Genomic DNA, 54869 nt, shown 5'->3' with positions numbered 1-54869 from the left:
TGGGACGGGCGGAGCAGTGACGGGCAGGAGCTGCCCACGGGTTTGTACTACTATCAGGCCACGGTGCACTATGCGTTGCTCAACCGCAACGCCCCCCCCCAGATCCTCAAAAGCTGGGTCCAGATCATCCGAGAAGGTAGTGGATCGAGATAGATCGAATGAAATAAAAAAAGGCCGGTTAAACCGGCCTTTTTTTATTTCATATTGTGATAAACCATCTGAACATCGTCGTCCTCTTCGATCCGTTCGATGAGCTTTTCGACATCGGCAACCTCCTCATCGGTTAGCTCTTTGTAGTCGTTCGGAATCCGTTCGAACTCGGCCTGTTTGATTTCGTAGCCTTTTTCTTCAAGAAACTTCTGAATGCTTCCGAAAGCGGTGAACTCGCCGTAGATAACATACTGGCCGGCTTCTTCGTCAAACTCAACTTCGTCGCCACCCACGTCGATCAGTTCGAGTTCGAGTTCTTCCTGGTCGATACCTTCGGCCGTAATCCGAAATACCGATTTGCGGTCGAACATAAAGTCGAGCATACCTTGCGTGCCCAGGCTACCACCAAGTTTGTTCAGGTAACTCCGAACGTTAGCTACCGTGCGGTTATGATTGTCGGTAGCCGTCTCGATCACTAGCGCTATGCCGTGGGGAGCGTACGCTTCGTACACGATTTCTTTGTAGTCCTCCTGCTCCTTCGACGAGGCTTTTTTGATGGCCCGGTCAACGTTTTCTTTCGGCATGTTGGCCGCCTTGGCATTCTGGATAATAGCCCGCAGTCGCCCGTTACTATCAGGGTCGGGGCCACCGCTTTTCACGGCCATGACAATATCTTTACCAATACGGGTGAAGGTCTTAGCCATTTGCCCCCACCGTTTCATTTTCCGGGCTTTCCGGTATTCAAATGCGCGTCCCATTGCTGTAATGAATAATGTAAAATGTATAGTGTCTAATGGCCTATTGCGAACTGGCATTTGCCATTATACACTATACATTTAGTATTTCCTGTTGATTAAAGATTGATAAATCTACTTGGCCACGAACTAGATCCTCGAACGTTTCGCGTTGACGGATCAGGTACGGTGTTCCTTCGTAAACCAGTACTTCGGCCGGTCGGAAACGGGCGTTGTAATTAGAGGCCATGCTAAAACCATAGGCACCGGCATTCTCAAAAGACAATACGTCGCCGGGTTTTACTTCCGGTAGGACTCGGTCCGTAGCAAAGGTGTCCGTTTCGCAGATGTAGCCCACGACGTTGTAGGTCTTTTCAGTTACCGGGTCGCCTGCGGTCTGTGGATTCGAAATATTTTTAATATCGTGATACGCATCGTACATCATTGGGCGAATGAGGTGGTTCAAACCCGAATCGACCGCTACGAACGTACGCGTTGGGTTCTCTTTAACGATGTTGGTTTTCACCAGCAGATGGCCGCTTTCGCTCACCAGAAATTTACCCGGCTCGAACCAAAGTTCGAGGTCACGACCGTAATTCTTACAGAAGTTCTGGAATGCAGCCGACACCTGACGACCGAGTTCTTCAACATCCGTAATATGGTCGCCTTCTTTATAGGCCACCTTGAAACCGCTGCCAAAATCAATGAACGACAGGCTTGGGTAATCGCTGGCCAGGTCGAACAGGACCTCGGCACCGCGTAGGAAGGCACCGGCATTTTTGAAATCCGAACCCGTATGGATGTGCAGGCCCGCTACCGGAATCTGGTATTGTTCCACCAGGGCACGGATTTGGTCGCGTTGCAGAATGGAAATACCAAACTTCGAGTCGGCATGACCGGTTGAAATCTTAATATTGCCGCCTTCGCTGATGTGGGGATTAATCCGGATGCTGATGGGGACCTGCGTTCCGTAGGTTTGGCCAACCCATTCCAATAACGGCAGGCTATCGACGTTTAACTGTAAGCCAAGCGAAACGGCTTCGCGGATTTCATCGAACGATACCCCGCTTGGCGTAAACATAATCTGCCCCGGCTCAAAACCAGCCAGCATCCCCATGCGGGCTTCATTGACCGATACCGAATCCATTTCCACGCCCTGCTGACGCATCAGCTTCAGAATGGAAATATTTGTCAGCGCTTTGGCCGCATATTTTATCTTTAGGTTGACGCCGGCAAATGAAGACCGGAGCAAGCCGATTTTTTCGATAATTTTGTCGGCGTCATAGACGTATAACGGAAGGCCGAATTGGTCGGCTATCTCCAGTAAATCGACACCCTGAATCTGGTAAGTACGGTTATTTAGTTGCATGACTTCGTTGAACGAATCGCAAAATTACGCCATCTTTCCCCCATGTACAAAATTCAGTTTCTCTTAGTCCTTATCCTTTTTGGACCCGCTGCTCTTTTTGGTCAGTCGACGGCTAAAAAGCAGGTTGCTGCCGGGCGAACTAAGCAAAAATCGGTGACCGCGACCGGCCTGCTTCAGTCGGGGCCAATGGTCGGTTATTCCGAGATGCGCGAGGTAAAACTCTGGGTGCAAACCAAACAACCCGCCCGTGTTCAGATTCGCTATCACGAAGTTGCCAGTCCGGCAATGGGGAGCACTCCGGTGTCATCATCGACTACAACGCATTTAACCAACGAAGTATACACCAATCGGCAAACGGCTTTTACAGCCCACCTGCTCGCCGATCAGGTGGACCCCGGAAAGACGTACGCGTACGACGTGTTAATAGAGGGCCAGAAGGTGAGCCTGCCCTACCCGACCAAGTTCCAAACCCAAAGCCTGTGGCAATGGCGGACCGACCCCCCGATGTTTCGCTTCGGCGTCGGAAGCTGCACTTACGTCAACGAGCCTAATGTCGACCGGCCCGGTACGCCCTACGGTGGGGGCTACGAGATTTTCACCGCCCTGGCTGCTCAAAAACCCGATTTTATGCTCTGGACCGGCGACAATACGTACACCCGAGAGGTAGACTGGAACAGTCGAAGCGGGGTATTGCGCCGGTATACGCACACGCGTTCGTTGCCTGAAATGCAGCCGCTGCTGGCCGCTACGCACAATTACGCCATCTGGGACGATCATGATTACGGGCCCGATGACTCCGATCGCTCCTACTGGCTCAAAGAAGTAACCCTCGATGCCTTCAAACTCTTCTGGGCCAATCCGAATTTCATCTTCCCTGAAAGCTGCGCCGGTACCTTCGAATGGAACGACTGCCAGTTTTTTATGCTCGACGACCGTACCTTCCGGGCACCTGACAAAATGCCCGATGGCCCTAGCAAAGCGTATTTTTCGGAGAAACAGATTCAATGGCTGCTGGATGCGCTGACCTTCAGTAAAGCCACGTTCAAGTTTATCGTGACGGGTGGGCAGATTGTCAATCCCACAAAATCCTTCGAGAACTACGCCATTTACGGAACCGAACGCGATAGGCTGTTCAAAGCCATAACCGAGGCTAAAATTCCGGGAGTGCTGTTCCTCACCGGCGACCGCCATCATTCCATTCTGCACAAACTGGATCGTCCCGGCACCTATCCACTATACGACCTGACCATCTCACCCCTTACTTCCGGCCCGGCAAAACCCCTGGCCGAGGAGTTGAAACTACCGACTTACATAGACGGCACTTTGGTAACCGACCGCAACTTTGGCATCCTGAGTGTCAGCGGTCCTTTAAAAGATCGAGTGCTGAACATCAAAGTTTACGACCAGAAAGGAGCTGAACGCTGGACCCGCGATGTGCGGGCAAGCGAATTAAAATAACCACAACGTAGCCCGGCCAAACTACTATCATGACCATCCAGAAATTTCCCGACCACCCTACCCTTTCGCAGCACACGGCCGAACACCTTGCTGCCATTATCAACCAGAAACCCACCGCGACGCTCTGTCTGGCGTCGGGCGATACACCCATTGAAACTTATCACCGGTTTGTCGATCTAGTGAAAGAAGGCCGCGTCGACATTAGCCAATGTACGTTTGTAGGGCTTGACGAATGGGTCGGTTTTGGGCCGGACGACTTCGGTAGTTGCTCGTATTATGTATTCCGGGACCTCTTCAACCCGCTCAACCTTCGGCTGGACCAGGTACACGTTTTCGACGCCAAAGCGAGTGATCTCGCTGCCGAATGCGCCCGCATTGACGCCGTTATTGCCGAGCGGGGTGGTCTGGATGTACTGCTGGTGGGCATGGGCATGAACGGCCATATCGCCCTCAACGAGCCGGGAACGCCGTTTACGCTGGGGTGTCATGTAGTCGACCTAGCTGAAAGCACAATAACAGTTGGCCAGAAATATTTCGAAACACAAACTGAACTAAGCCAGGGCATCACCCTCGGTTTGCGCCATCTGACCGAAGCGAAAGAAGTTATTCTGTTAGTAAGTGGCGAGAAAAAAGCGCCTGTATTACAGGAAGCACTACATGGCCCGGTGTCGGAACAAATGCCTGCCAGTATCATGCAAACGCATCCTAACGCACTGGTTTGGGTCGATGAAGCCGCCGGGAGTTTGCTGCCCACGGCTTGAGTTTATGGCGTTCGGGTTGTAGTTTGTGGGTTGTTAGCGCATCAACCCTAAACGACAACCCATTGTCAACTACGTTTACTTCCCGTCGAACCGAAGTATTAGCCGGCATTTCTTCTTTTTTGGCCACCATGTACATCATTGTGGTCAACCCGGCCATATTGAGTCAAGCCGGTTTACCCTTTAGTGGTATCCTGACGGCGACTGTTTTGCTATCGTTCTTTTGCAGCCTTATGATGGGCCTTTACGCCCGTAACCCAATTGTGGTGGCTCCGGGCATGGGCATGAACGCGTTTTTCACCTTTACAGCCGTGAAAGGAATGGGAATCCGGCCCGAAATTGCCCTGGGGGCGGTATTCTGGGCGGGCGTTCTCTTTCTGCTGCTTTCTATTTTTAACATCCGGTCGGCGATTGTACGGGCTATTCCGCAACCACTGCGCTATGCGGTCTCGGCGGGAATCGGGCTTTTTGTTACGCTCATTGGCTTCGAGAACGCCAAGTTCATTGTGGCCAATCCGGCTACACTGGTTAGCATTGCCCATTTCAACGACCCTATTATTCTTACGTTTGTCTTTGGGCTGCTGCTTATGAGCGTGCTGGTGGTACGTGATGTGCCGGGCGGCATCATTATCGGCATTATCCTGACAACGCTGGCCGCCTGGCCCATTGGACGGTATTGGGGCGATGCCTCGGCCATAAATTTCGGGCAGAAAACGCTGGTCAATTTTCAGGGCGTTCTGGCCGCGCCCGACTTCTCGCTTCTAGGCAAACTGGACCTGCTGGGTTCGTTATCGTGGTCACTGTGGCCCGTTATTTTCGCTTTTGCGTTCACCGATTTGTTCGACAGCCTGTCGACCTTCGTGGGTGTTGCCGAAGCGGGTGGCTTGCAGGGCGAAGACGGACAACCTCGTAATCTGAACCGTTCCCTGATGACCGATGCCGTGGCCACCACGCTGGCGGGGATATTCGGCACCAGTCCGGGCACAGCCTACATCGAGTCGGCAGTAGGAATTGCGCAGGGCGGGCGAACGGGATTGACAGCCGTTGTGGCGGGTTGCTGTTTTCTACCGTTTCTGTTTCTGTCTCCATTATTATCCATCATACCTGCCATTGCTACGGCTCCGGCCCTGGTGCTGGTGGGAGCGTTTATGATGAAACCCATTACGCGCATTGAGTGGGGGCAACTCGACGATGCCCTCCCGGCTTTTCTGGCGCTGGTCCTGATTCCGTTCAGTTATTCCATCACGCAGGGGCTCATTTGGGGCTTCCTGTTTTGGACAGTCATCAAAGTCGCCGTTGGCAAAAGCCGTGAGGTACCGCTGGGTCTCTGGATTGTTGATGTTTTTTGCGTGCTGGCGCTGACGAGCGGTCATTGAGAACATGTAGTAAGGCTTCCTGGAGTCAAGGAGACTCTGTTGAGTCAGGCCTGATGACCTCACCAGCGAGGCCTCTCAAAACCGATACCACAATCAATCAGCCCTCACCAGAAAAACCATTAAACAGTTATCACCCTCATTTACCCTGAAATGAAAAAAACAACTCTACTCTTTTTCCTTCTTGCACAAGCCGCTTTTGCCCAACGTTACAAACCTCGTCCGATAACGGGTTTATTGGGAGCATTCGGGGCGGAAGTAGCACTGGTCAAAGAGACCCTGATCAAGCCTAAAACGGTGGTCGTTGATGGCGTTGTATTTACCACCGGCAAGATCGGCAATCAGCGGGTAGTGGTGGCCGAAACGGGCATTGGCAAAGTAAATGCGGCCATGACAACAGCCCTGATGCTGGATCACTTTCGACCACAGCGTATTCTCTTCACGGGCATTGCCGGAGGCACAAACCCCGACCTGCAACCCGGTGATATTGTGATTGCCGGACAAACGGCTCACCATGATTACGGGGCCATCACGGACAAAAACAAGCCGACCCGGCAGACGCGGAACGCGATTACCAAGCAGTTTAATCCGGCCTTTTTCCCTGCCGATACCACACTGATGCGGTTGGCCGAACGGGTTGTCAAGACCGTTGCGCTGGAAGGTATTCCGCTGGCATCGGGCGGGGTTTCGGATCGACCGGTGAAGGTGATGACCGGTACGGTTGTTACGGGCGATGTGTTTGTGGCCTCCCCTAGTAAAGTGAGCAGCCTGCGAGCCGACTTCGGAGCCGACGCCACCGAGATGGAGGGAGCAGCCATTGCACAGGTCTGCTACCAGATTCAGGTACCTCACCTCATTATCCGCAGCCTGAGCGACCGCGCCGATGCCGAAGCGCACATTGCCTACGACAAGTTTTACCCGACAGCTGCCCGTAATTCTGCCAAACTCGTCATTGCGATTGTTAAGTCATTATAGTATCGAACAGCTAGAAGCAGTTCGATACTATAATGACCTTTCCCTCAGAAAAACGCACCTCTTTTGATGTCAGCCCGCTTTTTTCGCACCTTTGAGTACATCAACTTTTAAATCCTTGCTACTCGACTCAACAGTTGCCTCGTCTCTAAATCCGTTTCAGTCATTTTGGTGGGGTGGTTATGAATGCAGCGATCAACTAAACTGCTTCGGCCACCGCGTTGATTTACTTCGGGCCTCGGGCCATTTGCAATTACTCAACGAAGATTACGCCTTCCTGCATTCGTTTAATATCCGTACTGTTCGGGAAGGCATTCAATGGAGCCATGTCGAAAAACGACCGTATCAGTATGACTGGACCGTTGTCGCCGACATGCTGGCTGAGGGCCATCGGCAGGGTATTCAGCAGATTTGGGACTTGTGCCATTTCGGCTATCCAGACGATCTTACGCCTTTACACCCCATGTTTCCCCGTCGGTTTGCCGCTTTGTGCCGGGCGTTTGTTACGTTTTACCGTGATCGTTACCCCGACGAAACCCTCATTGTTACCCCTATTAATGAGGTCAGCTTCATGTCCTGGTTAGGTGGAGATGCCTGTGGTACAACGCCTTACTGCACTAAACAGGGCTGGGAAGTTAAAGTCGGTCTGATGCGTGCCTACATTGAGGGCGTAGCCGCCATGCGCGAGATCGACCCCACCATTCGTATCCTCACAACAGAGCCGCTGGTGCAAATGGTACCGCCCCAGAATGCTACTCAGGAGCAAATTATCAATGCGGCTATCGCCGATGAGAACCAGTTTCAATCGGTCGATATGTTGGCAGGCCGACTAACACCTGAATTGGGAGGATCGCCGGACTACGTCGATATTCTGGGATTCAACTATTACTACAATAATCAGTGGATTGAAGGTACCGGCACGTTTCTGGGCTGGAATGACGACATTCCCGACCCGCGCTGGGTACCGCTTCGGCAATTGCTTGTAAAGGCCTACCGACGCTATGAACGTCCCATTGCCCTTACAGAAACCAGCCACCCTGGTATTGACCGCCCATTCTGGATCGAAATGATTGGTCGGGAATGTGCAGCCGTCAGGCAGGCCGGGATTCCATTGGTGGGTGTGTGCCTGTACCCGATTGTCGACCGTCCCGACTGGGACCATACAGACTATTGGCACCGCTCTGGTCTTTGGGACGCCGATTTATCAACTACTCCGCCAGGAAGGATATTGGTTGAGCCGTATGCCAATGCATTGCGTCAGGCGCAGGCAACAATTCTAGAGTCCAGCTTACTTGTAGGTTAACTTTTTAACGTACAATTGGTTAAGAGGGGCAGCTTTCAACCGCTGCAGAACTGCCCCTCTACTGTAGATAATTATGTTGCCTGAATAAGTACATCGTTTAGGGTGGTAGCTAAGTATAAAGTATGTTGTGCAGATACCGGTGAATTCATAACCATTCTCACCCATGAAACAGATTGTTACCATCATCACCATACTGGTATTACCCGGCATGTTGCTCGGGCAGCCCCTGGAGCCCGGTTTTAATAAAGCGGAGTACATTGAACTCCTCAAAGTATCGGCCCAATTTGGCGATTCAACCTATGTCAGTTCGTTTCCGGCTCCGCAGCAGTATAACCTGGCTTACCGCTCACCCGTGGTCGGGCTGGACAATCGGTGGGATTTATGGACCAGCAAGCAAGCCGTGGCCGTGCTCAGTATTCGTGGTACAACAGCAAACAGTGTAAGCTGGCTTAGTAATTTTTATGCGGCCATGGTGCCCGCCAAAGGATCAATACAAATCAGCGATAAAGAAAACTTCCAGTATGAACTGGCGTCCAGCCCAAAGGCCGCTGTGCATGTGGGCTGGCTGGTAAGTACGGCTTTTCTGGCGAAGGATATTTTACCAAAAATTGATTCGTGTTACCGGTCGGGTATCAAGGACATGCTTATTATGGGCCACAGCCAGGGCGGAGGCATTGCGTTTCTACTGACGGCCTACCTGAAAAATCTCCAGAAGCAGGGCAAAATACCGGCCGACATTCGGTTCAAAACATACTGTAGCGCCGGACCTAAACCAGGCAATCTGTATTTTGCCTATGAGTATGAAGCCGCTACGCAGAACGGGTGGGCCTACAACGTTGTCAACGCGGCCGACTGGGTGCCGGAAGTGCCTTTTTCCATTCAGACGATTAACGATGTCAATACGACCAATCCGTTCAGAGGGGCACCGGCGATGATAAAGAAACAGAAGCTCCCGCAACGCATCGTTCTGAAATACATTTATAACAGCCTGAGCAAACCAGCCCTGAAGGCACAGCAAAACTATCAGAAGTTTTTGGGCAGACTGGCGTCTAAAACCGTACAGAAAAACCTGAACGGCTATGTAGCACCGGATTATTATAACAGCAATGATTACGTCCGAACCGGAACGACCATCGTTTTACTGCCGGATAGCGCCTACTTTAAAAAATACCCAGACAGCGAGGAGAAGATTTTCGTCCATCACTTTCATCCACCTTATTTATATCTAACAGAAAAGCTTTCAATGTCGCCTGGCCAAATGCAGTCGTCCAGCTCCAATCAATCTTTAGATGGCACTTGGGACCTGACCTATATATCGGGGCCAAGAATAGCGTTCGAAGGGTTGTATCCCGAGAAGAAGCCATCCATTACCTTCGATGTCGCTAACCAACGACTCAATGGATCTACCAGTTGTAATTCGTTCAATGGAAAGCTCGTTGTGGATGGTCCGAAAATCAATTTCGCCCAGCCACTGGCCACAACGCGTATGATGTGTCCCGGCGACGGCGAACAAACGTTTTTAAACGTATTAAAAACCGTGAATCGCTATTCCGTCAATGATAACACGCTCACGCTGATTATGGGCGATATCGCCGTAATGCGGTTTGTCAGAAAGTAGATTGTAGCCTGAACAGGTTCACAAATAAAGCTTCACCATTTTTTGCCAATCGCTCACCTGATGCGCCCGCCCATCCCAGACGTACAGTTCATGGGGAATGTGTTTATCCTGAAGGGCCGAACTCAGCATAATATTACTGCCCAGAAACGGATCTTCGGCGCCAATCGTCATCACAATCCGAAGCCGGCGGAGGGATTCGAGCAGGACGCTATCATCCAGATTGGGCAAAAAATGATTGGGGCTGTGGAAGTAAATTTCCTCGTCGTAGTAGTCGTCAAACAACCCGCGAAACTCACCCACCGGCTCCGATAGGTTGTACCTCCCGCTAAAAGCAACTACCTTCCCAAACCAGTGCGGATGCCGAAAGGCAATATTCAGGGCATGGTAGGCACCGAGGCTACAACCGTGCGAGATCATGAACGGCTGCGGATTCTTCAGGCGGGATAGCGGCAGTACCTCGTTGATAATATACTGTTCATACTGGTTGTGCCGCCGGATGCGGTCGTGGGGATGAGCCAACCGGTTATAGACACTTTCATGATCAACACTGTCTACGCAGTACAGTTGCAGCCAGCCGTTGTCAATTTTTTCGGCCAAGGTATCCGCAAGGCCGAAGGATTCATACTCATAAAAACGGCCGCGACGGGTTGGAAATACCAGCACCCGCGCGCCCGCATGGCCCAAAATCAACAACTCCATATCACGGTTTAGATTCGGACTAAACCATTTATGATATTCGCGGTGCATAACAGTAACGTTAAGTACCTGTGAATTTGCAACAGTTAACCCGAACCCTGGTGATTGGGCGAGTAAACAAATCGTTAAAAAATCCGGCACTGTTGTTGCAATGCTTCTTGCCAGGTTCGATAACCGGCAGGAGTCAGGTGAAGACCATCCGATTCAAAAAATTCTGAACGGGGTCTACCATTGCTCCCTAGCAAAGGCGTTGTCATATCAACATATTGCCAATCAGGTGTTTTTTCTAACTCCTGCTGGATTAATTTGTTCGTCCTTCGTATCTGATCGGCAATGTTCCAGCGGGCCGGACTAAGCTTAATTGATAGAAAAGCCATGGGCACGCCCGGCAGCAAACGCTTCATCTGCTCTGCAAAAGCCGAAAAGAACAGATACACTTCTTCGGGATGACGACCATCGCCGAGGTCATTGTCGCCGGCATAGAAAACCAACGATTTGGGTGCTGTCGGCACAACCAGTCGTTCAAAAAACCAGGCGCAGGCAGCTAACGTAGAGCCACCAAAACCTAAATTCAAGGTATCTAACTGAGGAAAATCCTGCGCGAGTGTAGTCCAGAGCCGAATGGATGAACTACCATAAAAAACGACTTTGTTCGTAGGCGTGGGTAGGTTACTTAGTTTAGTTTCGAGCTGTCGTATCTCGTCTTCGTACCAAATCATACTGCGTTATTTAACCGGCTGACTAAAACTTGTTGACGCGTTGGTTACCGGTGCTCCACCCGCCGAAGCGGCACTCGCCATCCACTTCCGGATAATACCGGCCAGTGGTCTAAACTCAATTAAAAAGCCATCATGGCCATATAATGAATCAATTTCTTCGTAAGTGGCATCGGGAATATGTCGGGCCAGGAACTGCTGCTCAGAGGGAGGAAAAAGCAGATCAGACCGAATTCCCACGACCAGCGTGCGGGATTTTACCTGCGCCAGCGCGTTTAGAATACTGCCCCGGTTTCGCCCAACATTATGCGAATCCATTACTTTAGACAGCGTCCAATAGGTGAAGGCATTGAATCGTTCAACCAGTTTCTCGCCCTGATAGCGCTGATAGCTCGCTGATTTATATCCATCTAGCTGCTCATTATTATCCAGCGCCTGTGTAAAGCCATAGGTATCGTAATTCCGATACGAAATCATAGCCATAGCACGGGCTGCTTTCATTCCGGCCACACCGGCATCGTCGCGCTGTTCGGGCCAGGTAGGATCGGCTTCAATAGCCATTCGTTGTGCCTCGTTGAAGGCAATACACCAGGGCGACGCAATGGCACTGGCTGCAATGATGACCAGGTTCTCGATAAGGCTGGGCTGTAGAATGGCCCATTCCAGCGCCTGCTCACCCCCAACCGAACCGCCAATGCACGTATGGATTTTTTCGATACCTAGTTCCTGCCGAAGCAAATCCAGAGCCGCCACCATGTCCCGGATGGTAATCATCGGAAAATGATGATAAAAGGGCTGCCCCGTATACGGATTTATAGACAAGGGACCGGTAGATCCATAGCACGACCCGATCACATTGGCACAGATCACAAAGTGATTGGCCGGATCGTAGTACTTGCCCGGACCCACCATACCGCCCCACCAGTCGCCCGCATCGGCATTGCCGGTCAGGGCATGGCAGATCCAGACAACATTCGACTGATCGCTGTTGAGGGTGCCGCGTGTGGTATAAGCCAGCCGAAATCCCGGCAAGCTCTCCCCGGATTCGAGCGGGAACGAATATTTGTAATCGAAATAAGTGAGGTCCAATCGAAAAAAAGTTAAGGTCCCACCCCCCAAAAGGGCTTTAGCTACCTGTATAGCCCTCTTTGGGGGTTGGGGCTTGTACTATCCTATTACCGGTTCGGCAATTCTGGCGAAGGCCTGCTCGAAGTCAGCTTTAATATCATCAATGTGTTCGATACCGGCCGAAACCCGCAGCACACCCATTGCAACACCCGCACTAGCCTGCTCCTGTTCGCTTAATTGCTGGTGTGTAGTAGCCGCCGGATGAATAATCAACGTTTTGGAGTCGCCAACGTTGGCGAGGTGACTCACCAGTTTCAGGCTGTTAACAAACTCGTTGGCGGCTTCATTGCCCCCTTTCACTTTGAAGGAGAATACGCCCCCAAACCCGCGTTTAAGGTATTTCTTAGCTAGTTCATGGTAGGGGCTGCTCTCCAGACCCGGATAGTTTACCGCTTCCACCTGTTCGTGCTGTTCCAGCCATTGGGCCAGCGCCAGGGCGTTCTGCACCGTACGATCCACGCGTAGCGAGAGCGTTTCCAGCCCCTGTAGCAGCAGGAATGAGTTGAACGGGCTGATGGCCGGACCCCAATCGCGCAGACCTTCTACACGGGCACGAATGATAAACTGGATATTGCCGAAGGGACCACCCACCCCGAACACATCGCTGAATACCATGCCATGATACCCTTCCGATGGCTCGCTAAATTGTGGAAACTTGCCATTCCCCCAGTTGTACGTGCCTCCATCGACAATAACTCCGCCGATGCTCGTACCATGTCCGCCAATCCACTTCGTAGCCGACTCTACAACCACGGCCGCCCCGTGTTCGAGTGGGCGGAAAAGGTAGCCACCGGCCCCGAATGTATTGTCGACGATCAGGGGTAGATCGTGCTCCTTTGCCAGTGCGGCAAAAGCATCGAAATCGGGAATATTGAACCCTGGATTGCCAATCGTTTCGAGGTAGATCGCTTTGGTATTTTCGTCGATCAGTTTGGCAAACGACTCGGGCTTGTCGCCGTCGGCAAAGCGGGCTTCGATACCCAGGCGCTTGAACGACACTTTAAACTGGTTGTAGGTACCACCGTACAGGAACGACGTCGTCACAAAATTATCGCCCGCGCTCAGGATGTTGCTCAGCGCGATAAACTGGGCTGCCTGTCCGGAAGCCACCGCCAGCGCAGCCACACCACCTTCGAGAGCCGCAACGCGCTTCTCGAACACATCGGACGTTGGGTTCATGATGCGGGTATAGATGTTCCCAAACGCTTTCAGCGCAAACAGATCGGCCCCGTGAGCCGAATCATTGAATACAAATGATGTTGTTTGATAAATGGGTACGGCCCGTGCGTTGGTAGTGGGGTCGACTTCCTGACCAGCGTGCAGCTGGAGGGTATCAAAGTGAAGTTCTGACATGATTATGAATGGTTAACGGTTTTACTGCCGGGTATTTTTGTTCGGCGTTTGTTGCCCCACAGCAGATGGTGTGAACTGGCAACCGGCAACGTCGAACTAGATACGATAAATTTGATAGGTGCACACGACAAACCATCCCGGTTTTCGTGGCGGTGGGTGGAGAAAGTCTGTTATGCCCGACAAGGCCATTTGGCCGGAGGCATACACTGCTGATAATAGAGCATGATTAGTACCGATTTATAGTTCCTAAATGTATTTAGGCAGGAGTTAGCACCTTGCCATGTGGTAGGTTGCCAGCGGTTCGCAGAGCCTGATCTCTCCCCGCTTCTTTATAAATCAATGCGCGTCAGGAATGGAAAAAATGACGCGTTGCAATGACTTGATGCCGCAAGTATACTAGTCAAACCGCGCGAATCCAAACAGCCCGGCGTTTTTCTGCATAAGCTACTTTTTTTAACACGGTAACTAATATCTCCGTCTATTAAGTCAATTCATTGTTTACTTTTGCAGCAAGACAACTGCCACATGAATCAAACGTATCGCTACAACCGTGAAAATGCCACCCGAGTGGCCGGAGTCACGTCTTTAAAAGATGCTATCGGGCAGTTGTTGAAAGCTTACCAACTACAGACCCGCTTCAATGAAACCTATCTTGAAGCTTTCTGGGGCCGAATGATGGGACCAACCATTGCGTCCCGCACGAATCGGCTCTACGTCCGCGACCGCAAACTCTATATTGAAATCGCGTCGGCCCCGCTACGTAACGAGCTAGTCAATGCCAAACAGAAACTTATCCAGTTGGTCAACAAGGACATGGGTACGGACGTCATTGACGATGTGGTCTTCATCTAGACTAGAGGCCGTTACTCCTCCAATACCATTAAGATACAAGACAACTAGAAGGTAATCAGTAAATTCCTGCGCTCTTGTTGCAGGGTAAGCGGTTCGTTGATAAACCGCGCTTTCAGGCCCAACCGCTCACACATAGCCAGCCATTCGGATTCGGGTATTATCAGAAACCCGTTTTCCTTACGAACCGTATGATAGTGCGAGAAGCGAAGGCGAACCAGCAATTTCAGAGTAGCGACTAATTTACCTTGCAAAAGCGACCGTTTTAGAATACCCCAAACGTCGCTCAGAAAGCTCTCCCCAACCATTAAATCACACATAAGGGCACGGGCATCCGGGGCAGCCACACGTTTGATCGCCTGCAAAAGCTGTTCTACCTCACTGAGATGCCGGTAATATTGCACAACGCTCATCACAATGATCACATCAAATCGCCTGTTGGCTACCGGACTAAAATTCAGATAATTGTCTGGGTCAAGATCATGGAAGTATACAGTAGACGAACTGGCGTGCCGGGCACGGGCAATCTCATTGTACCGTTTGGATATATCCAGACCATGTATTTCAGCTACGCGGTTGTGCCAGGCGTCTTCCAGATTACCTGGTCCGGAGCCAATGTCTAATACCCGATGGTTTTTTGATAAAGGAATGTGCATTTCGACGCGCTCCAGAAAATAATTGAAATTCGTCGACATCGACTCGTCGAATTCATTTTCACGTTGCCAGAAATCGAGCCAGGTGGGGGCCATCAATGAAGAAGTTAAGATGAGATTATGGAGAGGCCGCCAACGGCCTCTTTAGGCTGGACCAGTAGGATTTAGGAAGGATTATCAACAAGTTCCATGGCTGGTGACGCCGGAACTGATTTTATGGTGTGCATCAGATAAAGCAACCGAAACCAGATTAGTACGCAGGGCAAGGCTTTGAGTGCGTAAGGCGTTACCAGTAACTGACGTAGAAAACGTGGAAAAATATCGCTCGGCGATAAGACAGTGAGTATCAGACAACTTATCAACAGCGCCCGATCCAGCCACGTTTTCGGGCAGTAGAACCACCAGATCATGACACCCGTTACGGCGATTATGTAGGTGGGCGATTCGGCAACGGGATTGAAGATGACCTGAAAAATCAGAGCAGAGGCCAACAGCAGCATTTTGAACCAGTGTTCGCTATACACCTGAACCCGCCGGTAAACCGTACAAAACAGCACGACCCCTACCCCAATGATTGTACTTGTGCTGATATCGGGCGAGATAGTTAAATGGACCAGCTTATGAATAGACGTATTGGCCCATTTGTCGTAGTCAGATTTTAACAGTAGTTGCCTGACCCAATTCTCATACTGCCAAACCAACTGATCGGGTGAGGTGAACAGGAGGGGTAATAAACCCAGCACGACTCCCCACAGCAGCAGATACGCCAGAAATCGAAACTTCTGCGGATATAACAGGAACAAAGCGGCAGCTACCAGACTATATATCTTGATATTGAAGCCAACGATGATAAAAAAAGCAGCCCAGAACGGCTGGCGTTTTTCGAAACTGATAAAAGTAAACAGGGAAAGAGCCGCAATGAGTGGGTTCGTTTGGCTATTAACCAGGGAGGTGAACAGTTCCTGCATACTAAACCAGTACGCAACTACCTTCTGGTTGTGCGTAAGGGGCATCCGATAAACTGCGTATACCCAAACGGCGGTGAATAGAAGGTGCCACAAAAACAGGCCTACCGAAAAAGGCAGTGCAAAAATGGGCGCAAATAGAGCCGCAAACGTGGGTGCGTAATGGTAATGATCACCGTATTCGGCAGGATAGAGCAGATATAAATCCTTCCCGTCGATAAGATGATGTAATGAATAATAAAAAATCTGATAATTATTTGAATCCATGTTAATAAGCGTACGGATGCTTACAAACAGGGCGAGTATCCCATAAATGCCAACGATGAATCGATAATCACTGAACAGTGGTTTTCTAGAAAATGACATCATACAGAAACCAACAACAAAGGCGCTGGAGTATAACTTACTGAAGACGTTGCACAAAGTCTCCCATTGTCCCGAAGTCGCCGTATTGTTTTAGATAGCGCAGCAGATTTTCGACCCGGTCGAGGAGTTCATCCCGTGAGTGTCGGCGGACATAACCCGGAATTTTTTCATAACCAGCTAAATCCGTAAACTCCCAGGGATGCACATACAGGTTCAAAAAACCGTCTGTCCGCAGGGTTTGGCGGCATAACTGCTTATAATAGGCGAATGGAAAGTTTTTCAGGCTGAGCCAAAACAGGGGAAGCCGCAGTGTTGGGGTAACCGATGCCGGAATTTGCCAAACACCCGCTTCCCGAAATGGATGGCGCGGCTCACCCCAGTGATTATATCGACCGGGCAGCCAGGTTGGATGTAACGATGAGTTGTACTGATAACCAGCCTGCTGCACATCGTTAGGATCAACAAATCCCATTCGTGCACGCCGGAACCCAGTTACCGGCCGGTTGAGTAATTCTTCAAGCGCCAGCCGGGACTTTAGTAAATCGGCTGGCTCGAAAGTTGTATGAAAATAGCCGTGAGACGCTATTTCGTGTTTATTGGCAAGTTGTCTGATCAGCGCTGGTTCGTGAAGCGCGTAGTTGGCGGTTGTAAATAGTGTGACGGGGGTGCCGAGGGCATCGAACCGCTCAGCCAACAGGCGTAACCCCTTTGTTGATACCGCAATCTGTTCGCCAAGTGGAATGTTATGACCGAATTCAACAGCGGTGTCGAACTCCTCTACGTCAACGGTGAATAATATATTTCCTGAAGTTGTTCCTGTTCTTTTGCCGGGGCTTGCCATGTCGTTACGCTTTCCTCAATCTCGCTCGTATCGCCAATAATATAGGCGGGGCGGCCTTTTACCTCCACGAACGTTTTTCCCAAATATACGCCGATGATCCCAATCATAATGAACTGTACACCACCGATCAGTACCATCAGCAACACCAGCGTTGTCCAACCGGAAACCGTAGCATCTGTAAAGAAGTGCTCATACAACGTTTCAGCACCAAACAGACCGGCCATCAGGAACATTGTGAACCCAAGCAGAACGGATAAGTAAAGCGGACGCGTCGAGAAGGAGGTAATGCCCATAGCGGCCAGATGAAGCATTTTCCGGAATGAATACTTTGACCGACCGGCATAGCGAGCTGCCGGTTCGTAAAGGATACGGCATTGCCGGAAGCCAACCCACGAAATAGCTCCGCGTAAAAACAGGTCGTTTTCTTTAAACTGCTTAAGGGTATCGACCACTTTCCGGTCAAGAAGCCGGAAATCGGCTGCGCCATCCTCGATTTTCAGGTTGGAGACATTGCGCAGCAGCTGATAGAAATACTTCGAAGTTGTCCGCTTGAACCACGAGAGTTTTGGATCTGCCTGACGAACGGTGTAAACAACTTCATAACCTTCACGCCACTTTTCGATCAATGTCGGAATCAGTTCGGGCGGGTGCTGAAGGTCGGCATCCAGGCAAATAACGGCTTCCCCGCGCGCATTGTCATAACCGGCACGCAAGGCCATTTGATGGCCGAAATTTCGCGAGAACGAAATAAACCGTACCACCGGATAAGCCTGACTTAATTGCCGAAGTACATGACGGGTCTGGTCAGAGCTACCGTCATCTACAATCAGAATTTCGTAGCATTCGTATTGACTCATAACGGCCATCAATCGATGTACCAGCACAGATAAATTCTCTTCTTCATTGAACGCTGGCACGACCAGACTAATCATACCGGAGTAAAATCTTGTGTTATTCACTATTGCAAAGGTCCGTTACGGGCAGATTCCCTTAAATTTCCGACCAAATTAAGTATTTATACTTAATTCCTAAAGATCAAGCCGATAATTTTAATCTTAATAAAATGTTAGACCAACCAGATAAATATAAAGGTCTATATACTAGCGTATTTCTCAAATAAGATTCTATTAATATTTTCATTTATCAGGTTGTACCAGCGACAGCCGGGCGGCCTCCAAGTCCAACTCCTGCTCTATCTTGCGGAGTATATCATCGTCCAGCTGGCTATCCTTGCGTTGTTCGCTCAGTACAGTCCGTTCAATTGTCAGGAGCTCCAGCTGAAGCCGGACTGCCTGCTGGTAAAGTTCGGCCGGGCGCTCTGCCAGGTTCGTAGCCCGAAGCATACCGTTCAGTTCATTGATGCGCAGTTCGTAGGTGTTCTTTACGTAATTCAGGACGTCATCGTGAACCGACCCCGCCGAGTGGTTAGCCTCTAGGTGGGTTATAGCCTGTAAGGCCATTTTCTGCCGCAACCGTCGCTCTTCTTTCTTTTCGTCTATTTTTTCGCGTACATCCAGTTCGTCGATGAGTACGGGCAGGGTAAGCCCCTGTAATACCAGTGTGCAAAAGATAACCCCGAATGTAATGAACAGGATTAAATCGCGGCCCGGAAAAGGCTGCCCATTAGGCAACGTAAGGGGCAAGGCCAGCGCACCAGCCAGCGAGACAACACCCCGCATACCGGCCCAACTCACCACAGCCACCTGCTGCCAGCGTGGCTTTGCTTCCCGCTTCCGGATACGGGCACTCAGCCAGCGCGGGCCATAAGCACCCGGAAAAACCCAGACGATTCGGCATACAATGGCCACAGCGCTGATAAGCAGGGCATAGTTAACAGCCTGTGGCATTGTGTAGCCATTTAATTCGGAAACGATCGTTGGCAGTTGTAAACCAATCAGGATAAAGACCAGCCCGTTGAGCAGGAAGACCATAACTGCCCAAACCGAATTTGTCTGTAACCGGCTTTCATACGTAAACACCTGGCCGCTCCTGGCCGAAATAAACAGTCCAACCGTTACGACGACCAGCACCCCGGAAAGATGAAATTGTTCGGCTATCAGGTAAGAACCGTACGGGATGAGCAGCGTTATGGCCGTGTTGGTTATGGTATCCCGGCTAATGGCCTTATGCACCTGAAGCATTACCCAGCCGATAACCAGTCCCAATGCGCCACTGGCCAGTGCAATTCCGATAAATTGAAGACCGGCTTTCCACAAAACGAACTGACTGGTCAGGATAGCCACCAGGCCGTAGCGATAAATGATCAGGCTACTCGCGTCGTTCACCAGGCTCTCTCCTTCCAGCACTGTTGTGATCCGCTTGGGAATATTCAACCCTTTGGTTACTGACGATGCCGCTACCGCATCGGGGGGCGCAATGATGGCTCCGAGTAGATAGCCCTGTGCCAGCGTAAAACCCGGAATACATACAATGGCGACCAAAGCAACTACCGTAGAGGTAAAGAGCACAAGCCCTACGGCCAGAAACAAGACCGAACGACTGTATAATTTTAATTCAACATTGTCGATTTGCCAGGCAGCAGCGTATAGTAAGGGAGGCAGAAAGATAAGAAAAACCACATCCGGCGATAAGATGACGGGCGGCAGACCGGGTATCCAGCCGATGAACAAGCCAGTAAGTACTAATAGAATGGGGTACGAAATTCGTAAACGCCGGGCCACTACAGCCAGTAATGTCGTGATGCCAAGCAGACCGGTAATTGTTTCAATAGGGTGCATATCGTGAGTGGAATGAGGAATTATTCAGGTTACGCCATAAAGAGCAGGGCAAAATTGCGATAACTTTGTTTGCCAGCCCCTTCATCACAAACCCCAGCTAGTAAATAAGAATGAATACGGCAAACCAACGTCTTTTCAACCAAACAGGCAAAGGCAGTAATTTAGTTGAGCAGGAAGTACAACGCGACGATATTGGTTTCGGCACCAAGTTAACAGATTCCCGTTCCCGACTTGTTAATCAGGACGGTACGTTTAACATTGTTCGTGTTAATGGCACCCTTTGGGACCGACTGAATGTTTATAACCGGCTCATTACTATGGGCTGGCTGCAGTTTATGAGCTGGCTGGTAGTCTTTTATGTAACCGCTAATACCTTCTTCGCGGGTGTTTATATGCTGGCCGGCCCCGACATGCTGAAAGCAGCCAGTGAAAAAGCCCTGTATGGTCCGTTCTGGAAGTGCTTTTTCTTCAGTTCACAAACACTCACTACGGTAGGTTACGGCCATATTGCGCCGGACAGTTTTCTGACCAGTTCCATTGCCGCCTTCGAATCGATGGTTGGATTGCTGGCGTTTGCACTGGCTACGGGTCTGCTTTATGGGCGCTTCTCGCGCTCGGTTGCCCATATCCGCTTTTCAAAACAGGCCGTTCTGGCCCCCTATCTGGACGTTAACGGCTGGATGTTCCGAATTATAAACACCCGGTCTAACCAACTCGTCAATCTGGAAGTAAGCGTGTCAATGTCGCGGCTGGAACCTCGTGCAGACGGTACGCTGTATCGAAAATATTACGGTCTGAGTCTGGAACGGAACAAAGTAGCCTTCTTTCCAACCAACTGGACAATCGTTCACCCCATTACCCAAAACAGTCCTCTATACGGGTGTACGCCCGAAGATCTCGAAGCATCGGATACCGAATTTCTAATTTCGCTGCAGGCCCTCGACGATACCTTTGTTCAGAATGTACATACCCGGTTCTCGTACCGATTCGACGAAGTCCTCTGGGGTTATAAATTCCGGCCCATGTTTGATGGCACGCAGACTATGCCTATACAGCTGGATTTGACCAAACTAGACGATGTTCAGGAAACTCCACTAAACTGATGACCTTGCGTTTGCATCGTATTAACCTCCATATGTATCAACCGACCTCATTTATTATCAACCGATTCCCGTAACGTGATTTTACCTCCTTTTCTTTCTCCCGGCGATACCGTCGGTGTTGTCGCTCCAGCCAGTTGGTTTCCGTATAGCGAGTTGGCAGAAGGACTCCGCATCCTGCGTGAAGACTGGCGGCTCAACGTTATCGAAGGTGCCAGTTTGCAGGCCATCGACGGGCCTTTTGCCGGTTCGGACGACCTGCGCCGGAACGACCTGCAACAGCTTTTCGACAACCCTTCTGTACGAGCCATATTTGCGGCTCGTGGAGGCTACGGATGCTACCGTATTGCTGATGGTCTCGATTTATCAGGCTTGCTGGCAAACCCCAAGTGGTTGGTTGGGTTTAGCGACGTTACGGTGCTGCTCAGCTTACTGACCAATCGGGGTGTGATTAGCCTGCATGGTCTTATGCCCCGGCAATTTGGCGACCCCAATCGGGCCGAATCGCTGGAATCGCTACGGCAGTGGTTATTTGGCAACTGTCCGGCCTATTACGAAACACCCGCTCACCCGCTCAACCGACAGGGGCAGGCGTCGGGACCGCTGGTGGGCGGCAATCTGACCATGCTGACCAATTCGTTTTGCACACCCACCGACCTGAACGTTAGCGGAAAAATTCTCTTTATTGAAGATATTGACGAGACGCTTTTCTCGCTTGATCGTATGATGACGCAGTTCCAGCGATCCGGGCGACTAGCCGAGCTGGCGGGGCTGGTTGTGGGTCAGTTTACAGACATGCGCGCTAACTTATCCCTATCGTTTGGCAAAGGTGCCTACGAAATCATTGCCGATACGGTAGCCGCCTACGACTACCCTGTTCTTTTCGACTTCCCGGCCGGGCACGTCGACTATAATTTGGCCCTACCCATCGGCAAAACGGTTCAATTAATGGTGCAGCCCGAATCAGCAGTTCTTCATTTCAACCTGTAACCGATCATGGCGATTCCCTTCTCCGAGGCTGTTATCTGGATTACCGGTGCCTCATCAGGCATTGGCGAAGCAGTTGCGCTTAACTTAGCCGGGCATAAGGGCGTTAAACTGATTCTGTCGGCCCGGCGGGAAGATGAGTTGAAACGAGTGGCTAAGCAAGCGGGTTTACCCGCATCTGATGTGTTCATTCTACCACTGGACATGAGCTGTTCAGATAGTATGGCTCCGGCTGTAGAAGCGGTACGGCAACGATTTGGACGAATCGATTATGTTTTTCAGAATGCAGGTATTACCCAACGGAGTTCGGTAGCGGATACTGACTTTCTAGTGTATAAACGCATTATGGACGTCAACTTCTTTGGGGTTGTTGCCCTTACCAAGGCGGCTTTACCACTTATGCTCGCTCAAGGCAGCGGTCATTTTGTGGTAACCAGCAGCGTTGCTGGAAAACTTGCCACTAAACAACGATCAGGGTACTGTGCCAGCAAACATGCGCTGCATGGCTTTTTCGATGCGCTCCGTGCCGAAACCTTCGATGCAGGCTTACGGATCACGCTGGTATGCCCCGGCTATATCCATACCCCTATTTCGGTACATGCCCTCGGAGCCAATGGCCAGCAACATGGTAAAATGGATGAAAACCAGGAAAAAGGTATGCCCGCCGGCAAATTTGCCAGGCAACTGCTGCGAGCGGTTTCTCAGGAGAAAGAAGAAGTGTACATAGGCGGGAAAGAAACGTACGGTATCTACCTCAAACGGTTCTTTCCCGGATTACTTTCCCGGATATTAAGGAAATAGTGGAGTAAGTGAAGTAAGTCTGCCATTTCACCCACTCCACTACTTCACCCACGCTCCTACTTGCCACTCGCCGTGAGTTCTTTAACGGCAACACCTTTATTGGCAAGCTCCATATAATCGACCGTCAGGTGGCAAAGTGATTTCATACCCAATACGAAACAAGACTCATCAATCTGAAAGTCGGGAGTGTGGTGCGGAGCAGCCTCTTCTACCTTTTTACCTTTGGTCATTCCTCCCAGGAAGTAGAAGAAACCCGGCACTTTTTGTTGGAAGAATGAGAAGTCTTCGGCTCCCGTTTGTGCTGGTGTTAGTTTAACATTGGTCTTGCCAGCCAGCGCTTCGAGCGTTGGGGTCATCTGGTCGGTCAGTTTGGGATCATTATACGTGACCGGGTACATAACATTAATTTTCACGTCGGCTTTAGCACCAGCACTTTCGGCAATGTTCGTTGCAATCTCATTGATCCGCCGATGTACGAGCTGTTGCGCTTCGGGACTGAACGTCCGGATCGTACCGATCATGTTGGCATCTTCGGGAATAATGTTCTGGCGAATTCCACTGTGAAGCGCCCCGACTGTCACTACGGCGGCATTATCGGTAAGTGTCAGGTTTCGGCTCACTATCGTTTGCAGGCCCATAACCACCTGAGCGGCCGTTACAATCGGGTCTACGCCCGACCAGGGTGCCGCCCCGTGGGTTTGCTTTCCTTTGATTTTAATAGCGTACTCATCAACGGCTGCCATAGTCGCTCCGGGGCGGTATTTGATAGTACCTACTTCAGTTTGCGAGTTGATATGTAGGCCAAAAATAGCATCAACTTTAGGGTTTTCGAGAACGCCTTCCTTGATCATCAGGTAGGCTCCCCCTTCTTCACCAGCGGGTGCACCCTCTTCGGCAGGTTGAAAGATAAACTTAACCGTACCCCGTAAATCGTTCTTGACAGATGCCAGAACTTCGGCGGCTCCCATGAGCATAGCCACATGTGTATCGTGTCCACAGGCATGCATAACACCGGTTCGCTGGCCATTATACTCTGTCAAGGCGTCTGATTTGAACGGTAAGTCAACGCGTTCGGTGACTGGCAACCCATCCATATCAGCACGCAGAGCAACAACTGGGCCTGGTTTGCCGCCCTTCAACAAGCCAACCACGCCGGTTTTACCAACGCCCGTTTTTACCTCCATACCCAACGATTGCAGATGCGCGGCAATTTTAGCGGCTGTTTGAAACTCGCGGTTTCCCAACTCTGGATGCTGGTGAAAATCCCGACGCCAGGCAACTACCTTTTTTTCAAGACTTTCGGCCGTTTTATCCATCCGGGCATTCACCGTCCCTATTTGGCCAAAGGCCGTTTGAACGGTTAATCCGCCTAAGAGTAATACACGGCCACAAAGTTGATAACGATTCATAGAATTAGTCAATTTAGGTTTTCTCTGACAAGATAATAGGCAATCTCGCGTTAATCCCGCATGATCTACTGGATTAACGCACTTTTACAATCATTTAATCGTCCTCAAATTTTCATTAAAAATAGAGTATACTTTTCTAAATAGCTTACCTGTTCGCAAACAATGACGAAAACTGGCAGGGTTTATCATTGACAGAACCCTTTTATTAGTGATAGTTGCCTGAAAGAACCCGAATGCGGATTTGCAAGGCCCAACCCTTGAGAAGAATAGAATTTCACGGCTAAGGGTCAATCGCTATTTGAGGGTCGCTGCTTTCCTGAACTCGTGGGAAGGCTTTTTTCCTCTAATAGTCGCAGACAACTTAGCCCGAAGGTAGCTGGCTTATTTGTTACACATTTTTTTCTGTGTGGGTAATGTAAGCCATATATACAGAGCCGGGATAATCCTGTGAACACTACGGCTATGACACAGTCCTTCTTAGCTAGAAGCCTATCCTCTTGCCAAAATAATTTCCTATTTAGACTATATACGTAATAATATAAATAGAGTATAATATTAAAATCAGACAATATTAACTGTAAGTACATATAAACTAATACTTATGTGTATAAAAGTGATTTTTATTGAACTTTAGCCATAAATAATTCCTTTTAAGAGCTAGTAAAGTTTTATTTATCACTAATTCATCTACTAAACTATCATGAGAAAACTTCTATCAGGAAGTTGGCTACTCTTGTTATTATCCTATTTGCCTGTATTGGCTCAGGACGTGACAGTGAGCGGCCGTGTCACTTCATCAGATGATGGCTCCGCACTTCCAGGAGTGAGTGTACAGATAAAGGGTCTTAGCCGGGGAGGGACAACAGATGCCCAGGGTACTTATCGGGTAACCATACCGGCAAATGGTCGATTGGTATTCAGTTACATCGGCTACAAAAGTCAGGAGTTGCCGGTTGGCAACCGCACTACCCTCAATGTGGTTTTACAGGCCGATGCCACCAATCTGGGTGAAGTAGTTGTTACAGCATTGGGTATTGAACGGGACACCCGGTCCTTATCCTACGCCACCCAGCAGCTAAATGGCGACCGCATTTCACAACGGGGCGAACCTAACGTGTTAAATGCCTTACAGGGTAAAGTATCGGGGGTTCAGATTACGGGAGCCAGTGGCGAAGCCGGTGCCTCAACGAATATCAACATTCGTGGTATTCAGTCATTTACCGGAAATAACCAGCCACTTTTTGTAGTCGATGGTATCCCCATCAGTAACAGCGTGGACCGCACCAACCTTGGCCCAAACGGCACGCTTGGCGGTCCGCAGTCCTCAAACCGGGCCCTCGATATTGCCCCGGAGAACATCGAGTCGCTGAACGTACTCAAAGGGCCTGCTGCGGCTGCCCTATATGGTTCACGTGCGGCTTCGGGCGTCATCGTAATTACGACGAAGTCCGGCAAAAATGCCAAGAAGAAAACCGAGATCACGGTTAATTCGGGCATAACATTTCAAAACGTATATGGCCTTCCGAACTTTCAGAACGGTTACGGTCAGGGGTTGAATAATATTTTCCAGAGCAATAGTGTAGCCTCTTGGGGACCTGCCTACGGCTCTCCGGCCACACTGGAAAATGGCTTTTTTACCCGAAATTCCGCAAACCCCACGCAGCTGGATTCGACCGCACTGTTTCCGGGTGGCGCTTTACCGGCTTACAAAGCCTATGCGAATTACCGGGCTTACCCAGACAACATCAAGAACTTCTTCAACCAGGGCCGAATCCTGTCGAACTCCGTCAATATTGGTGGCGCGAGCGGCTCCAGCAATTATAATTTCTCGGTAGCCAATACCGCTCAAGAAGGTATTGTTCGAAACTCGAAATTCAACCGGACCAACGTAAGTTTTGGTGGTAACACCGTATTGTCGAATAAATTTCACGTTGGCGCATCGGTCAATTATAGCAATACGGGCCAGAGCAACTCGCTGACGGGTAACGGTGGTAGTGCCTTTGGGCAGTTGGTATCCGTACCACGCAGCTATGATCTGCCAAACCTTCCTTTTCAGGATGTTAATGGCCGTAGTGTATTTGCGGGTACACCCGGCTCTAACGAAAACCCAATCTGGGGTCTGGAAAACAACCGAACAACCAGTAATGTCGACCGCCTGATCGGTAATATCAACATCGGCGTTGACCTGGTTAAAGGTATCAATCTGTTTTACCGGGCCGGTATCGACACATATACCGACCGCCGGAAGCAAATCTTCGCGCCCAGTGCGGCCCGCCTGCTGGTGGGTGGTGTAGGCGAAGATATTTATTACTGGCAGGAGCTGAACAGCGACCTGATTTTGACCGGCCAGAAAAATGACATTCTGCCGGGCCTTAACATCGAAGGCCGGTTGGGCTTTAACGTGAACCAGCGGAAATCACAGAACGTAACGGCCAACGGACAAAGTCTGACGTTACCTAACTTTTATAACTTGAGCAATGCCACGGTCTTCTCAAACAACACCGGAGAGAGCAACACCCTGCGTCGACTGGCCGGCTACTACGGACAGGCCAGTTTCTCGTTCCGGAATTATGCCTTCCTGGAACTGACTGGCCGCTTCGACAAATCGTCGACCTTACCGCTCAGCAACAATACCTATTTCTATCCGGCCGTATCGGCAAACGTAATTCTTTCGGATATCTTCCCGATCAAATCATCGACGCTTTCCTACCTCAAAGTACGGGGTAGTGCTGCTACGGTGGGTAAAGATGCCGACCCCTATCAGCTGCAGTCGGTTTACGTGACCACGAGCCGGGGAAACAACGTATCGAACATTGCCTTCCCCATCAACGGACAGAACGCCTTCTCGATCAGCAACCGGATTGGTCCCGGCGACAACCTGAAACCTGAGTTCACAACCTCCTACGAAGGTGGCCTGAATATTGGGCTGTTCGATAACCGCTTTAGCCTTGACCTCACCTACTACAATTCAGTCAGTACAGACATGATCGTAAACGTGGGTATGGCCGCATCGACGGGCTACACAACACGGACCACAAACGTGGGTAAAATGACCAACAAAGGGATTGAAGCCTTATTGACGGTAACCCCAATCCGGGTTAAAGACTTCCGCTGGGATGTAACCGTCAACTACACCCGTAACGTAAACGAAGTTGTCGACATCGCTCCGGGGGTGGAAAGTTTCTCCATTCCGGGAAGCGCCTTCACCGGTTCAATTCCATCCATCGTGAAAGGGCAGCCTTATGGTGTCATTCTGGGTAACAAAAAACCGACTAACCCCGACGGCCAGTGGATCATAAACCCCAATACGGGCTTATGGAATCCGGAAGTGTCTAACCAGAATATTTCCAACCCAAACCCACTCTGGATAGGCAGCATTCAGAATACCTTCAAATACAAAGGTCTTGCGTTGGGCTTCCTGTTCGATACCCAGCAGGGCGGGCAATTGGTAGAGTTCTCGTCGGGTTCGTATAAATCAAATGGTACGCTGGATGTAACGGGCGTTAACCGGCAGGCCCCTCGTGTTATACCGGGGGTATTTGAGATCAGCAACGCCGACGGCTCCAAATCGTACACACCGAACAACATCCAGGTGGATGCACAAAGTTACTGGCGTGCATTTGGCTTGCAGAGCGACCTGAACGTGTTCAGTGCAACCCGATATAGTCTGCGCGAAGCGACACTGAGCTACGACCTGCCCGCATCGCTGATCAGCAAAACGCCCTTTGGTGGCATATCCATCTCTGCCGTTGGCCGTAACCTGTGGTATTTCGCCCCCGGTTCGCCCATCGACCCTGAAGTAAACACCCAGGGAGCAGGCAACATCCGTGGTCTGGAATTACAGAGCGCACCCAATACCCGCAACTACGGCGTAAATCTGAGATTTACTTTCTAATCACTCTCACTTCATGAAAACAACTTATAAAGCGCTCATTGCCATGTCGCTGCTATCGGTAATGGCAAGCTGTAGCGAAAGCTTCTTCGATATTAATACAACCCCGAACAACCCAACGGTAGTACCGGCTTCTGTACTGCTCACGACGGTTGAATACGATGCGGCCTTCACCTCTACCAACGACCTTAACCGCATCAACGAGGTACTCACGCAACACATGGCCGGGGTAGCCAATCAGGTTGCCGCCTACGATGTGTTTAACCTGCGCGGTGCTTCCGATAACCAGTGGAACGGCGAGATTTATGCGGGTATGCTCACTAACGCCCAGCGACTTATTGAACAAACCCAGCAAACCACTCCCGCCTATGCCGGTATTGCCAAGATTCTGAAAGCTTACGGTTTCAGTATTGCTACCGACGTGTGGGGCGATGTACCTTACTCGGAGGCCCTACAGGGCCTGAATGTCCTGACGCCCCGGGTAGATGCCCAGCAGGATATTTACCTCGGTAATTCGGAGAAGAAAATACAGAGCCTGTTTGATCTGGTTAAAGAAGGTATGGCCGATCTGGACAAACCCAACACGGGGGTTTTGCCAGGTGCCGACGATGTAGCCTATCAGGGTAACTTATCCCGATGGAAACGGCTTGGCAATACGCTTATGCTTCGACTGGCTATTCAGATGAGCCGTAAAGCACCCGCTCAAGCCAAACAGATTATTACGGATATTCTGGCCTCACCAGCGGGTCTGATCAACGACAACTCCCTTGATTTCCAGGTTGGATTTGGTACGGATAACGGCAAGCAGAACGCTCTTTTTTCGTTCAACTATGTTAACCGGACGGGTGATTTGATGGCTAGTCAGCGGTTTCTTGATACGCTAACGGCTTACAATGATCCGCGCATCAGCCGTTTCTTTACGCTGGCCACCAATACCAGCCGTTACGTAGGGTTCAACAACGGTGCAACAACGGCCGCGCCCAGTGTTGTAGCTAACCGGTCGCGCTACGGCGTATACCTGATTGGTACCGGTGGTGAAGCACCAACCCGGATTATCACCAACTTTAACCGGGCCTTTTTACTCGCCGAAGCCGTCGTTTCGCTGGGCGTGGCCGGTGATGCACAAGCCTTGTATCAGGAAGGTATCCGGGCCTCTATGCTGAAAGCCGGGGTTGCCGTAACGGATGTCAATGACTATTTCGCCAAAAATCCACAAATCGTAACGCTATCCGGCGATACCCAGAATCGACTGCGGCAGATTCTGACCCAGAAGTGGATTGCCAACATTGGTATGGGCATCGAATCCTGGAATGACTTCCGTCGGACGGGCTACCCGCGGCTGGCCTTACCGCTGAACGCACAGGGCGACAATCCGGGCGTTATACCAGTACGTCTGCCTTATACCTCAAACGAGCAACAACGTAATCCAAATGTGCCAAATCCCGGCCCACGAATGGATGAACGGTTATGGTGGGATGTTGATTAACTCATTTTACGACAGAAAATCATGAAAAAACTAAGTTATATAGCCAGCTTTCTGCTGCTGTTTGCTACAGCAGCCTGTACGAAAGATGATATCGTTTCAATTCGCGATGCCCAGGCCACTGACAACGCCATTACGTTTACCAATTTCAAGTATTTCGAGCGTATCCCAATTGGCGAAACCTCTATTTCCGGTGGTGGTGCTATTACCATTACTATGACGCTTCCCGACGCCAGCCCCCGGTCATTCAAAGAAATAACCCAGGTGGGTGCCTCTACGATCAACGCCAGCTTAAACCAGAATACGTTTAAAACAGCTGCAAATACATTGGCATCCAAAATTTCGGTGAGCGGCAAAACGGCTACGTTCACAACAACCATTGCAAACTACCTGGCGTTTCGAAAACTGACGGCTATGCCCAGTACGACAACTGGTGGTATTGTAACCTACAGCGATATGCAGTTTTTCTTCCTTGTTACGCTGGATGATGACACAACGGTAGTACCCATGGAGTATCGGGTCCGCGTTCGGGCCTAACAATAGGTTTACCTGTTTAAAAGCATCGGCTGTAATAGCCGATGCTTTTTTATTGTAATTGGGTTAACTCTTTTTACATGTACACATGGATGGGATAAATGTCTTGCCTGACTATCTGTACCCATACAGACCATTAAGTACTTCCTGAAATTATTCAATTTTCGTTAATTATAAACACTATACTAATCAATCAATAATCACAGCATAATACACTAACTATAACAACTTTTATAAAATAATATTGGGTAATTTATCTCTTTATAATAAGATATCTTTACGGATAAGCATAACAAGATTTACCCTATTTTTAAGTATTAACCACCAGAATGAAAACCTCATTCTAATACATATAATTGCCTAAAACATTTATATAGAAAGAACATAAGTCATTTTATATCAGCTATTTATATACTACACTAAATGCCGTTTATTTAGGAATTGTATACTGGGTATATTTTTTCTTGAAGACTAAAATTGACGCTTCTCCTTTCCGTCCAACCTGAATGGACGTAGCCTGTTTAACTACTTTAATGTAAGAATTGGGGTTCTGCCTAAGTAAAGGCACGTTTTTTTACTCTACTAATTAATAGACTATTCATGTCATTAGAATATTACAAAAAACCTTTTGCTATAGTATTAAAAGTTCAAATTCTATAGGTTAACTTTGTATCCCTATTTTTAGGATTGTCCGTATGTTTTAACTTATTCTTTCTTATGCAGAAAATTTTATTGGGAAGCTGGTTACTTTCTCTGCTATTCTGTTTGCCCGTACTGGCGCAGGATATTGCAGTTAGTGGCCGCGTCACTTCATCAGACGACGGCTCCACCCTACCCGGTGTGAGCGTGCAGGTAAAAGGAACAACCCGTGGTGCTATTACAGACGCCGACGGAAACTATCGGATCAGCGTACCAGCCAATGCGCGACTCGTATTTAGCTTTATTGGTTATACTGGACAGGAGGTTGCCGTTGGCAACAAAACAACGATCAACGTTACGCTGGTAGCAGGTTCGCAAAGCCTAGATGAAATCGTTGTGACCGCTCAGGGTATCGAGCGCGATAAGCGTTCACTTGGCTACGCTACGCAGGAAATAGGCGGTAACATTCTGGCACAACGCTCAGAACCGAATCTGCTTAATGCCTTACAGGGTAAAGTAGCGGGCGTTAATATCACGGGTTCCAGTGGCACACCAGGCGCATCAACAAACATCAACATTCGGGGTATTACATCGTTTAATGGCAGCAACCAGCCCTTGATCGTGGTCGATGGAATTATCTTCAGCAACGACGTTAACCTGACGCAGAACACCCTTTTTGGTACGCAGCCTTCTAACCGTCTGGCCGATATCAACCCGGAGAGTATTGAATCGGTGAACGTACTGAAAGGACCCGCAGCTGCCGTTCTGTACGGCTCCCGGGCTTCGGCCGGCGCTATCGTTATTACGACGAAATCAGGTCGCAACCAGAACAACAAAACGGAAGTAACGGTCAATTCGTCGTACAACGTACAGAATGTATACGGCATTCCGAAGTTCCAGAACGACTACGGCCAGGGTGCCAACAACCTGTTCACACCAACGTCCAATAACTCCTGGGGGCCTCCGTTCGTAGGTGGACCAACATCGGTTACAAATACCCAGAACCAGGTTGTGCCCTATCAGGCGTATCCGAATAATGTACGGGACTTCTACCGTCAGGGCAGTATTCTGCAAAACTCAGTTAACATTGCCTCGGGCGATGCCACACGCAACTACATTATTGCTATTGGTAATACCCTCCAGAATGGTATCGTTCAGAACACGAAATTCAACCGGACAAATGTGCAGTTAGGTGGTGAGTCGAAACTGAAAAACGGCCTGAAAGTGAGCGGTACGGGTACGTACGTACAAACGGTATCGCGTGCGGTGCCAGGTGGTAACGGCGCCAGTGCGTTTGGGCAGATCACCCGTATTCCACGGAGTTATGATCTGGCAAACGAGCCCTACCAGGGCGCTGATGGAAAAAGTATCTATTTTACCCCGTCAACAAACAACCCACAATGGAGCGTTAACAACGAACGTCTTGATAGCCAGGTTGACCGTTTCTTCGGTAACTTCCAACTGAGCTACGACGTAGCCAGCTGGTTAAACGTCGCTTACCGGGTAACGGGCGACACTTACACCGACCGTCGTAAGTTGATTCTGCCCATTAGCTCGGGTCGTGCTCCGGCAGGTCAGGTTCAGCAGGATAACTTCTTTCGGAATGAGCTGAACGGCGACTTGTTAATCACAGCCCGCAAGGATAACCTGTTTATGGAAGGGCTGAACGCCAATCTGCTGTTAGGCAATAACATCAACCAGCGGAAAACCCAGGAGTCGGCGGCCGATGCTACCTCGCTCACGCTGCCCGGTTTTTATAACATCAACAGCGGCACGGTGTTCACGGGTACGTTCGAAAGCTCGACCCTGCGTCGTCTGGTTGGATATTATGGACAGTTGTCGTTGAATTACAACAACTACCTCTTCCTGGAATTATCCGGACGTGCCGACCAGTCGTCTACCCTGCCGAAAGCGAACAATACCTATTTCTATCCGGGTGCCTCGGTTAGCTTCGTGCCGACAGACGCCTTCAAGATCAACTCCGACGTGCTTTCTTACGCGAAAGTGCGGGCCAGCATTGCTAAAGTTGGCCGCGATGCCGACCCGTATCAATTGAGCACCGTTTATAATAAGTCGAGCTACGGTAACAACGTTGCCAACATCGTTTACCCACTGGCACCAAATAACACACCCGGCTTTAGCATTGACACCCGGATTGGGAATAACAACCTCAAGCCTGAGTTTGTCACATCGTACGAATTTGGTGTTAACCTTGGCTTCTTCAAAAATCGCCTGAGCATCGACGCTACGTATTTCGACTCAAAAAGTACCCAGCAGATTTTCAACGTAGCCGTTTCAAACTCATCGGGCTTCGACACCAGGACAACCAATGTTGGTGAATTGCAGAACCGGGGGGTTGAATTGATCCTCAGTGCAACACCAATTCGGGTTGGTGGTTTTAAATGGGATGCTACTCTGAACTACACCCTGATCCGGAATAAGGTCGTTTCCATTGCGCCCGGGGTTAAGTCATCCACTATATCGGGTAACTCCTTCATTGGTATCGCTCCGTCTATCTACGAAGGGTCTCCCTACGGCGTAATTGTCAGTACGGCCAACGCCCGGGCTCAAAGCATCGACCCCAACGGTTTGTACTACGATGCGACGGGTCAGTTTGCGGGCCAGTATGTTGTCAATGGAACCAGCGGGCAGTTCGCGCCAGGTATCGCCAACTCGGTTATATCGAATCCGCAACCTAACTACATTGCCGGCCTGACCAACACGTTCTCGTATAAAGGAGTGGCGTTGTCGGTACTGGTAGATACGCGTCAGGGTGGCCAGATTTTCTCGTTCAACGCCGTTGATGCACGTCAGAATGGCTCAATGTACGTAACGGGTGTTGACCGCGATCAGCCGCGTATTCTGCCCGGCGTGATTCAGAATGCGGATGGCAGCTTCCGGCCAAACAACATCCAGCTACCGGCACAAACTTACTGGAGTGCGGTGGGTGGCCTGGCTTCGGAAGCCGCCGTTTACGATGCAACGGTCTATCGTCTGCGCGAGGTGGCTCTGAATTACACACTGCCAAAAACCTTACTGAACAAAACACCATTTGGTGCTATTTCGGTGGGGGTGAGCGGTCGGAACCTGTTTTTCTATGCGCCCAACTTCCCAGCCGATCCAGAGGTCAACACGCAGGGAGCGGGTAATATTCAGGGCCTTGATCTGAACGGGCCGCCAAACACACGGAACTTCGGCGGTAACATTCGGCTCACGTTCTAATCACTCTATTCATTCGAATTACTCATGAAATTCATACTTCCAAAAAGCTATTTGCTCGTCCCGTTCTTTCTGGGAATGGGAGCTTGCAGCAGTTACCTAGATGTCAACGTAAGCCCTAACAACCCTACGTCGGTTACGCCAGCCGTATTGCTGGCCGGGGCCGAGGGCGGTAGTGCGTTTGTCAATGCCAATGAGCTGAATCGTTTCTCGTCGGTGCTGGTCCAGCAGTTGGCGGGCGCGGCCAACAGTCCGGCTACGTACGATATTTACCAGACCAATAGTGCCGACTTCGGTAACCAGTGGAATGGCGAGCTTTACAACGGGCCACTGATCAACTACCAGAAGCTGATCGAACTGGGCGATGCCACCAACTCGAAAGTTTATTCGGGGATTGCCAAGATCATGAAAGCCTACACCTTCAGCATTGCTACCGATGTATGGGGTGATGTTCCGTATTCGCAGGCGTTACAGGGCGAAGCGTTCACTACACCCCGTGTTGACAAGCAGGAGGATATCTACAAAGGCAATGCAACGCTGGGTATTCAAAGCCTGTTCGACCTGGTACGGGAAGGTATCAAGGACCTCGATGCTACATCGACCCTCAAGCCCGCTGGCGATGATATTATCTATGGCGGCAATCTGACCAAATGGAAGCAGGCTGGCAACACCCTGCTGCTGAAATTTGCGATGACCATCAGCCGTAAGGAACCCGCTCTGGCAGCCAGCGTGATCAACGAAGTGTTGACGGGAGCGAATTACATTACGAGCAATGCCAACGACATGAACTTCAACTTTGGCTCCAGCGTGGGCAGTCAGGACCCCCGTTATACCTACATGTTTGTGAGTTCGTTTCAGAACGACATGATGCTGAGTACTCGGTATTTGAACCTGCTCACCAGCCTGAACGATCCACGTCTGCCTATTTTCTTCACGAAACCAGGCCCTAACTACGTGACGATCGATAATGGTTTCCGGGGTACGCTGCCAACGCCAACCGCCAACTGGTCGCGGTACAACAAATACGTTACGGGCAATTCGGGAGAAGGCCCCGTTCGTATGGTTACCAACTTCCAGCGGGCGTTCATTCTGGCCGAAGCTGCTCTTCGCCTGGGAACCCCCGGCGATCCGCAGGCGCTGTACACCGAAGGAATCACCGCTTCGATGACACTGGCCGGCCTGACTCCGGCTCAGATTACAGCTTACCTGGACGCCAACCCAGCCGTAGCTAAACTGACGGGCACCACAGAGCAAAAAATTGCGCAGATCATCACCCAGAAATACATCGCCTTCACGGGCAATGGTTTAGAGTTATGGAACGACTATCGCCGGACGGGCTACCCAACGCTGCAACTTTCGCAGAACGCGGCTGGTATCAATGGTACCCTGCCGGTACGGGCGGTATACATCAGTAACGAGGTTCAGCGAAATCCGAACTTCCCAAACCCGTCTCCCCAATCAAACATTCCTGTTTGGTGGGATGTCGATTAATCATTCAGGCCTTTAGACACGTATAGTGATGAAAAATACATTCATAAATATCCTGTTGCTGGTTCTGCTGGCTGGCGGCAGCTTCTCCTGCAAAGACGACCTGATCTACAGCGATCTGGTTCGGGATAACCGCCCGGCGGTGCCCGTCACGTTTCCCGGCACAACAACCTACGGCTTTAACCCGTTTATTCTCACATCGCTGGCAGCAGGTGCGCCTATCCAGTTCACGCTGTCGATTCCTGCTTCGAGTGGTCGTACAATTAAGGAGATCACCAAAGTTGTTGGTGGTGCTACCGGTATCAATGTAGCTACGCTGAATGCCGCTACGGCAGCAACCGCGTTCAATACGGCACCTATTGCCGGTAGTGGTACGACGGCGGTATTTACCACAACACTGGCCGCTTTTAAAACAAAGTATCCTTCGGTTGCGACAACACCAGTTGCATTACCAAACTACACGGAGATTCAGTTTCTGTTTCTGGTAACGCTGGACGACGGCACACAAATTGTTCCCGAGCCGGTTCGTGTTCGGATCGTGGCGTAGAGAGTTCCGTATTAGTATAGTGCAGAAGGTCCTCCAATGAATTGGAGGACCTTTTCGTTTAATTGATATCCGCGTATCTTTCCTCAACCAAGGACCAGATACCGTTCCGTTTTCGATAAAGCCTTACGTTTAAATGAACGTCACAACACCACTAATGACTTCTACCCTTTCCCGCCTGTTGCTCAGCTTTTTTCTGGCGGGCAGTCTTACCACTGCCCAGGGGCAGTTACCCATTCGGAACACCCGCTGGACTGGTGTGGTACTAGCCCCGGCCGATGTTCAGGTCGTGTTGACTTTTCGTCATGATACACTTTTGATTACGCCCCAGCATGAAACAACCCCGTTGGAAACTATGCGCTATGAGCAGGTGGGCGACACGCTGGCTTTGCAGAAAGTTTCGGGAGAAAGCCCCTGCGGAACGAGCGGAACGGGCCTTTACCGACTGCTCTATACGAACAATGGCGAAAGCCTGAAACTTCTGTCCCTTCGCGATGACTGCCTCGAACGGCAGCATGCATTTGAGTCGAAAGCCCCATTCACGCGGGAGCGTCTCAATCTGGCTCAGCCGTCCCGCAACTGGCCCTACCTAGACCCCGCTCAGGATTCCATTGCCGGAATTAGCCTCTACCGGGCCTATGAGCTCCTGAAAGGCAGGCCATCAGTACCGGTGATCGTGGGCGTTCTGGATTCGGGCGTTGATATAACTCACGAAGACCTGCGCGATGTGATCTGGAAAAACCCGAAAGAGATTCCGGATAACCAGACCGATGATGATAAAAATGGGTACACCGATGATGTGAGCGGCTGGAATTTCATGGGCGCTAAAGATGGGACAACGTCGGAATATGACCAGCCCGAAATCACCCAGACGTATATCCTGCTAAAGGCAAAATACGACAAAGCGAATCCCGCCAAACTTAACCCGGCCGGGAAGCGGCAGTACGACACTTACCAATCCGCAAAAAAACAGTTCTTGAAGCGGTATCAGGCCAGTCAGCCCAAACGCATAGCTTTTGCCGATACCGTCAAATTCTGGCAGGTAGCCAGCCAAATCCGGGAAAAGCTGCCCGACTCACAACTTACTCCCGCCACGATCCGTCAGGCCGACATTGGTACGGATTCTGCCGCGCTGGCTATAAAATCCGTTCTGGCCGATGGGTATTCGTCCCAATACGGTTCGTTCGGAAACTACCTGAATCTGGTTCGAACGAATTGGGCGCGCTTCCGGCAAATTATGGGTAGCGAAGCTCTGATTGCGTTCAATCCGGATTATAACCCTCGCGCTGCTATCGGTGATAACCCGGCAAATCCCACCGAACGCTATTACGGAAGTCCGCGAATGATTATCGGAAGATCGCAGCAGTTGGCGGTTCACGGAAGCCATGTGGCGGGCATCATTGCGGCCAGACGCGGCAACGGAAAAGGCATTGATGGTGTAGCCGATAACGTCCTAATCATGCCCGTTTCAGTTGTCCCTGCCAATGGCGACGAGCGGGATAAAGATGTAGCCAATGGGATTCGGTATGCGGTTGAGAACGGCGCAAAGGTGATTAACATGAGTTTTGGCAAGCGACTGTCGCCGTTTAAGGAACAGGTCGACGCTGCCATCCGGTTTGCCGAAGAACATGATGTGCTGATCGTGCACGCGGCCGGAAACAACGGCGAAAATTACGACTCGCTCCCCGCCTACCCATCGGCCCGGTACGAAAACGGGAAGGTGGCGCAGAACGTTCTGGTTGTTGGCAATAGTACCTGGCGTTTAACGGACGGACTTCCGAGCCGGTCGTCAAACTACGGTATTCAGACGGTCGATCTGTTTGCTCCTGGCACCGAAATTCTGTCGACGCTGCCCAACAATGAGTACGCCAGTTTCTCGGGCACCAGCATGTCGGCGCCCATGACTGCGGGTGTAGCAGCCTTGATTCGCTCTTACTTTCCTAAACTGACGGCGGTCCAGGTTAAGGAAATCCTGATGAAGAGCAGCTATAAACCCGACATTCAGGTACGCAAACCCGGCCGGATCGGGCCGATCGTTCCCTTTAAAACCTTAAGCCGTTCGGGTGGGCTGCTGAACGCCTATGAGGCCGTGAAGATGGGAATCAGTAAGTAGTGAAGTGGGTGGAGTAAGTACATGAGTGCAGTAGTTTCACTCACCACACTTACTCTACCCACTTCACCATTCCACCACCTCACCACTCAACTTCCTTCTTATCACGCCAGAATTTGCCGGTTTCGGACTGGGGGGCATCGGCGGCTAGCCAGACAATCGTTTCGGCTCCTTTCTCAACGGGCCGGCTGGCGCTGGGGCCACCCATATCGGTACGAACCCAGCCCGGATCAACACAGTTAACGGCGATGTTATGCTCTGTTAAGGCACCGGCAAACTGCTTCGTTACGGCGTTGAGTGCCGTTTTAGAAATGCTGTAGGCTGGGGCATAAGTTGTCATGTGCGCCAGCGAACTAACCCCGCTTGATATATTGATGATCCGGCCTCCGGTTTCGCTTTTTTGCAGGTGTTGTAAAAAGTCCTGAATTACCATAATGGGTCCCGTAACGTTAGCTTTCAGCGTACGGTCCAGCATTTCAGGATTTAACTTAAGAATGTTTTCCCCGTGATCTTCCAGAACACCGGCGTTGTTGATCAGCACATCAAGGTGATCTGCTTTTTGAGAAAACGTACCACAGGCTGTCCGAATACTAACCGGGTCCGTTACGTCGAGTTGAATAAAAGTGGCCTCAAAACCAGCCTGACAAAGTTCTTCGGCCGCTTCTCGTCCCTTCAGAATATCGCGGGCACAAATAAAAACAGCAAATCCTCGTTGGGCCAGTTGCCGGGCAATTTCTTTACCAATTCCTCTATTAGCCCCTGTAATAAGGGCCGTACGCTGATGTTCCGTTTTCATACTGACATATTTTCCATACTACTTACTCTACTTTCGGGTAAAATGTTTGCCGCCATTCGTGAACCGTATGCTCAACAAGACTTACCGTTTCCTAAGTGCTGTTGTAGATTTTAGTAGATTAGCGACTAATCTTACACAATCAAGTCCAACTATGTACTCAATGAAGTCGATTTATTCGTTTCTGACCCTTCTGCTTTTACCGGTAAGCCTTTCGTTTGCCCAGACTAAACCCCAGGCAGCGACATCGCCAGCCAGCAATACGGCAACTGGTGGCAGCACAAACCGGATGCAGGATCTTTACGACGAACATCACGGTATTAACCGAAAGGCAACAACGGCCGCGCCCGCACGTACAGAAACCCAACAGCCGAGCCGATCAGGGGGCCAAGCAGAAACGGGGGTTAGCCAGCCCGAGCGCACGGCCTCGGCGGGCAGTACATCGGGCACACGAATTGGGTTTCGTGGGGGCGTAACCTATCCCCTTTTTCTGGAGAAGCAAGCCTTTACCGATCCCGCTTTGGGTTTTGTGGGTGGTGTAACGTTCAACTTTGGCGCGGGACACGTTTCCTTCCAGCCTGAAATCAATTATAGCCGGACTGCGACAAAAGTGACAGAATTTGGGGTCGCCAATACCGCCACTGATGCACTTGAGGTTCCCTTATTTGTAAAATTTTCGACCGGAACCTACGCAGGAAACCGGTTTTTTGTGAACGTAGGGCCGTATGCTTCCTATCAGCTAAACACCAGTATCGACGGCAAGACAACCCCCATTGTTGATGGAGCCAAAGGACGCTTTGGGTTTGGGGGAGCGCTGGGCGTTGGAGCTGCGTTAAAAGCCGGACCCGGACATGTTACCGTTGAAGTACGCGGATTATACTCGTTAGGCAATGATGCTGCCGGATTCAACGCCGACTCCAAACAAATTGTAGGACAGGGCACTATCGGCTATATTTTCCCCCTGGGAGGCCGATAAACGATAATATTTCTCATAGAGTGGGTTTTGAAATGGCGATGCCCGACTGGGTGTCGCCATTTTTGTTTCCGCTCCGTTTATGCATGAACCCGGCTATACAAACGCCATCGTTTTTTCCCACAAGTCGGCAGCCTGCCGGTTTATATTATCAACGTGCTTTACTAGTTTCGGTGCTGAATCGGCAAAGAAGCCACCCGAGCCACCCGCTTTTCCGTCCTTCCGGGTAATTACATCGATGGGCGCAGTAGCCAGATAAACGGATGTTTCGGCACCCCGCTCCGGGCTTCGCATAAAGGGCCTGGCTACCGACATAAGCAGCTGAATGGGGCCAGTGAAGTTGCTCCCAAAGTTAGATTTAACAACACCTGGGTGAACCGCGTAGGCCGTAATTCCCAAATCGGCATAGCGGGTAGCCAGTTCTCTGGTGAACAATACATTGGCCAGTTTACCATCGCCATAAGCAGCCAGGAGTGAGAGTTTCTTATCGTGCTGAAAAAATCGGGAAGCTTTCCCCAGCATATAGGCCGCCGAGGAGAGGTTGATAACACGAGCCTCTCCGGCGGCTTTCAGCAGATCGAGCAGGTGGTAGGTGAGCACGAAGTGACCGATGTGGTTGGCGTAGAACGATTTCTCTACCGTACCAACGAACTCGATTCGGTCGGGTGAGTACCCGGCGTTATTGATCAGCACATCCAACTGGCTATGCGTAGCCCTGATCTGCCCGGCCGCCCGCCGTATCGAATCGGTGTCCGTTAAATCGGCGAGTACCAGTTCGACCGTTACGGCCGGGTTAATGCGTTTTATCGTCGTTACCGCTTCCTGGCCTTTTGCTTCGTTTCGGCACAGTAGAATCAGGTTAAAACCCCGCCGGGCCAGTGCTTTTGCAGTTGCCAGTCCTATCCCGACGTTTGCACCTGTAATCAATGCTGTCTTCATATATAGTTATTCCTTTTTACCGCCAATCCAGCAGGCCGAAAAATAAGAAGATTTACAGAGAAAGCGCCTGCTCGGGACTTTCTCTGTAAATCTTCTGAAAAGGGTAGGTTATCGTTGAGGTGTTAAAGCGTTAAACGCCGGGGCAAACTCATTTTTGGCAAACGCTTCTAGTTTTACTCTACCATAAACGGCAGGGCAGTTAGCAAAGAAGTCGGCCTATAATAGTCCTTGATTAGTCTGTTCGTTGGAGAAGGCAACCCAGAGGATTTCGGGTTGGGTTGCCTGTATTGGCCTTTAGAACAGCAATTTCCATCCGTTAAAAAATAGGTCTTTACCCGGCTGTCCTGACCAGTGGTTTTGCTCAGGAGCCTCCTCTACGTCATGCGTGTGACTTTCTTTCTGCACAACAATCGTTGAGATGCCCTGCCTGGCAAATGAGCGACAAACGTCTTTGGTCATGTCCGTTGTGTGGCCAATCACTACGCCGATCGTTCCGTTGGTTTCTTCCTTTGTTTTCATGGCTGTCAAGTCTTGTTGTATGTGCAAACAATAGTTTTAGTAAATTTTTTCAGGCACCCTCTCCGAGGGCCTGTACGGCGCTGAACACTTGCTTCGTCAATTGACAAACGTTCGTTTCGCCGATCAACTGGGAATAGCGTACACCAACGCGGTCCCAGGCTTCGCTGATTTCGGGCTGCAGGGCAGTGCCTTCTACAGTCGGATAAATCAGCGTTTTTTTACCTTCCGACTCCCGGCGAACCAGGCGCTTCTGTTCCAGCTTTTCCACCAGTCGTGTAATCGTCGATGGTGTCAGGTAGAGCGTTTCACTTAATTCAGATGGTGTAATACCCGGTTGCCCAACCACTTCGCACAGCATGTACGCGTGTGAATAGCAAAGGCCAAACCGACCAAATTCTTCGTCACCAATTGCCGTAATAGCCCGCGACAGCGCGTTGGCAGAGAACAACAGACAAGCACTGAACCGCGTAACGGATTTTTCCTCTTTAGCTACGGCAACCACTCTTTCTACGTTCATTACATTATTCCCCGATGATGAGCACAAAGGTAATGGGTTATATTTGTATGTGCAAACAATGGAGTAAAAAAAAAGGAGTTGGGAGCGAGAAGTGAGGAGGGCGGGTACCTGTGCGACCAACGCCCGCGCCAGCCCTCCTCACTTCTCGCTCCTTATTTCCTTGGCAAATGCACTTCCGCCATCATACAGCGGGCGGAGCCGCCACCGTTGTTTTCGATCGTGGACAGATCGAAGTGAACCAGGGTTGTATAATCGTCGAGAAGGTCAATCTGTTTGGGGGTTAGCGACTCAAAAGCGCGGGTCGACATCACCAGCAGCTTCTGCCCTCTGCTGGTCGTTACCATGAGCATGTTCCCGGCGAAATTGGCCATCTGTTCCAGCGATATGTCAATGACCCGCTTGTTCAGCTTCTCCAACTCCTGACGCACCATCAGACGCTCATCAGGATCGGTAATGGCCGACAGGCAAACGACGGCAAAGGTATCGGCAATGCACATGAGCACATTGGTATGATAAATAGCTTGACCATTAGCATCGGCCGAGTTAAACGATACAATACGGTAGTTCGTCTGTCGACTAAACTCCGCCAGCACATCGGGATGCGTGCGGGGCGACAGACTCGCAAAGGCAACGTGGTTCATCCGGTCGAGGATCATACTGCCAGTTCCCTCCAGAAACTTTCCCTGCCGCTCAAAATGAGTCAGGTCAACGACCTTGGCTACGTGATAATTTTTGCGCAGGTCGTCAATAATATCCTGCCGGCGTTCGAGACGACGGTTTTCTGCCTGCATAGGGTACAAGACCACCGTTCCGCTGGCGTGAAAGGAAATCCAGTTGTTGGGAAAGATAGAATCGGGTGTATAGGGTTCTGTTGTATCGTCGTAAACTATAACATCGACCCCCATAGCCCGTAGCTGACGCGCCATCTCGTCGAACTCTCGCTGGGCGGTTTCCTGGGCTGTATCCTTCGTTTGCGCGGCCAGCTGACTATTCTGAAACGCATTTGATTCGGCAGTTTCGGTATTAAACCCGAAGTTCACCGGTCGGATCATCAGAATGCGTGAAGTAGCTTGTGATTGCATGAAAAGTTATTTAGTAGGTCAGGTAAGTCTTTTTAGTCAGTAAGTTGGTAAGTGGCTGACGCCAGAAGTATTCGCATGGGCCAGCCACTTACCGACTTGGGCGCAGCCGCTTACCAACTCGTTTTGTCCAGCAAGTTAGCATGATCAACCTATTTGTTCAATGCCCGGCTGAAAGCGTTTATCATCTTAGACAACTCCTCAGTCAATAAAATAATCCGAGTGCGTTGTTGTTCACCAACATACCCTAGTCGATGAGCCAGATAAGTTATTGATTTAACTTCATTTGATGACGTTTGACTTACCGACTTAAACCTCATCCCGCAGCAGCGGCAGACTCATGCAGTGCGAGCCACCCCGCGCCCGGCTCAGCTCGGCAGATGGCAGCATGATGAACGTATTTTCGATGGTTTCCGGAGAGGACTCGCCCCGCTCAAAACGGTCCAGCAATTTAGCCGCCCCAATCACCTCGAACCCGGCTTCCCGAAAGGCTTCGGCAGTTTTTTCGTTACGGTCGTAGCCAACCACCACACCGTCTTTCAGGGCAAGCAAATTGCAGGAGTCTGTCCATTGCTCCCGGGCGCCAAAAGGAAATTCATTGTTGCCGGAATAAATGAACCGGACAGGTTCGGTCGCCCCTAAATCATTCTTGCTGATATCGGTCAATAAATCCTCCAGGTTTTCTATTTCGATAGGTTTATGCTCCAGCCCTTTAATGAACTGCATAATTTTCAAATCTTCCGATACGTCTTTGGGGGCGAAAAAGTGAATAACATCGCGCTTCTTCGCTTCATCGCCGGTTCGGGCCAGTGAACCCAGCAACACCCACACATTGCGTTTTACCTGCGTAAACACGGTATCGATGTGCATATAGTCGCGCTTTTTGGGTATCTGGAGAATGGTAACCGTATCGACCACATTCTTACTAAATACCAGCCGCATTACCTGCTGGGCTGCGTATAAGGTGGTACGTTCGCTGACGCCGATCATCAGGTGGCGCTTGCCAATCATCATGACATCGCCCCCTTCCAGCGTCGAGAGCGTAATGTCTCGTTTGGTATCGGCGTCGGAGAGCAGAAAAGCATGTTCATTATCCGGTATTTCAAGGATTTTATCCTGATAACCCGCAAAAAGTGGGTGATTGAAGAAAATATACTGAGTCAGCAAGGCCTCGCGGGTACGAGCCAGCTTAGCGGGTTTATTAAGCAGAATATGGTCGTTGATAACAATGCCAATGTCGCGCGTGAAAATGAAGTTAGGCAGTGGCGCAAAGAGCATTCTGCGGTCGGGTAATGAACCGGAAATCATAATTTTCGCCAGTTCGACCGGGTCGAACGCGGCCAGTTGCTGCTGGGTTCTGAACGACGTTCGCTCGATACCACAAATAGCCGCAATGAGCCGCGTCCGGATTACCTCATCGGCCAGAATATCGGAAAGCAGATTCTGAATATCAATGACTTTGTCCGACTTGAAATACTCTTCGTGATCGGGTTTAAAAAACGACCGGTCGGAGTCAGGTCCGAGTTCGGCTATTTTGCCGCGTACTTTGTCGGGGTCCAGGAAATACAACAGAATCTTAACGTAGTAATCGTATTCATCCCGGCGCATCATATCCAGATGCACAATATCTTCAAAAAGCCAGTCCTGCGCTTTTGAGGGCACTACTTTACCCAGCCCCCGATCCGGGCTGTGAATCAGCAATCGTCTGAGTGTACCTATTTCGGAAGAAACATTTATTTGAGGCATTGCAGGGATCTGTGTTGTGTTTGCTAATGTCGTGAAGTCGGCAAGGGCCGTGTTTTCTGCATTCTTCATACGTAAAACCGGTTCTGTATCTAGTTGTATCCCCGGTTTTGCAAGGTACATTTTTGCCAAGGGAAATAAAACTAACTCATTTCAAGCTTAAAGTAAGCCTACGTTATTTAGCCAGGTATCCGGTTAAGTAAGCCAGTAAACACCCATTCCCGATACGCCTTTAATTCACTCCATGGTATTCAGGTGAGGCTGTCGCCGACGATGTGACAAAAATTCAAGGCTTTCTCTATGAGTATACAGCCTCAATAAGTACGATAACCCAGTCGCTTCTTTATTCTTGGCTCACTATTTGTAAATGTAGACCATCTTACTACCTACCCGCTTTACCGTTGACGGCATCTGCAAAGACTCAGTCGTCTGTATACCTAAATATGCCTTTTGTCCCCATACATATCTACGAAGATTCGTTAGCATAGGATTTGCTACCTCGATTTCGGTCGATAAATCAGCATCTATCTCCATTCCGCTTTGGCTTGAGAATAGATAACTAACGATTGCTCGATCAAAGGCACATCATGTATTTATGCCCAAACTAGATCACCTGCTGACGAACGTGAAAACGCTGTTTAGTTTCGCTATCCTGAGTTGCCTGTTATTGAGCAACGCTGCCATTGCCCAGACTGGGGTGATGGTGCAGGATGACGTATATATAGCACCGTTGTCACAGGTAGCCCTATTTGGCGATCAGTTGACGCTGGAAGCCGATGTGCTCGGCGATGGCGAACTGATTATGGCCGCGCCCATCAGCCAGACTATCGACGCCAAAGGCCATAGCCTCAGTCGTTTAACGATCGAAAACCCGGCGGGTGTCGATGTGGTATCGGATCTGGTAGTTATTAAAAAATTGAGTATTCCTCAGGGCGAACTTCGCCTGATTGATGCGCAGCTTATCGTCCCCAACGCCGACGTGATAGCCGCCCGCGACCGGCAGCATATCCGGGTGATTGGGCAAAGCGCCGTTGTTGTAGAAACCGAATTCAGGCCCGACAACCAACCCCTGACGGCAGGAGGAGGTGCGGGCGCGTCGAACCTAAACGGCGTATTACCAGCTGATGCCTGGCGCACACACACGTTTGCCGACGCGGCCGATAACGCGCTGATAGACCTAAACGCGACTGTGCAACGGTCTATTTACGATGAGGTGGACGCTCCTCCGCCCAAAGCCTGATTTGATTGATCCGCTAACGACCGGCTACCTGAGGCAGCCGGTATACTGAGTATAGATCATTAAACGGACTAATATCCAATTAAGAAACCAATGAAAACATCTACCTTAAAAGTATTGTTGGCCAGCGGCTTTGGCTTGCTGAGTGCCCTGAGTGCCAGTGCCCAGATGAAGGTAGGGGCCAACCCCACCACCATCGACCCCAGCGCCGTGTTTCAGGTAGACGCCATTACTGGCGGTACCAAACAGGGCTTTCTGCTGCCCCGCGTGGCTCTCACCAGCACCACCGCCTTTACGCCCCTGGCCAGCCACGTGGCCGGTATGACTGTTTACAACACCGCCACGGCGGGCGATGTAACGCCGGGTTACTACTACAACGATGGCCTCAAATGGGTGAAAGTGTCGGGTGCGGGTGCCGAGCCCTGGTTCAGTACGGCTACCAACACCGGGTCGGTGTCAAACACGGAGAAAATTTACTACAAGGGCAAAGCTGCCATTGGTAATTTTAACACCGACCCCGATGTGATGCAGTTTTTTGGATTAACCAATTCATCTTCACTGTTGGCAGTACAAGGCGATGCTGTTAATACCGATATGCTTAGTGGCGGCACTACTAATACCATCGTTGCATCCAGGTTACTTAACCCTGCATCTGACGTTTCTGGAAACTATTACCGAAACATTCATAGCCTTATGCACACTTCTGGTTCTGCCAATTATTCAGGGGCTGATATGATAGGCATAGCGAGTAATTTTGAACACCACGGCTCGGGTAACATTACCCAAGGTTTTTTGGGTTTAAATGCAGACGCACAAAATTGGGGATCGGGGAAAATAACTACAGCAGTAGGTGTAAATTCTTATGCCATAAATGGTAGTACTGGCTCAATTGATGATGCGTATGGTAACAGATCATCTGTAATAGGTGTCAACGGAACCATAACAAATGCATATAGCTATGCGGCTACTCAAGGTGGAAATAATGCAAATATCACCAATTCTTTTGGCCTTTATATAGATAATTTGGTGGGCCAAAATAGATGGGGTGTTTACCAAAAAGGCGTAAATGATAAAAACTACTTCGCTGGTAGAGTGGGAGTTGGAACAACTGATCCCAATAATACCCTGTTCTATGGGACAGCGAATTCGATGTTTGGGTTACAAAAAACCTTTACGGATGTTTCAGGCTACCTCAATGGAAATATAACTGAAGTAGCACTTAATCCTACGGGTGCTGCCAACTTAAATGCAAGGGCTGTACATTCCTTATTGCACGTGCAAGGTGCCAACAATATTACAGGTGGAGACGTGTACGGTCTTGCAGTTAATTGGGTCCACGAAGGAACAGGTACTATTAGTACTAAAACTGCTGGAATCAACGTGGATTTCGCCAACAGTGGTGGTGGCCGTATCACAGACGCCGTTGGTGCACGTTTAAACGTTGGTAATAGTATTGGTAGCACTATCGATAATGCAACAGGATTGATTATTAATGCATCAGGAACCAACACCTATGGCATTTTTATAAATCAATCTGGTGCTACGGCATTAGGGTATGGTATTTACCAAGCAGGTCCAGTAGATAACAACTACTTCGCTGGGAAGGTGGGTATTGGAACGGCTACGCCAACCTCGAAATTACAGGTTGTCGGGCTTCCCGTTTATGCCACCGATGCTGCCGCTGGCGGTGGCGGGTTAACGGCCGGTGCTTTCTTTCAGGATGCTACCGGTATCGTTCACGTAAAACAGTAAGACTTTATTCTGTTAAGAGAATCGCCCGCCACTGGGGTGCCCGCTTTTTGGTGGGTGCCCCGGTGGGGAGGGGCTCTTCTGTTCATAACAAATAGCTATGCAACGCTATATCCAATTTAGCAGCCGCTCGCTGGTGCTGCTACTGGTAACCACCAGTCTCGTTATGGGGCAAAAAGCCCAGCCCACGCAACCGGCCAAACAACCGGTCGTGCCCGGTGCGTATCCGGATGCCCACCTGGCCGTGTACCGAAACGCGATGTCGTTGCAGGATTATGCTACGGCCATATCGGCCCTTCATTACATCCTGGCGGCCAACCCCACCGGAGCGCCGTATGCCGATACGCTGGCACTGGTGTATGCCCAAACGGGGCAGTTTGTTCAAGCCGGCAGGCTGGCCGAAGTACAGCTAGCCGCCAAAGGCTATTCGGACCTGCGGATGGAAGTGAAGGCCCTGGCGAATAGTCAGCTAAAGAATTGGGTGAAGGCCATAGACGCCTATGGGGCACTGTTCGAGAAAACCCAAAAACCAGTTTTTGGCTTCGAGAAACTAAAGCTGGAATACGACATCAAACGAATGGGCGAAGCGGCCCTCACCGCCGAGCAACTCCTGAAGGTAGTGCCTGCTACAGATAGTTCGCAGCTACAGGTTGCTATGCTGGATGGCAAGCAAGTACAGACCGTAGCGTTTCGGGCGGGGCTGCTAAATCTCCAGGGGCTTATCCTGCTGGAACTGAAGAAAAGAGACATGGCCCTGGCTGCGTTTAATGAGGCCCTGAAATTAAACCCTGATTTCGAGCAGGCTAAAAACAATTTGACTGTGGCAAACGCCATAGCCGCCAAGTAAATGGAAGCTGGTTCTAACACGTAATTAAAAAAAGGCATGGCCGACCGGTTGGTTTGCCATGCCGACCACAAGCCGGAGTTGGTGTCACTGGCGAATCGTTCTTTTTTGATACCTGTCGGTCTGTTTACCCACAGCCGATATTATTTACCAATACCTGTTTTTACTAAATAAACCAAATGGGCAATGAGGTCAACCTTTACTAAGCAGTACCTACTGCATCGTATACTAGCCAGTATGCTTATTCTGATCAACCTGACCGGAATAGGCCATCTGGCGCATGCCCAGTCGGGAAGTCAGGGCAATGCGTTTATTCCGACAGGCGCCGAAACCACCGTTTTTGGTGCCCACTCGTTCCAGAGCGGGGGGAGTGGCACGTTGCCCGGAATTATCCTGACCGACCGAAGTCCGGTTCCGGGGTACTTTAGCTTTGCGCCGGGTGCCAGTTGGACCGGTGCTGCTGATAATGCGCACGTAAACGGCTATGTCCGTACCTACGGCACATCGGCGTTTACGTTCCCCATCGGGAGTGGAACCGCCTACCGGGCATTGAGTATTCCGGCCCCCGCTTCATCGACGGCCTATGATGCCGCGTACTTCAGTACAAATCCTTCTGCGGCCACCCTGCCCACCGGAGCCCCGTTCCCAACGGGCAACCTGGGCACGGGAGTAACGGGCGTGAGTCCGGTCGAATACTGGGATTTGAACGGTACCGCAGCGACTACCGTAACCTTAACCTGGAATGCCGCCAGTGATCTCAATACCCTGGCTGGGGGCATAGCGTCCCGACTTATTGTCGTTGGCTATAATACGTCGACCAGCAAGTGGGAGAACCTGGGTCAGGCGTCGATCACCGGCACCCTGGGGGGCGTGGGAACAATCACCTCCAGCACCTCCTTTATTCCAGATACCTACAGTGCATTGACATTTGGCACCCTCGCTACGCCTGATCTGATCATGAGTTTCGGTCAGCCCACCCCGGCACTCACAGCGGGGGTAACGAGCACCCTGCCCGTCTCGGTCAGTAACATAGGATTAGGATCAACCATCGGACTCGTTACGGTAACAGTAACTATCCCGGCTAACGTGACAGTGCCTGCCAGCTTCACCACCGGCGACTTTGGTTGTGTGGTGGCCTCGGCCACGGTAAGCTGTACCAGTACGACCCCCATCACAGCGGGCAGCAGCACCACCCTGGCCGTACCGCTTACGCCATCGGCAGCCGCCGTGGGTAGCACCGTTACCTTCAATGGTATAGTCGCCAACCCCAACGATAGTAATCCGGCGAACAATGCAGCCGCGCCGTTAACGGTCGGGCCCGTGTTAGCCGCCCCTGCTCCCGATCTGGTTACGACCATCGGCCAGCCCTTCCCGGCACTAACGGCCGGGGTCACCAGCACCCTGCCCATCTCCGTGAGTAATATTGGGAGTGCTGTAACAACGGGACCCATTACCGTCACGGTGAGCGTACCGGCTAACTTCACCGTACCGGCTAGTTTTACCACGGGCAACTTCGGTTGTGTGGTGGCTTCGGCCACGGTGACCTGTACCAGCAACACCCCCATCACGGCGGGCAGCAGTACGACATTAGCCGTACCCCTCACCCCAACAGCCGCAGCAGTGGGCAGCACGCCAACCATCAACGGTGGCAGTAACACCCCCGGCGACAGTAACCCGACCAATAACCAGGCACCACCCATTACGGTAGGGCCGGTGTTAGCTGCTCCGGCACCGGATCTGGTGGTCACCATCGGTCAGCCCTTCCCGGCCCTGACCGCCGGGGTCACCAGCACCTTACCCATCTCCGTGAGCAACATTGGCAATGCCACCAGCACCGGACCCATTACCGTCACGGTAAGCGTGCCAGCCAACTTCACGGTTCCTGCCAGCTTCACCACCGGCAACTTTGGTTGTGTGGTGGCCTCAGCGACGGTCACCTGTACCAGCAACACCCCCATCACGGCGGGCAGCAGCACCACCCTGGCCGTACCCCTCACCCCAACGGCCGCAGCAGTGGGCAGCACACCCACCATCAACGGTGGCGTCAACACACCGGGTGATAGCAACCCGACCAATAACCAGGCATCACCCATTACGGTAGGGCCGGTGACAGCCGCTCCGGCACCGGATCTGATCATACGGATCGGTCAACCCTTCCCGGCACTGGTAGCGGGTGTAACCAGTACCCTGCCCATCTCCGTGAGCAACATTGGCAATGCCACCAGCACCGGACCCATTACCGTCACGGTAAGCGTGCCAGCCAACTTTACGGTTCCCGCCAGCTTTACGACTGGCGACTTTGGTTGTGTGGTGGCCTCAGCGACGGTCACCTGTACCAGCAACACGCCCATTACGGCGGGTAGCAGCACCACGCTAGCTGTACCGCTCACGCCATCGGCAGCAGCGGTAGGTAGCACCGTTACCTTCACGGGTGAGGTAAACACGCCCGGCGACAGCAACCCGGCTAATAACCTGGCTCCGCTCTTAACGGCAGGCCCGGTGTTAGCTGCTCCGGCACCAGATCTGGTGATCACCATCGGCCAGCCCTTCCCGGCCCTGACCGCCGGGGTGACCAGCACCCTGCCTATTTCGGTGAGTAATATTGGCACTGCCACCAGCACCGGACCCATTACCGTCACGGTGAGTGTACCAGCCAACTTTACCGTACCCGCCAGTTTCACCACCGGTAACTTCGGTTGTGTGGTGGCTTCGGCCACGGTCACCTGTACCAGTAACACGCCCATTACGGCGGGTAGCAGCACCACGCTAGCTGTACCGCTTACCCCAACACCGGGAGCGGTGGGCAGCACACCGACCATCAACGGTGGGGTGAACACCCCCGGCGACAGCAACCCGGCCAACAACCAGGCACCACCCGTAACGGTCGGCCCTGTGTTAGTCGCGCCAGCACCGGATCTGGTCGTACGAATCGGTCAGCCCTTCCCGGCCCTGACCGCTGGGGTCACCAGCACCTTACCCATCTCCGTGAGCAACATTGGTAATGCCACCAGCACCGGACCCATTACCGTCACGGTGAGCGTACCAGCTAACTTCACGGTTCCTGCCAGCTTCACCACGGGCGACTTTGGTTGCGTGGTAGCCTCGGCGACGGTGACCTGTACCAGTAACACGCCCATCACGGCGGGTAGCAGCACCACCCTGGCCGTACCCCTTACGCCAACGGCAGCAGCCACAGGTAACACACCCACCATAAACGGCGGGGTGAACACCCCCGGCGACAGCAACCCAGCCAACAACCAGGCACCACCTGTTACGGCCGGTCCTGTGTTAGCCGCTCCTGCTCCTGATCTGGTGGTCACCATCGGCCAGCCCTTCCCGGCCCTGACGGCCGGGTTAACCAGTACCCTGCCCATCTCCGTGAGTAATATTGGGAGTGCTGTAACAACGGGACCCATCACAGTCACGGTGAGCGTACCAGCCAACTTTACGGTTCCCGCCAGCTTTACGACTGGCGACTTCGGTTGCTTGGTGGCCTCGGCAACGGTGACCTGTACCAGCAACACCCCCATCACGGCGGGTAGCAGCACCACCCTGGCTGTACCCCTTACGCCAACGGCAGCAGCCACAGGTAACACACCCACCATAAACGGCGGGGTGAACACCCCCGGCGACGGAAACCCGGCCAACAACCAGGCACCACCCGTGACAGTCGGGCCGGTAGCTCCGGTGCCAGCACCGGATCTGGTCATACGGATCGGTCAGCCCTTCCCGGCATTGGTAGCGGGGGTGACCAGCACCTTACCCATCTCTGTAAGTAATATTGGCAATGCCACCAGCACCGGACCCATTACCGTCACGGTGAGCGTACCAGCCAACTTTACCGTACCCGCCAGTTTCACCACCGGTGACTTCGGTTGCGTAGTGGCCTCGGCCACGGTGACCTGTACCAGCAACACCCCCATCACGGCGGGTAGCAGCACCACCCTGGCCGTACCCCTCACCCCAACAGCCGCAGCCATCGGCAGTACACCGACCATCACCGGCGGGGTGAACACGCCGGGCGACAGCAATCCGGCCAACAATCAGTCTCCGAGCGTGACGGTTGGGCCAGTTACAGCGGCCCCGGCCCCGGATCTGGTGATCACCATCGGCCAGCCCTTCCCGGCCCTGACCGCCGGGGTCACCAGCACCTTACCGATTTCAGTGAGCAACATTGGTTCGGCGGTCACGACAGGGCCTATCACGGTGACGGTGAGTGTGCCAGCGAACTTTACCGTACCCGCCAGCTTCACCACCGGCAACTTCGGTTGTGTGGTGGCCTCTGCCACGGTGACCTGTACCAGTAACACCCCCATCACGGCGGGTAGCAGCACGACATTAGCCGTACCGCTCACCCCAACGGCCGCAGCCATCGGCAGCACACCCACCATCACCGGTGGGGTCAACACCCCCGGCGACGGCAACCCGGCTAACAACCAGGCTACTCCCGTAACGGCAGGACCTGTACTAGCTGCTCCGGCACCGGATCTGGTGATCACCATTGGTCAGCCCTTCCCGGCCCTGACCGCCGGGGTGACCAGCACCCTGCCCATCTCCGTGAGCAACATTGGCAATGCCACCAGCACCGGACCCATTACCGTCACGGTGAGCGTACCGGCTAACTTTACCGTACCCGCCAGCTTCACTACTGGTGACTTCGGTTGCGTGGTAGCCTCGGCGACGGTGACCTGTACCAGCAATACCCCCATCACGGCGGGTAGCAGCACCACCCTGGCCGTACCCCTCACCCCAACAGTACCCGCCATCGGCAGTACGCCAACCATTACGGGTGGGGTGAACACGCCCGGCGACAGCAACCCGGCTAACAACCAGGCACCACCCATCACGGCAGGGCCAGTATTAGCCACACCAGCACCTGATCTGGTGGTCACCATCGGCCAGCCCTTCCCGGCCCTCACGGCCGGGGTCACCAGCACCTTACCGATTTCGGTGAGTAATATTGGTACGGCGGTCACGACAGGGCCTATCACGGTGACGGTGAGCGTACCGGCTAACTTTACCGTACCCGCCAGCTTCACTACTGGTGACTTCGGTTGCGTGGTAGCCTCGGCGACGGTGACCTGTACCAGCAACACGCCCATTACGGCGGGTAGCAGCACGACATTAGCCGTACCCCTCACCCCAACGGCCGCAGCCATCGGCAGCACACCGACCATCAACGGTGGGGTGAACACGCCCGGCGACAGCAACCCGGCTAACAACCAGGCACCACCCATCACGGCAGGGCCGGTTAGAGCGGCTCCGGCACCGGATCTGGTGATTGTGATCGGACAACCCATGCCATCTCTGGTAGCGGGTATGACCAGCACCTTGCCCATCTCGGTGAGTAACATTGGCAATGCGACTACCACCGGACCCATTACCGTCACGGTGAGTGTACCAGCGAACTTTACTGTACCCGCCAGTTTTACTACCGGATACTTCGGTTGTGTGGTAGCTTCGGGGACGGTGACCTGTACCAGCCCTACACTACTGATGGCGGTCAATAGTACGACGCTGGCTATCCCGCTCACGCCAACAGCAGCCGCCATCGGCAGTACACCAACCATCAACGGTAGAGTAGATACACCGGGCGACAGCAATCCGGCCAACAACCAGGCGCCACCCGTAACAGTTGGGCCTGTGTCAGCGGTACCGGCACCGGATCTGGTAATCACCATCGGCCAGCCCTTCCCGGCCCTCACGGCCGGGGTGACCAGTACGTTGCCTATCTCGGTGAGCAACATCGGTACGGCGGTCACGACAGGGCCTATCACGGTGACGGTGAGCGTACCGGCTAACTTTACCGTACCCGCCAGCTTCACCACCGGCAACTTCGGTTGTGTGGTGGCCTCGGCCACGGTGACCTGTACCAGCAACACGCCCATTACGGCGGGTAGCAGTACGACATTAGCCGTACCCCTCACCCCAACGGCCGCAGCCATCGGCAGCACACCCACCATCAACGGTGGGGTCAACACCCCCGGCGACAGCAACCCGGCTAACAACCAGGCACCACCCGTGACAGCGGGACCGGTCAAAGCCGCACCGGCACCGGATCTGATAATCACCATCGGCCAGCCCTTCCCGGCCCTCACGGTTGGGGTGACCAGTACGTTGCCTATCTCCGTGAGCAACATCGGTACGGCGGTCACGACAGGGCCTATCACGGTGACGGTGAGCGTACCGGCTAACTTTACCGTACCCGCCAGCTTCACCACCGGCAACTT

At 51.5% G+C, this 54869-nt stretch carries 40 protein-coding genes, 1 pseudogene and 1 riboswitch; of the genes and pseudogenes, 22 read left to right on the top strand and 19 right to left on the bottom strand.

The genetic code is table 11. From position 1 onward, the window contains the following. Nucleotides 1-194 precede the first annotated feature (194 nt). Complete coding sequence (locus NT073_RS27860) at nt 195-908, bottom strand: YebC/PmpR family DNA-binding transcriptional regulator (RefSeq protein ID WP_041616651.1); 714 nt, start codon at nt 906-908, stop codon at nt 195-197. Between the two features lie 70 nt (nt 909-978). After that, nucleotides 979-2253: a diaminopimelate decarboxylase gene (lysA, locus tag NT073_RS27855; protein ID WP_297380461.1), complete on the bottom strand. Its 1275-nt coding sequence runs from the start codon at nt 2251-2253 to the stop codon at nt 979-981. Nucleotides 2254-2295: 42 nt separating this feature from the next. Here lysA and NT073_RS27850 point away from each other — a divergent pair, with 42 nt between their 5' ends. The 6 genes from NT073_RS27850 to NT073_RS27825 all read left to right on the top strand — a co-directional run bounded on the left by NT073_RS27850 (nt 2296) and on the right by NT073_RS27825 (nt 9735). Continuing rightward, nucleotides 2296-3711 carry an alkaline phosphatase D family protein gene (locus tag NT073_RS27850; RefSeq protein WP_297380458.1) on the top strand — a complete coding sequence of 472 codons (1416 nt, stop codon included), beginning with the start codon at nt 2296-2298 and terminating at the stop codon, nt 3709-3711. A 29-nt stretch (nt 3712-3740) separates the two neighbouring features. After that, the gene (locus NT073_RS27845; protein ID WP_297380456.1) at nt 3741-4472 is read left to right on the top strand and encodes a glucosamine-6-phosphate deaminase; all 732 of its coding nucleotides are present in this window, start codon (nt 3741-3743) and stop codon (nt 4470-4472) included. Nucleotides 4473-4534: 62 nt separating this feature from the next. Further along, nucleotides 4535-5845, top strand: a complete 1311-nt coding sequence (locus NT073_RS27840; protein ID WP_297380454.1) for an NCS2 family permease — start codon at nt 4535-4537, stop codon at nt 5843-5845. Between the two features lie 150 nt (nt 5846-5995). After that, entirely contained in the window at nt 5996-6817 is an 822-nt protein-coding gene (locus NT073_RS27835; protein ID WP_297380452.1) for a 5'-methylthioadenosine/adenosylhomocysteine nucleosidase, read from the top strand. Nucleotides 6818-6908: 91 nt separating this feature from the next. Next, nucleotides 6909-8117 carry an amine oxidase gene (locus NT073_RS27830; protein WP_297380451.1) on the top strand — a complete coding sequence of 403 codons (1209 nt, stop codon included), beginning with the start codon at nt 6909-6911 and terminating at the stop codon, nt 8115-8117. 163 nt (nt 8118-8280) lie between these two features. Next, nucleotides 8281-9735 (top strand): META domain-containing protein, encoded by a 1455-nt coding sequence (locus tag NT073_RS27825; protein ID WP_297380450.1) that lies wholly within the window; start codon nt 8281-8283, stop codon nt 9733-9735. Nucleotides 9736-9753: 18 nt separating this feature from the next. Here NT073_RS27825 and NT073_RS27820 read toward each other — a convergent pair whose 3' ends face one another. From NT073_RS27820 to NT073_RS27805, 4 genes are all read right to left on the bottom strand, one after another. Beyond that, entirely contained in the window at nt 9754-10482 is a 729-nt protein-coding gene (locus NT073_RS27820; RefSeq protein WP_297380449.1) for an alpha/beta hydrolase-fold protein, read from the bottom strand. 74 nt (nt 10483-10556) lie between these two features. Continuing rightward, nucleotides 10557-11150 carry an SGNH/GDSL hydrolase family protein gene (locus NT073_RS27815; protein ID WP_297380448.1) on the bottom strand — a complete coding sequence of 198 codons (594 nt, stop codon included), beginning with the start codon at nt 11148-11150 and terminating at the stop codon, nt 10557-10559. A 6-nt stretch (nt 11151-11156) separates the two neighbouring features. After that, nucleotides 11157-12236, bottom strand: coding sequence for a homoserine O-acetyltransferase (gene metX, locus NT073_RS27810; protein ID WP_297380447.1), 1080 nt, complete (start codon nt 12234-12236; stop codon nt 11157-11159). Nucleotides 12237-12314: 78 nt separating this feature from the next. Next, nucleotides 12315-13628 carry an O-acetylhomoserine aminocarboxypropyltransferase/cysteine synthase gene (locus NT073_RS27805; RefSeq protein ID WP_297380446.1) on the bottom strand — a complete coding sequence of 438 codons (1314 nt, stop codon included), beginning with the start codon at nt 13626-13628 and terminating at the stop codon, nt 12315-12317. A 234-nt stretch (nt 13629-13862) separates the two neighbouring features. Next, a riboswitch (SAM riboswitch) is annotated at nt 13863-13966 on the bottom strand. Between the two features lie 187 nt (nt 13967-14153). On the opposite strand from NT073_RS27805, the gene NT073_RS27800 reads away from it, so the two are divergent. Then, complete coding sequence (locus NT073_RS27800) at nt 14154-14480, top strand: DUF721 domain-containing protein (RefSeq protein ID WP_012924833.1); 327 nt, start codon at nt 14154-14156, stop codon at nt 14478-14480. A gap of 44 nt (nt 14481-14524) precedes the next feature. Here the strand turns inward: NT073_RS27800 and NT073_RS27795 are convergent, their stop codons facing one another. The 5 genes from NT073_RS27795 to NT073_RS27775 form a co-directional block, all read right to left on the bottom strand. Further along, nucleotides 14525-15226 (bottom strand): methyltransferase domain-containing protein, encoded by a 702-nt coding sequence (locus NT073_RS27795; protein WP_297380445.1) that lies wholly within the window; start codon nt 15224-15226, stop codon nt 14525-14527. 68 nt (nt 15227-15294) lie between these two features. Continuing rightward, a complete protein-coding gene (locus NT073_RS27790) occupies nt 15295-16362 on the bottom strand; it encodes a glycosyltransferase family 87 protein (protein ID WP_297380444.1) in 1068 nt (355 codons plus the stop codon). 136 nt (nt 16363-16498) lie between these two features. Further along, the gene (locus tag NT073_RS27785; protein ID WP_297380443.1) at nt 16499-17302 is read right to left on the bottom strand and encodes a polysaccharide deacetylase; all 804 of its coding nucleotides are present in this window, start codon (nt 17300-17302) and stop codon (nt 16499-16501) included. After that, nucleotides 17239-18234, bottom strand: coding sequence for a glycosyltransferase family 2 protein (locus NT073_RS27780; protein WP_297380465.1), 996 nt, complete (start codon nt 18232-18234; stop codon nt 17239-17241). Before NT073_RS27780 ends, NT073_RS27785 begins: the two co-directional genes overlap by 64 nt. Before the next feature lie 204 nt (nt 18235-18438). Beyond that, nucleotides 18439-20040, bottom strand: a complete 1602-nt coding sequence (locus NT073_RS27775; RefSeq protein WP_297380442.1) for a Na+/H+ antiporter — start codon at nt 20038-20040, stop codon at nt 18439-18441. A gap of 110 nt (nt 20041-20150) precedes the next feature. Here NT073_RS27775 and NT073_RS27770 point away from each other — a divergent pair, with 110 nt between their 5' ends. From NT073_RS27770 to NT073_RS27760, 3 genes are all read left to right on the top strand, one after another. Next, nucleotides 20151-21143 (top strand): ion channel, encoded by a 993-nt coding sequence (locus NT073_RS27770; RefSeq protein ID WP_297380440.1) that lies wholly within the window; start codon nt 20151-20153, stop codon nt 21141-21143. A 75-nt stretch (nt 21144-21218) separates the two neighbouring features. After that, nucleotides 21219-22130 carry an LD-carboxypeptidase gene (locus tag NT073_RS27765; RefSeq protein ID WP_297380437.1) on the top strand — a complete coding sequence of 304 codons (912 nt, stop codon included), beginning with the start codon at nt 21219-21221 and terminating at the stop codon, nt 22128-22130. A 6-nt stretch (nt 22131-22136) separates the two neighbouring features. Next, the gene (locus tag NT073_RS27760; protein WP_297380434.1) at nt 22137-22928 is read left to right on the top strand and encodes an SDR family oxidoreductase; all 792 of its coding nucleotides are present in this window, start codon (nt 22137-22139) and stop codon (nt 22926-22928) included. Nucleotides 22929-22984: 56 nt separating this feature from the next. On the opposite strand, the gene NT073_RS27755 is transcribed toward NT073_RS27760, so the two are convergent. Then, nucleotides 22985-24337, bottom strand: a complete 1353-nt coding sequence (locus NT073_RS27755) for an amidohydrolase (RefSeq protein ID WP_297380432.1) — start codon at nt 24335-24337, stop codon at nt 22985-22987. A 700-nt stretch (nt 24338-25037) separates the two neighbouring features. Between NT073_RS27755 and NT073_RS27750 the strand changes: the two genes are divergently transcribed. From NT073_RS27750 to NT073_RS27720, 7 genes are all read left to right on the top strand, one after another. Continuing rightward, nucleotides 25038-28232 carry a SusC/RagA family TonB-linked outer membrane protein gene (locus tag NT073_RS27750; RefSeq protein ID WP_297380429.1) on the top strand — a complete coding sequence of 1065 codons (3195 nt, stop codon included), beginning with the start codon at nt 25038-25040 and terminating at the stop codon, nt 28230-28232. A 13-nt stretch (nt 28233-28245) separates the two neighbouring features. Then, on the top strand, nt 28246-29715 hold the full coding sequence (locus NT073_RS27745; protein WP_297380426.1) for a SusD/RagB family nutrient-binding outer membrane lipoprotein: 1470 nt from the start codon (nt 28246-28248) through the stop codon (nt 29713-29715). A 21-nt stretch (nt 29716-29736) separates the two neighbouring features. After that, nucleotides 29737-30249 (top strand): hypothetical protein, encoded by a 513-nt coding sequence (locus NT073_RS27740; RefSeq protein WP_297380423.1) that lies wholly within the window; start codon nt 29737-29739, stop codon nt 30247-30249. A 714-nt stretch (nt 30250-30963) separates the two neighbouring features. Further along, the gene (locus NT073_RS27735; RefSeq protein ID WP_297380420.1) at nt 30964-34107 is read left to right on the top strand and encodes a SusC/RagA family TonB-linked outer membrane protein; all 3144 of its coding nucleotides are present in this window, start codon (nt 30964-30966) and stop codon (nt 34105-34107) included. A gap of 24 nt (nt 34108-34131) precedes the next feature. Next, nucleotides 34132-35595, top strand: coding sequence for a SusD/RagB family nutrient-binding outer membrane lipoprotein (locus NT073_RS27730; RefSeq protein ID WP_297380417.1), 1464 nt, complete (start codon nt 34132-34134; stop codon nt 35593-35595). A gap of 28 nt (nt 35596-35623) precedes the next feature. Then, nucleotides 35624-36139: a hypothetical protein gene (locus NT073_RS27725; protein WP_297380414.1), complete on the top strand. Its 516-nt coding sequence runs from the start codon at nt 35624-35626 to the stop codon at nt 36137-36139. A 154-nt stretch (nt 36140-36293) separates the two neighbouring features. Continuing rightward, complete coding sequence (locus NT073_RS27720; protein WP_297380412.1) at nt 36294-38249, top strand: S8 family peptidase; 1956 nt, start codon at nt 36294-36296, stop codon at nt 38247-38249. Nucleotides 38250-38328: 79 nt separating this feature from the next. Here the strand turns inward: NT073_RS27720 and NT073_RS27715 are convergent, their stop codons facing one another. Further along, on the bottom strand, nt 38329-39042 hold the full coding sequence (locus NT073_RS27715; protein WP_297380409.1) for an SDR family oxidoreductase: 714 nt from the start codon (nt 39040-39042) through the stop codon (nt 38329-38331). 160 nt (nt 39043-39202) lie between these two features. On the opposite strand from NT073_RS27715, the gene NT073_RS27710 reads away from it, so the two are divergent. Then, nucleotides 39203-40015, top strand: a complete 813-nt coding sequence (locus NT073_RS27710; protein ID WP_297380407.1) for a porin family protein — start codon at nt 39203-39205, stop codon at nt 40013-40015. A 93-nt stretch (nt 40016-40108) separates the two neighbouring features. Here NT073_RS27710 and NT073_RS27705 read toward each other — a convergent pair whose 3' ends face one another. The 6 genes from NT073_RS27705 to NT073_RS27685 form a co-directional block, all read right to left on the bottom strand. After that, the gene (locus NT073_RS27705; RefSeq protein ID WP_297380404.1) at nt 40109-40951 is read right to left on the bottom strand and encodes an SDR family NAD(P)-dependent oxidoreductase; all 843 of its coding nucleotides are present in this window, start codon (nt 40949-40951) and stop codon (nt 40109-40111) included. Nucleotides 40952-41245: 294 nt separating this feature from the next. Beyond that, nucleotides 41246-41470 carry a hypothetical protein gene (locus NT073_RS27700; protein ID WP_297380401.1) on the bottom strand — a complete coding sequence of 75 codons (225 nt, stop codon included), beginning with the start codon at nt 41468-41470 and terminating at the stop codon, nt 41246-41248. Nucleotides 41471-41519: 49 nt separating this feature from the next. Continuing rightward, nucleotides 41520-41987: a MarR family transcriptional regulator gene (locus NT073_RS27695; protein WP_012924811.1), complete on the bottom strand. Its 468-nt coding sequence runs from the start codon at nt 41985-41987 to the stop codon at nt 41520-41522. Nucleotides 41988-42139: 152 nt separating this feature from the next. Further along, on the bottom strand, nt 42140-43069 hold the full coding sequence (ctlX, locus tag NT073_RS27690; RefSeq protein ID WP_297380398.1) for a citrulline utilization hydrolase CtlX: 930 nt from the start codon (nt 43067-43069) through the stop codon (nt 42140-42142). A 149-nt stretch (nt 43070-43218) separates the two neighbouring features. Continuing rightward, the gene (locus NT073_RS33430; protein ID WP_366107927.1) at nt 43219-43386 is read right to left on the bottom strand and encodes a four helix bundle protein; all 168 of its coding nucleotides are present in this window, start codon (nt 43384-43386) and stop codon (nt 43219-43221) included. Further along, complete coding sequence (locus NT073_RS27685; protein WP_297380463.1) at nt 43376-44812, bottom strand: arginine deiminase family protein; 1437 nt, start codon at nt 44810-44812, stop codon at nt 43376-43378. Before NT073_RS27685 ends, NT073_RS33430 begins: the two co-directional genes overlap by 11 nt. Before the next feature lie 592 nt (nt 44813-45404). Here NT073_RS27685 and NT073_RS27680 point away from each other — a divergent pair. The 4 genes and pseudogenes from NT073_RS27680 to NT073_RS27665 form a co-directional block, all read left to right on the top strand. Further along, nucleotides 45405-46049 (top strand): hypothetical protein, encoded by a 645-nt coding sequence (locus NT073_RS27680; protein WP_297380396.1) that lies wholly within the window; start codon nt 45405-45407, stop codon nt 46047-46049. A 90-nt stretch (nt 46050-46139) separates the two neighbouring features. Next, nucleotides 46140-47798, top strand: coding sequence for a hypothetical protein (locus NT073_RS27675; RefSeq protein WP_297380394.1), 1659 nt, complete (start codon nt 46140-46142; stop codon nt 47796-47798). A 97-nt stretch (nt 47799-47895) separates the two neighbouring features. Beyond that, nucleotides 47896-48642, top strand: a complete 747-nt coding sequence (locus NT073_RS27670) for a tetratricopeptide repeat protein (RefSeq protein WP_297380390.1) — start codon at nt 47896-47898, stop codon at nt 48640-48642. Nucleotides 48643-48876: 234 nt separating this feature from the next. Continuing rightward, a pseudogene (locus tag NT073_RS27665) lies at nt 48877-54869 on the top strand (hypothetical protein); the annotation flags it as partial.

This window comes from Spirosoma sp., from assembly GCF_026391055.1.
In the GTDB taxonomy this organism is placed as follows: Bacteria; Bacteroidota; Bacteroidia; order Cytophagales; family Spirosomataceae; genus Spirosoma.
This window is presented reverse-complemented; position numbering and strand designations above follow the sequence as displayed.

What these genes read in the sequence shown, in the direction of transcription:
- NT073_RS27860 (WP_041616651.1), bottom strand. Translation starts at nt 908, where the DNA reads ATGGGACGCGCATTTGAATACCGGAAAGCCCGGAAAATGAAACGGTGG.
- lysA (WP_297380461.1), bottom strand. Translation starts at nt 2,253, where the DNA reads ATGCAACTAAATAACCGTACTTACCAGATTCAGGGTGTCGATTTACTG.
- NT073_RS27850 (WP_297380458.1), top strand. Translation starts at nt 2,296, where the DNA reads ATGTACAAAATTCAGTTTCTCTTAGTCCTTATCCTTTTTGGACCCGCT.
- NT073_RS27845 (WP_297380456.1), top strand. Translation starts at nt 3,741, where the DNA reads ATGACCATCCAGAAATTTCCCGACCACCCTACCCTTTCGCAGCACACG.
- NT073_RS27835 (WP_297380452.1), top strand. Translation starts at nt 5,996, where the DNA reads ATGAAAAAAACAACTCTACTCTTTTTCCTTCTTGCACAAGCCGCTTTT.
- NT073_RS27825 (WP_297380450.1), top strand. Translation starts at nt 8,281, where the DNA reads ATGAAACAGATTGTTACCATCATCACCATACTGGTATTACCCGGCATG.
- NT073_RS27820 (WP_297380449.1), bottom strand. Translation starts at nt 10,482, where the DNA reads ATGCACCGCGAATATCATAAATGGTTTAGTCCGAATCTAAACCGTGAT.
- NT073_RS27815 (WP_297380448.1), bottom strand. Translation starts at nt 11,150, where the DNA reads ATGATTTGGTACGAAGACGAGATACGACAGCTCGAAACTAAACTAAGT.
- NT073_RS27805 (WP_297380446.1), bottom strand. Translation starts at nt 13,628, where the DNA reads ATGTCAGAACTTCACTTTGATACCCTCCAGCTGCACGCTGGTCAGGAA.
- NT073_RS27800 (WP_012924833.1), top strand. Translation starts at nt 14,154, where the DNA reads ATGAATCAAACGTATCGCTACAACCGTGAAAATGCCACCCGAGTGGCC.
- NT073_RS27795 (WP_297380445.1), bottom strand. Translation starts at nt 15,226, where the DNA reads ATGGCCCCCACCTGGCTCGATTTCTGGCAACGTGAAAATGAATTCGAC.
- NT073_RS27790 (WP_297380444.1), bottom strand. Translation starts at nt 16,362, where the DNA reads ATGGATTCAAATAATTATCAGATTTTTTATTATTCATTACATCATCTT.
- NT073_RS27785 (WP_297380443.1), bottom strand. Translation starts at nt 17,302, where the DNA reads ATGGCAAGCCCCGGCAAAAGAACAGGAACAACTTCAGGAAATATATTA.
- NT073_RS27780 (WP_297380465.1), bottom strand. Translation starts at nt 18,234, where the DNA reads ATGATTAGTCTGGTCGTGCCAGCGTTCAATGAAGAAGAGAATTTATCT.
- NT073_RS27775 (WP_297380442.1), bottom strand. Translation starts at nt 20,040, where the DNA reads ATGCACCCTATTGAAACAATTACCGGTCTGCTTGGCATCACGACATTA.
- NT073_RS27770 (WP_297380440.1), top strand. Translation starts at nt 20,151, where the DNA reads ATGAATACGGCAAACCAACGTCTTTTCAACCAAACAGGCAAAGGCAGT.
- NT073_RS27760 (WP_297380434.1), top strand. Translation starts at nt 22,137, where the DNA reads ATGGCGATTCCCTTCTCCGAGGCTGTTATCTGGATTACCGGTGCCTCA.
- NT073_RS27755 (WP_297380432.1), bottom strand. Translation starts at nt 24,337, where the DNA reads ATGAATCGTTATCAACTTTGTGGCCGTGTATTACTCTTAGGCGGATTA.
- NT073_RS27750 (WP_297380429.1), top strand. Translation starts at nt 25,038, where the DNA reads ATGAGAAAACTTCTATCAGGAAGTTGGCTACTCTTGTTATTATCCTAT.
- NT073_RS27745 (WP_297380426.1), top strand. Translation starts at nt 28,246, where the DNA reads ATGAAAACAACTTATAAAGCGCTCATTGCCATGTCGCTGCTATCGGTA.
- NT073_RS27740 (WP_297380423.1), top strand. Translation starts at nt 29,737, where the DNA reads ATGAAAAAACTAAGTTATATAGCCAGCTTTCTGCTGCTGTTTGCTACA.
- NT073_RS27735 (WP_297380420.1), top strand. Translation starts at nt 30,964, where the DNA reads ATGCAGAAAATTTTATTGGGAAGCTGGTTACTTTCTCTGCTATTCTGT.
- NT073_RS27730 (WP_297380417.1), top strand. Translation starts at nt 34,132, where the DNA reads ATGAAATTCATACTTCCAAAAAGCTATTTGCTCGTCCCGTTCTTTCTG.
- NT073_RS27725 (WP_297380414.1), top strand. Translation starts at nt 35,624, where the DNA reads ATGAAAAATACATTCATAAATATCCTGTTGCTGGTTCTGCTGGCTGGC.
- NT073_RS27720 (WP_297380412.1), top strand. Translation starts at nt 36,294, where the DNA reads ATGACTTCTACCCTTTCCCGCCTGTTGCTCAGCTTTTTTCTGGCGGGC.
- NT073_RS27715 (WP_297380409.1), bottom strand. Translation starts at nt 39,042, where the DNA reads ATGAAAACGGAACATCAGCGTACGGCCCTTATTACAGGGGCTAATAGA.
- NT073_RS27710 (WP_297380407.1), top strand. Translation starts at nt 39,203, where the DNA reads ATGAAGTCGATTTATTCGTTTCTGACCCTTCTGCTTTTACCGGTAAGC.
- NT073_RS27705 (WP_297380404.1), bottom strand. Translation starts at nt 40,951, where the DNA reads ATGAAGACAGCATTGATTACAGGTGCAAACGTCGGGATAGGACTGGCA.
- NT073_RS27700 (WP_297380401.1), bottom strand. Translation starts at nt 41,470, where the DNA reads ATGAAAACAAAGGAAGAAACCAACGGAACGATCGGCGTAGTGATTGGC.
- NT073_RS27695 (WP_012924811.1), bottom strand. Translation starts at nt 41,987, where the DNA reads ATGAACGTAGAAAGAGTGGTTGCCGTAGCTAAAGAGGAAAAATCCGTT.
- ctlX (WP_297380398.1), bottom strand. Translation starts at nt 43,069, where the DNA reads ATGCAATCACAAGCTACTTCACGCATTCTGATGATCCGACCGGTGAAC.
- NT073_RS33430 (WP_366107927.1), bottom strand. Translation starts at nt 43,386, where the DNA reads ATGAGGTTTAAGTCGGTAAGTCAAACGTCATCAAATGAAGTTAAATCA.
- NT073_RS27685 (WP_297380463.1), bottom strand. Translation starts at nt 44,812, where the DNA reads ATGCCTCAAATAAATGTTTCTTCCGAAATAGGTACACTCAGACGATTG.
- NT073_RS27680 (WP_297380396.1), top strand. Translation starts at nt 45,405, where the DNA reads ATGCCCAAACTAGATCACCTGCTGACGAACGTGAAAACGCTGTTTAGT.
- NT073_RS27675 (WP_297380394.1), top strand. Translation starts at nt 46,140, where the DNA reads ATGAAAACATCTACCTTAAAAGTATTGTTGGCCAGCGGCTTTGGCTTG.
- NT073_RS27670 (WP_297380390.1), top strand. Translation starts at nt 47,896, where the DNA reads ATGCAACGCTATATCCAATTTAGCAGCCGCTCGCTGGTGCTGCTACTG.